Annotated in this window: 45 protein-coding genes (2 of these 45 cut by a window edge); 15 read left to right on the top strand and 30 right to left on the bottom strand. The window is 72.7% G+C overall.

What is annotated here, in order from left to right; translation table 11 throughout:
• The 3 genes from ACF1A5_RS09130 to metG all read left to right on the top strand — a co-directional run.
• A protein-coding gene (locus tag ACF1A5_RS09130) for an alpha/beta fold hydrolase (RefSeq protein WP_392192196.1) crosses the window boundary here: on the top strand, window positions 1-819 show its 3' portion. Its footprint begins 3 nt before the window's first position; the window shows 819 of its 822 coding nt (coding positions 4-822); the start codon falls outside the window, past its left edge; its stop codon occupies window positions 817-819.
• A gap of 267 nt (window positions 820-1086) precedes the next feature.
• Entirely contained in the window at window positions 1087-3009 is a 1923-nt protein-coding gene (locus ACF1A5_RS09125) for a VWA domain-containing protein (RefSeq protein ID WP_392192195.1), read from the top strand.
• Between the two features lie 180 nt (window positions 3010-3189).
• On the top strand, window positions 3190-4905 hold the full coding sequence (gene metG / locus ACF1A5_RS09120; RefSeq protein WP_392192194.1) for a methionine--tRNA ligase: 1716 nt from the start codon (window positions 3190-3192) through the stop codon (window positions 4903-4905).
• Window positions 4906-5007: 102 nt separating this feature from the next.
• On the opposite strand, the gene ACF1A5_RS09115 is transcribed toward metG, so the two are convergent.
• Window positions 5008-5355 (bottom strand): DoxX family protein, encoded by a 348-nt coding sequence (locus tag ACF1A5_RS09115; protein WP_392192193.1) that lies wholly within the window; start codon window positions 5353-5355, stop codon window positions 5008-5010.
• A gap of 153 nt (window positions 5356-5508) precedes the next feature.
• Window positions 5509-7272 carry an aspartate--tRNA ligase gene (gene aspS / locus ACF1A5_RS09110; RefSeq protein ID WP_392192192.1) on the bottom strand — a complete coding sequence of 588 codons (1764 nt, stop codon included), beginning with the start codon at window positions 7270-7272 and terminating at the stop codon, window positions 5509-5511.
• 263 nt (window positions 7273-7535) lie between these two features.
• On the opposite strand from aspS, the gene ACF1A5_RS09105 reads away from it, so the two are divergent.
• Window positions 7536-9668 (top strand): SpoIIE family protein phosphatase, encoded by a 2133-nt coding sequence (locus ACF1A5_RS09105; protein ID WP_392192191.1) that lies wholly within the window; start codon window positions 7536-7538, stop codon window positions 9666-9668.
• Window positions 9669-9708: 40 nt separating this feature from the next.
• Here ACF1A5_RS09105 and ACF1A5_RS09100 read toward each other — a convergent pair whose 3' ends face one another.
• The 3 genes from ACF1A5_RS09100 to ACF1A5_RS09090 all read right to left on the bottom strand — a co-directional run bounded on the left by ACF1A5_RS09100 (window position 9709) and on the right by ACF1A5_RS09090 (window position 12581).
• Window positions 9709-10743 carry an AI-2E family transporter gene (locus ACF1A5_RS09100; protein ID WP_392192190.1) on the bottom strand — a complete coding sequence of 345 codons (1035 nt, stop codon included), beginning with the start codon at window positions 10741-10743 and terminating at the stop codon, window positions 9709-9711.
• Between the two features lie 195 nt (window positions 10744-10938).
• A complete protein-coding gene (locus tag ACF1A5_RS09095) occupies window positions 10939-11916 on the bottom strand; it encodes a pirin family protein (RefSeq protein WP_392192189.1) in 978 nt (325 codons plus the stop codon).
• Between the two features lie 191 nt (window positions 11917-12107).
• Window positions 12108-12581 (bottom strand): SseB family protein, encoded by a 474-nt coding sequence (locus ACF1A5_RS09090; protein WP_392192188.1) that lies wholly within the window; start codon window positions 12579-12581, stop codon window positions 12108-12110.
• Between the two features lie 170 nt (window positions 12582-12751).
• Here ACF1A5_RS09090 and ACF1A5_RS09085 point away from each other — a divergent pair, with 170 nt between their 5' ends.
• From ACF1A5_RS09085 to ACF1A5_RS09075, 3 genes are all read left to right on the top strand, one after another.
• Entirely contained in the window at window positions 12752-14578 is a 1827-nt protein-coding gene (locus ACF1A5_RS09085) for an acyl-CoA dehydrogenase (RefSeq protein ID WP_392192187.1), read from the top strand.
• 143 nt (window positions 14579-14721) lie between these two features.
• Window positions 14722-16014 (top strand): M18 family aminopeptidase, encoded by a 1293-nt coding sequence (locus ACF1A5_RS09080; protein ID WP_392192186.1) that lies wholly within the window; start codon window positions 14722-14724, stop codon window positions 16012-16014.
• Between the two features lie 125 nt (window positions 16015-16139).
• The gene (locus tag ACF1A5_RS09075; protein ID WP_392192185.1) at window positions 16140-16391 is read left to right on the top strand and encodes a DUF6458 family protein; all 252 of its coding nucleotides are present in this window, start codon (window positions 16140-16142) and stop codon (window positions 16389-16391) included.
• 12 nt (window positions 16392-16403) lie between these two features.
• On the opposite strand, the gene ACF1A5_RS09070 is transcribed toward ACF1A5_RS09075, so the two are convergent.
• Window positions 16404-18209: an NHL domain-containing thioredoxin family protein gene (locus ACF1A5_RS09070; protein WP_392192184.1), complete on the bottom strand. Its 1806-nt coding sequence runs from the start codon at window positions 18207-18209 to the stop codon at window positions 16404-16406.
• A 128-nt stretch (window positions 18210-18337) separates the two neighbouring features.
• Between ACF1A5_RS09070 and ACF1A5_RS09065 the strand changes: the two genes are divergently transcribed.
• Window positions 18338-18832, top strand: a complete 495-nt coding sequence (locus tag ACF1A5_RS09065) for an LURP-one-related/scramblase family protein (RefSeq protein WP_392192183.1) — start codon at window positions 18338-18340, stop codon at window positions 18830-18832.
• 174 nt (window positions 18833-19006) lie between these two features.
• Here the strand turns inward: ACF1A5_RS09065 and ACF1A5_RS09060 are convergent, their stop codons facing one another.
• The 6 genes from ACF1A5_RS09060 to ACF1A5_RS09035 all read right to left on the bottom strand — a co-directional run bounded on the left by ACF1A5_RS09060 (window position 19007) and on the right by ACF1A5_RS09035 (window position 28402).
• A complete protein-coding gene (locus ACF1A5_RS09060; protein ID WP_392192182.1) occupies window positions 19007-19465 on the bottom strand; it encodes a hypothetical protein in 459 nt (152 codons plus the stop codon).
• Complete coding sequence (locus ACF1A5_RS09055; RefSeq protein WP_392192181.1) at window positions 19465-22299, bottom strand: CHAT domain-containing protein; 2835 nt, start codon at window positions 22297-22299, stop codon at window positions 19465-19467. Before ACF1A5_RS09055 ends, ACF1A5_RS09060 begins: the two co-directional genes overlap by 1 nt.
• A 19-nt stretch (window positions 22300-22318) precedes the next feature.
• On the bottom strand, window positions 22319-22867 hold the full coding sequence (locus ACF1A5_RS09050; protein WP_392192180.1) for an NUDIX hydrolase: 549 nt from the start codon (window positions 22865-22867) through the stop codon (window positions 22319-22321).
• A gap of 5 nt (window positions 22868-22872) precedes the next feature.
• Window positions 22873-24288 carry a hypothetical protein gene (locus tag ACF1A5_RS09045; RefSeq protein ID WP_392192179.1) on the bottom strand — a complete coding sequence of 472 codons (1416 nt, stop codon included), beginning with the start codon at window positions 24286-24288 and terminating at the stop codon, window positions 22873-22875.
• Complete coding sequence (locus ACF1A5_RS09040) at window positions 24285-27347, bottom strand: CHAT domain-containing protein (protein ID WP_392192178.1); 3063 nt, start codon at window positions 27345-27347, stop codon at window positions 24285-24287. The genes ACF1A5_RS09045 and ACF1A5_RS09040 overlap by 4 nt, the downstream gene beginning before the upstream one ends.
• A 260-nt stretch (window positions 27348-27607) precedes the next feature.
• Window positions 27608-28402: a carbon-nitrogen family hydrolase gene (locus ACF1A5_RS09035; RefSeq protein ID WP_392192177.1), complete on the bottom strand. Its 795-nt coding sequence runs from the start codon at window positions 28400-28402 to the stop codon at window positions 27608-27610.
• Window positions 28403-28621: 219 nt separating this feature from the next.
• Here ACF1A5_RS09035 and ACF1A5_RS09030 point away from each other — a divergent pair, with 219 nt between their 5' ends.
• Window positions 28622-29446 carry a maleylpyruvate isomerase family mycothiol-dependent enzyme gene (locus tag ACF1A5_RS09030; RefSeq protein WP_392192176.1) on the top strand — a complete coding sequence of 275 codons (825 nt, stop codon included), beginning with the start codon at window positions 28622-28624 and terminating at the stop codon, window positions 29444-29446.
• 81 nt (window positions 29447-29527) lie between these two features.
• Here the strand turns inward: ACF1A5_RS09030 and ACF1A5_RS09025 are convergent, their stop codons facing one another.
• Window positions 29528-30829: a nitrate/nitrite transporter gene (locus ACF1A5_RS09025; RefSeq protein WP_392192175.1), complete on the bottom strand. Its 1302-nt coding sequence runs from the start codon at window positions 30827-30829 to the stop codon at window positions 29528-29530.
• Window positions 30826-31476: a GntR family transcriptional regulator gene (locus tag ACF1A5_RS09020; RefSeq protein ID WP_392192174.1), complete on the bottom strand. Its 651-nt coding sequence runs from the start codon at window positions 31474-31476 to the stop codon at window positions 30826-30828. The genes ACF1A5_RS09025 and ACF1A5_RS09020 overlap by 4 nt, the downstream gene beginning before the upstream one ends.
• A 190-nt stretch (window positions 31477-31666) precedes the next feature.
• On the opposite strand from ACF1A5_RS09020, the gene ACF1A5_RS09015 reads away from it, so the two are divergent.
• Window positions 31667-32569: a D-alanyl-D-alanine carboxypeptidase family protein gene (locus tag ACF1A5_RS09015; RefSeq protein ID WP_392192173.1), complete on the top strand. Its 903-nt coding sequence runs from the start codon at window positions 31667-31669 to the stop codon at window positions 32567-32569.
• 66 nt (window positions 32570-32635) lie between these two features.
• Here ACF1A5_RS09015 and ACF1A5_RS09010 read toward each other — a convergent pair whose 3' ends face one another.
• The 3 genes from ACF1A5_RS09010 to pdhA (ACF1A5_RS09000) are packed head-to-tail and all read right to left on the bottom strand — an operon-like array spanning window position 32636 to window position 36247.
• Window positions 32636-34072, bottom strand: coding sequence for a dihydrolipoamide acetyltransferase family protein (locus ACF1A5_RS09010; protein WP_392192172.1), 1437 nt, complete (start codon window positions 34070-34072; stop codon window positions 32636-32638).
• 10 nt (window positions 34073-34082) lie between these two features.
• Complete coding sequence (locus tag ACF1A5_RS09005) at window positions 34083-35063, bottom strand: alpha-ketoacid dehydrogenase subunit beta (RefSeq protein WP_356181616.1); 981 nt, start codon at window positions 35061-35063, stop codon at window positions 34083-34085.
• A 2-nt stretch (window positions 35064-35065) separates the two neighbouring features.
• A complete protein-coding gene (gene pdhA, locus ACF1A5_RS09000; protein WP_392192171.1) occupies window positions 35066-36247 on the bottom strand; it encodes a pyruvate dehydrogenase (acetyl-transferring) E1 component subunit alpha in 1182 nt (393 codons plus the stop codon).
• Between the two features lie 529 nt (window positions 36248-36776).
• Between pdhA (ACF1A5_RS09000) and ACF1A5_RS08995 the strand changes: the two genes are divergently transcribed.
• Window positions 36777-37820, top strand: coding sequence for a phosphotransferase enzyme family protein (locus ACF1A5_RS08995; RefSeq protein ID WP_392192170.1), 1044 nt, complete (start codon window positions 36777-36779; stop codon window positions 37818-37820).
• Window positions 37821-37906: 86 nt separating this feature from the next.
• Here the strand turns inward: ACF1A5_RS08995 and ACF1A5_RS08990 are convergent, their stop codons facing one another.
• A complete protein-coding gene (locus ACF1A5_RS08990; protein WP_392192169.1) occupies window positions 37907-39541 on the bottom strand; it encodes a protein kinase in 1635 nt (544 codons plus the stop codon).
• Window positions 39542-39907: 366 nt separating this feature from the next.
• Between ACF1A5_RS08990 and ACF1A5_RS08985 the strand changes: the two genes are divergently transcribed.
• On the top strand, window positions 39908-41548 hold the full coding sequence (locus tag ACF1A5_RS08985) for a protein kinase (RefSeq protein ID WP_392192168.1): 1641 nt from the start codon (window positions 39908-39910) through the stop codon (window positions 41546-41548).
• A gap of 107 nt (window positions 41549-41655) precedes the next feature.
• Here ACF1A5_RS08985 and ACF1A5_RS08980 read toward each other — a convergent pair whose 3' ends face one another.
• Complete coding sequence (locus ACF1A5_RS08980; RefSeq protein WP_392192167.1) at window positions 41656-42198, bottom strand: bacterial proteasome activator family protein; 543 nt, start codon at window positions 42196-42198, stop codon at window positions 41656-41658.
• A gap of 206 nt (window positions 42199-42404) precedes the next feature.
• Between ACF1A5_RS08980 and ACF1A5_RS08975 the strand changes: the two genes are divergently transcribed.
• Window positions 42405-43124 (top strand): hypothetical protein, encoded by a 720-nt coding sequence (locus ACF1A5_RS08975; protein ID WP_392192166.1) that lies wholly within the window; start codon window positions 42405-42407, stop codon window positions 43122-43124.
• A gap of 142 nt (window positions 43125-43266) precedes the next feature.
• On the opposite strand, the gene ACF1A5_RS08970 is transcribed toward ACF1A5_RS08975, so the two are convergent.
• The 7 genes from ACF1A5_RS08970 to pdhA (ACF1A5_RS08940) all read right to left on the bottom strand — a co-directional run bounded on the left by ACF1A5_RS08970 (window position 43267) and on the right by pdhA (ACF1A5_RS08940) (window position 51846).
• Window positions 43267-44247, bottom strand: a complete 981-nt coding sequence (locus ACF1A5_RS08970; protein ID WP_392192165.1) for an NAD(P)H-quinone oxidoreductase — start codon at window positions 44245-44247, stop codon at window positions 43267-43269.
• Window positions 44248-44412: 165 nt separating this feature from the next.
• Window positions 44413-45510, bottom strand: a complete 1098-nt coding sequence (locus ACF1A5_RS08965; protein ID WP_392192164.1) for a potassium channel family protein — start codon at window positions 45508-45510, stop codon at window positions 44413-44415.
• Window positions 45507-47102: a molybdopterin molybdotransferase MoeA gene (locus ACF1A5_RS08960; protein ID WP_392192163.1), complete on the bottom strand. Its 1596-nt coding sequence runs from the start codon at window positions 47100-47102 to the stop codon at window positions 45507-45509. The genes ACF1A5_RS08965 and ACF1A5_RS08960 overlap by 4 nt, the downstream gene beginning before the upstream one ends.
• The gene (locus ACF1A5_RS08955) at window positions 47099-48130 is read right to left on the bottom strand and encodes an NTP transferase domain-containing protein (protein WP_392192162.1); all 1032 of its coding nucleotides are present in this window, start codon (window positions 48128-48130) and stop codon (window positions 47099-47101) included. Before ACF1A5_RS08955 ends, ACF1A5_RS08960 begins: the two co-directional genes overlap by 4 nt.
• 55 nt (window positions 48131-48185) lie before the next feature.
• Window positions 48186-49700, bottom strand: coding sequence for a dihydrolipoamide acetyltransferase family protein (locus ACF1A5_RS08950; protein ID WP_392192161.1), 1515 nt, complete (start codon window positions 49698-49700; stop codon window positions 48186-48188).
• On the bottom strand, window positions 49700-50704 hold the full coding sequence (locus tag ACF1A5_RS08945) for an alpha-ketoacid dehydrogenase subunit beta (RefSeq protein ID WP_392192160.1): 1005 nt from the start codon (window positions 50702-50704) through the stop codon (window positions 49700-49702). Before ACF1A5_RS08945 ends, ACF1A5_RS08950 begins: the two co-directional genes overlap by 1 nt.
• Window positions 50701-51846 carry a pyruvate dehydrogenase (acetyl-transferring) E1 component subunit alpha gene (gene pdhA, locus ACF1A5_RS08940; RefSeq protein WP_392192159.1) on the bottom strand — a complete coding sequence of 382 codons (1146 nt, stop codon included), beginning with the start codon at window positions 51844-51846 and terminating at the stop codon, window positions 50701-50703. Before pdhA (ACF1A5_RS08940) ends, ACF1A5_RS08945 begins: the two co-directional genes overlap by 4 nt.
• A gap of 175 nt (window positions 51847-52021) precedes the next feature.
• Here pdhA (ACF1A5_RS08940) and ACF1A5_RS08935 point away from each other — a divergent pair, with 175 nt between their 5' ends.
• Window positions 52022-52519 (top strand): Lrp/AsnC family transcriptional regulator, encoded by a 498-nt coding sequence (locus ACF1A5_RS08935; RefSeq protein WP_392192158.1) that lies wholly within the window; start codon window positions 52022-52024, stop codon window positions 52517-52519.
• A gap of 34 nt (window positions 52520-52553) precedes the next feature.
• Here the strand turns inward: ACF1A5_RS08935 and ACF1A5_RS08930 are convergent, their stop codons facing one another.
• Window positions 52554-53144 (bottom strand): TetR/AcrR family transcriptional regulator, encoded by a 591-nt coding sequence (locus ACF1A5_RS08930; RefSeq protein ID WP_392192157.1) that lies wholly within the window; start codon window positions 53142-53144, stop codon window positions 52554-52556.
• On the bottom strand, window positions 53141-54655 hold the full coding sequence (locus ACF1A5_RS08925) for a 3-hydroxyacyl-CoA dehydrogenase (RefSeq protein WP_392192156.1): 1515 nt from the start codon (window positions 54653-54655) through the stop codon (window positions 53141-53143). Before ACF1A5_RS08925 ends, ACF1A5_RS08930 begins: the two co-directional genes overlap by 4 nt.
• A 160-nt stretch (window positions 54656-54815) precedes the next feature.
• On the opposite strand from ACF1A5_RS08925, the gene paaN reads away from it, so the two are divergent.
• On the top strand, window positions 54816-56507 hold the full coding sequence (paaN, locus tag ACF1A5_RS08920) for a phenylacetic acid degradation protein PaaN (RefSeq protein WP_392192155.1): 1692 nt from the start codon (window positions 54816-54818) through the stop codon (window positions 56505-56507).
• 9 nt (window positions 56508-56516) lie between these two features.
• Here the strand turns inward: paaN and ACF1A5_RS08915 are convergent, their stop codons facing one another.
• Together ACF1A5_RS08915 and ACF1A5_RS08910 are read right to left on the bottom strand one after the other, a co-directional pair.
• Window positions 56517-57272: a TrmH family RNA methyltransferase gene (locus ACF1A5_RS08915; RefSeq protein WP_392192154.1), complete on the bottom strand. Its 756-nt coding sequence runs from the start codon at window positions 57270-57272 to the stop codon at window positions 56517-56519.
• A protein-coding gene (locus ACF1A5_RS08910; RefSeq protein ID WP_392192153.1) for an HTTM domain-containing protein crosses the window boundary here: on the bottom strand, window positions 57269-57671 show its end. 809 nt of this gene lie beyond the right edge of the window; the window shows 403 of its 1212 coding nt (coding positions 810-1212); its start codon lies off the right edge, out of view; the stop codon is at window positions 57269-57271. The genes ACF1A5_RS08915 and ACF1A5_RS08910 overlap by 4 nt, the downstream gene beginning before the upstream one ends.

Genomic DNA, 57671 nt, shown 5'->3' with positions numbered 1-57671 from the left:
GCACCCTTCCTCGCATACGAGGACAAAGGCCCCGAAGAACCGCCGGCCCTCCTCGCCCGCCCTGCCCCCTCCGTCCCTCTCATCCCTCTCGTCCTGATCCACGGCCACCCCTTCGACCGCACGATGTGGGCCCCGCAGCTCGACGCCTTCTCCGCCGCCCGCCGGGTCGTGGCCCCCGACCTGCGCGGCTACGGCGCCTCGCCCGTGGTCCCCGGTGTCACGCCGCTGGGACGGTTCGCGCAGGACATCGAGGACCTGCTGGACGAGTTGAAGGTGGAGACCTTCGTCCTCGCCGGGCTGTCGATGGGAGGCCAGATCGCGATGGAGTGCTGCCGGCGCTTCCCGGACAGGATCCGGGGTCTGGTGCTCGCGGACACCTTCCCGGCACCGGAGACGGCGGAGGGCAGGGCGGCGCGCAACGCCATGGCGGACCGCCTGCTGCGGGAGGGCACGTGCGGTTACGCCGACGAGGTGCTGGAGAGGATGGTCGCCCCGTACGCCGACGCCGCGGTCAAGGCCCATGTCCACCGCATGATGACGGCCACCCCCGCCGAGGGCGCCGCGGCGGCCCTGCGCGGCCGCGCCGAACGCCCCGACTACCGCGGCCTGCTGACCCGCGTCCCGGTCCCGGCCCTCGTCGTCGTGGGCGCGGACGACACCTTCACCCCGGTCGCCGACGCGGAGGCGATGCACGCCGCGCTCCCGGACTCCGCCCTGCACGTGATCGAGGGGGCGGCGCACCTGCCCAACCTGGAACGTCCGCAGGCGTTCAACGAGGTACTGGGCCGGTTCCTGACACGGGTGGACGGCATCTCGTAGGCGCCGGGCCGGTCCCCGGCGCCGGGCGGCGGAGACATCGGGCGCGCCGGGGCCGACCCGAGCACCGCGCGTCGCTCGTCGACCTCACCCTCCATCGGCGGACAACCCCGCGTCGAGGGGCGGCCGGTCGGGCCTGCTCGGGCACCATGGACACGGCTCGAACTCGGGCTCTCGCCCCTGCCCAAGATCATCACTTCGGGCCGCTAACCTTACGTGTCCGTCCTGGCCAGGGATCGACGGGCTTAACTCATGCGAAGGGTTGCGCACATGGGCATTCTCACTCTCCTGCGGAACGCGTTCGGCCGATCACGCAAGGGGCGCACGGCCGAGGCAGAGGGTGCGGAACGGGTTCCGTCGCAGGACACCGCCCCCGCGCGCGAGGAGACTCCGTCCCCCGAACCGGCGGCCCCCGCCGAGCAGACGGACGCCAAGCTCCCGTCCCCGTCCCCCGCACCCACCCCCACCACCCCTCACGTCCCGGACCCCCGCCCGTCCTCGCCGGACGAACACGACCTCGTCAGCGCAGCGTTCGACAACATCACCGTCCCCGCCCAGTCCAAGCCCCTCGACGAGCCCGCACCGGAGCCGGGGACCAAGGCGGAGGCGGAGACCAAGGCGGAGGCGGAGGAGTCCGAGCCGACCAAGTCCGGGCAGCCGGAGCCCGCGAAGGCCGAAGAGCCGGCCGCAGCCGAGGCCGAGACGCCGGAGCCTGCCAAGGCCGAGGCGCAGGAGGCGGCGGAGGCCGCGACGCCGGAGCCGGAGCCGGAGGCGGCAGAGGCGGAGGCAGCGAAGGCCACGGAGCCGGCCGCGACCGAGGCCCCGGAGCCGGTGGCCACGGAGGACCCGGAGCCGATCGCGTCGAAGTCCGAAGTCCCGCAGGCCGAGGAGACCACCGAGCCGTGGACGGCTGAAGCCCAGGAGCCGGAGTCCGTCGAACCGGAGAAGCCGCAGACGGACGTCCCGAAGGCCGTGGAGGCGACCGAGGCCGAGGCCGCCGACGCCGAGCCGGAGACGGCCCACGAGCCGGAGGCAGCCGACGCCGCCAAGCCGGAGACCGCGGAGGCGGACGCCCCGGAGGCCAAGGAGGCGACCGAGCCCGAGGCCGAGGTCGAGGCCGCCGCCGAGCCGGAGACGCCGAAGGGGGAGGTCCCGGCGGCCGAGGAGGCTCCTCAGCCGGTGGAGCCGCAGGCCGACGCGGCGCCCGGGCCGACGGCGTCTGAGGCCACCGACCCGCAGCCCGCCGCGGAGCCCGAGGCGGAGCCGGAGCCGGAGCCGCTCGCGGCGAAGACCGACACCCCCGAGGTCCCGGACGCCGAGAAGGCGACCGAGCCCGAGCCCACTCCCGCCGCCGAGCCGGAGACGCCGAAGGGCGGGAAGGCCCCCGAGCCGGAGGCCACTGCCGCCGAATCCCCGGAGGCCGAGGAGGCGACCGAACCGGAAGCCGCCGACGGCGAGACCGCCCCACAGGGGCCCCCCGCACCCGGCCACGAGACCCACACGGGTGGTGCGGACGGGAACGCTTCCGGCGAAGGCGAGGCCGGGACGTCCACCCCCGCCGCCGTCCCCCCCACCCTCACCACCGCCTACCAGGCGGCCATCACCACCCTCACCCGCGCCGGCCTCACCGGCACCCGCGCCAAGGTCTACCTCGTCCTCGACCGCTCCGCCTCCATGCGCCCGTACTACAAGGACGGCTCCGCCCAGGCACTCGGCGAGCAGACCCTCGCCCTCGCCGCGCACCTCGACCCCGAGGCCACGGTCCACGTCGTGTTCTTCTCCACGGAGCTGGACGGCACCGGTGAGCTCACCCTCACCGAGCACGAGAACAAGATCGACGAGCTGCACGCCTCCCTCGGCCGGATGGGCCGTACCAGCTACCACGCCGCCGTCGAGGCCGTGGTCGCCCAGCACGAGAAGGCGGCCCCCGGCACCCCCGCCCTGGTCGTCTTCCAGACGGACGGCGCCCCCGACGCCAAGACCCCGGCCACCCAGTCCCTCACCGGCGCGGCGAAGAACCACCCCACCGTGTTCTTCTCCTTCGTCGCCTTCGGCGAGCACGACAACAAGGCCTTCGACTACCTCCGCAAGCTGAAGACCGGCAACACCGCCTTCTTCCACGCGGGCCCCACCCCGCGCGAGCTCACCGACCAGGAGCTCTACGAGGGCATCCTGGCCGCCTGGCGCCCGTAACCGCTCGTAACCGCCGGCAGCCGCCGCACGGCACACCGCGCCGCCCGCTTCCCAGCCCGTAAAACGGGAAGCGGGCGGCGCGGTCGTGTCGGCTACGATTTCAAGGTTCGTAGACGAAATCGGACGGTCCGGAAAACCGCCCGCCCGTCACCCCGCGTAGCGACTTGGGAGCAGCCCGCGATGGCTCGACACCTCATCACCAGCGCCCTTCCGTACATCAACGGGATCAAGCACCTGGGCAACATGGTGGGGTCCATGCTCCCGGCGGACGTCTACTCCCGCTACCTGCGCCAGCGCGGCCACGACGTCCTCTACATCTGCGCGACCGACGAGCACGGCACCCCGGCCGAGCTGGCCGCGAAGGAGCGGGGCCTGCCGGTCGACGAGTTCTGCGCGCAGGCGCACGACGCGCAGAAGGCGGTGTACGACGGCTTCGCGCTCGCCTTCGACTACTTCGGCCGCAGCTCCTCCGCGGAGAACCGGGACATCACCCAGCACTTCGCCCGCAGGCTGAACGAGAACGGCTTCATCGAAGAGCGCGCCATCCGCCAGGTCTACAGCCCGGCCGACGGCCGCTTCCTGCCGGACCGCTACGTCGAGGGCACCTGCCCGCACTGCGGCTACGACAAGGCCCGCGGCGACCAGTGCGAGAACTGCACCCGTGTGCTGGACCCGACGGACCTGATCGACCCCCGCTCGGCGATCTCCGGCTCCACGGACCTGGAGGTCCGCGAGACCAAGCACCTCTTCCTGCTCCAGTCCAAGCTGCAGCACGAGGTCGAGGAGTGGGTCGCCCGCCACGAGGACGACTGGCCGCAGCTCGCGGCGTCCATCGCCCGCAAGTGGCTGAACGAGGGCCTGCACGACCGCGCCATCACCCGCGACCTCGACTGGGGCGTCCCGGTCCCGGCCGACACCTGGCCGGAGCTGGCCGCCGAGGGCAAGGTCTTCTACGTCTGGTTCGACGCCCCGATCGAGTACATCGGCGCGACGAAGGAGTGGGCCGACCAGGACCCGGACCACCGCGACTGGAAGTCCTGGTGGTACGACGTCGACACCGCCGTCCGCTACACGGAGTTCATGGCCAAGGACAACGTCCCGTTCCACACGGTGATGTTCCCGGCCACCGAGCTCGGCGTCCGCGAGCCCTGGAAGAAGGTCGACTACGTCAAGGCCTTCAACTGGCTGACGTACTACGGCGGAAAGTTCTCCACGTCCCAGAAGCGGGGCGTCTTCACCGACCAGGCCCTGGAGATCCTGCCCGCCGACTACTGGCGCTACTTCCTGATCGCGAACGCCCCCGAGTCGGACGACTCGTCCTTCACCTGGGAGCACTTCACGGCGACGGTGAACAAGGACCTGGCCGACACCCTCGGCAACTTCGTCAACCGGGTCCTGTCCTTCTCGAAGAAGCGCTTCGGCGAGGAGGTCCCGGCGGGCGGCGAGCCGGGCGAGGCGGAGGCCGGGCTGGGCGAGGAGATCGCACGGCTGCTCGCCGAGTACGAGGGCCACATGGAGGCGCTCCAGTTCCGCAAGGCGGCGGCGTCGCTGCGCGCCCTGTGGTCGGCCGGCAACTCCTACCTGGAGGAGAAGGCCCCCTGGCTGGAGATCAAGACCGACCAGGAGGCCGCGGCCCTCACCCTCCGCACGGCGATGAACCTGATCCACCTGTACGCGGTGGTCTCGGAGCCCTTCATCCCGGCCTCGGCGAAGACGATGCGCGAGGCCTTCGCCCTGCCGGACGACACGGCGACGTGGAGCACCCCGGACGAGGCCCGCTCCCTGACCAAGCTCGCGCCGGGCATCCCCTTCACGGTGCCCCCGGTCCTGTTCGCGAAGCTCACGGACGACGACCTGGAGACGTACAAGGAGCGCTTCGGCGGCGAGGCCGCGTAGCCGCCGCTCCACCGCCGCACCGGGGCCCGGTGACCTCCCTCCCGAGGTCACCGGGCCCCGGTCGCGCGGGGCGCGCCCGCGGCCGGGCACGCGTGCCGCCGTTCAGGCCGCGTGGGCGAGGACGAGCGCGCCGACCACCGGAGCGGCGTAGACCAGGGGGAAGGGGATGTGCGCGTAGGCGCGCGCCCGGGCCACGGTGATCGCCGCGCCGGTGAAGTACAGGACCAGACCGGTACCGGCGAGCAGGCCGATCACCGGCACGAACAGGCCGACCAGCAGCCCCACGGCCCCGGCGGTCTTGGCGAGGCCCAGCCAGGTCCACCACGACCCCGGCACCCCGTACTCCTGGAGGGCCTGCACGATCCACCGGACCCGCAGCAGCAGGACCGTGCCGGAGAGGCCCGCCATCAGGGCGGCGAGGACGGTGACGACGACGAGGGCGGTGTGCATGACGGTCTCCTTCGGACGGTGGGCCGGGGCGGCCGTGGCCGCTGCCTCACTGACGGGGGAGACGCGGAACATGTGACAGGGGCCCGGGATCGAGGTGATCCCGGGCCCCTGTGACCTCGGTTCCGGCGGACCCCGCGCGGGGCCCGGCCGTGACTACTTCGGCTGCGGCTTGCGCACCGACAGGTGCAGTTCGCGCAGGCGGGCCTCGTCCAGCTCGGTGGGGGCGCCCATCATCAGGTCCTGGGCGTTGCCGTTGAGCGGGAAGGCGATCGTCTCGCGGATGTTCGGCTCGTCGGCGAGGAGCATCACGATGCGGTCGACGCCGGGCGCGATACCGCCGTGCGGCGGGGCGCCGAAGCGGAACGCGCGCAGCATGCCCGCGAACTGCTCCTCGACGGTGTCCCGGTCGTAGCCCGCGATCTCGAACGCCTTGAGCATGATCTCCGGCTCGTGGTTCCGGATGGCGCCGGAGGACAGCTCGACACCGTTGCAGACGATGTCGTACTGCCAGCCCAGGATGTCCAGCGGGTCCTGGGTCTCCAGGGCCTCCAGGCCGCCCTGCGGCATCGAGAACGGGTTGTGCGAGAAGTCGATCTTCCCGGTGTCCTCGTCCTTCTCGTACATCGGGAAGTCGATGATCCAGCAGAAGCGGAAGACGTCCTCCTCGAAGTGACCCGCCCGGCGGGCCGCCTCGACGCGCACCGCGCCCATGATCTTGGAGACCTCGTCGAACTCGCCCGCGCCGAAGAACACGGCGTGGCCCGGGGCGAGGGAGAGGCGCTTGGTCAGCTCCGCGACGTTCTCCTCGGTGAGGAACTTCGCGATCGGGCCGGTCAGCGAGCCGTCCTCGGTGACCCGGACCCAGGCCAGGCCCTTCGCGCCGAGCGTGACGGCGTAGTCGCCGAGCTGGTCGAAGAACTTCCGGGGCTGCGACGCGACGTCCGGCACCGGCAGCGCGCGCACGTGCTTGCCGGCGAAGGCCTTGAACTCCGAGCCCTCGAAGACGTCGGTGATGTCGACGAGCTCCAGCTTGGCGCGCAGGTCCGGCTTGTCGGAGCCGTACTTCAGCATCGCCTCGCGGAATGGGATCCGCGGGAACGGCGAGGTGACGTGCCGGCCGCCGCCGAACTCCTCGAACAGCTCGGTCATGAGCTTCTCGATGGGCTGGAAGATGTCCTCCTGCTCGACGAAGCTCATCTCCACGTCGAGCTGGTAGAACTCGCCCGGCGAGCGGTCCGCGCGGGCGTCCTCGTCGCGGAAGCAGGGCGCGATCTGGAAGTAGCGGTCGAAGCCGGAGATCATCAGCAGCTGCTTGAACTGCTGCGGGGCCTGCGGCAGGGCGTAGAACCGGCCCGGGTGCAGCCGGGAGGGCACCACGTAGTCGCGGGCGCCCTCGGGGGAGGTGGCGGACAGGATCGGCGTGGCCATCTCGTTGAAGCCCATCGCCGCCATCTTGTGGCGCATGGCGGAGATGACCGCCGTACGCAGCATGATGTTGCGGTGCATGCGCTCGCGGCGCAGGTCGAGGAAGCGGTACTCCAGGCGCCGCTCCTCGTTGACCCCGTCCTCGGCGTTGATCGTGAACGGCAGCGGGGCGGCGGCGCCGAGCACCTCGACCTCACCGACCTCGACCTCGATCTCGCCGGTGCGCAGGTCGCGGTTCACGTTCTCGGTTCCACGTGAAACGACCTTGCCGTCGACGCGGACCACCGTCTCCTTGGACAGCTTGTCCAGCGCCTCGTAGGCGGGCGTGCCGGGACGGGCGACGAGCTGCGTGATGCCGTGGTGGTCGCGCAGATCGATGAAGAGGATGCCGCCCAGGTCGCGCCGATTGTGCAGCCAGCCGCTCAGCCGGACGTCGCTGCCGACGTCAGAGGCGCGGAGCTCGCCGCAGGTGTGGGACCTGTACCGATGCATCGTCGTTCATCCAGTCTTCGCGATCGGGGTTTCCCCGGGGGCCACTCCCCGGGACGCCCGGGCACGCACACGGCCCGGACCTCCCCAGGGTACCGGCCACCCCAAGATCCCCTCCCCACCGTTTCCGACAGGTCCGATGGCGGCCGTGCGGCGGCCGATCCGCGGCCCGACGACCGCCCTGCGGCAGTCCGACATGAATTCGAGATCGCACACCTGTGCGTCATCGGTGGCAGTGTGCGACAGCCTCTTCTTACAGTGGGGCAATGCGCACTGGTGAGCTCCTGCCCGCCGTGGGGGATGTTCTCGCCTCCCTCGCGACCGGTCTGTGGCACTGGGACACCGCCACCGGGCTGGTCGTGGTCGACGGCGAGGCGGCACGCCTGCTCGGGCTGCCGCCCGAGGGGACCACCCTCACGGAGGCCCAGGTACGCGCCCGGCTCCACCCCGTCGACTGGAACGAGATCACCGGCGTCATCCAGCTCGCCGTGGCCGAGGGCACCCTCGCCGAGGTGCGGGTCCGGATCATGGACGAGCGCGGCCGGATCGTCCGGATCGTGCGCAGCCGCTCCAAGCCCACCTTCGACCCGGGCAAGAAGGCGTTCGAGCTGATCGGCACCCTCCAGGAGGTCACCGAGCCGACGCCGGGCTCCCCGGCGGGGCGCAGCGCGGTCACCGGCGACTGGCGGCGCTCCCGCGAGGCGTTCCTGCTGGACGCGGGCCGGGCGCTGGCCGAGGCGCGGTCCACGGCGGAGGTGCTTCGGGTCGCGGCCGGACTGTCGATGCCGGGCTTCTCGCCGGACGGCCTGGCGGTCTTCGGTGTGGAGGGCGACCGGCTGACGATCATCGGCCACCACGGGCAGCGCCCCGGTGACGAGGGCCCCTTCGTGCACATGGCGCTGGAGACGGACTACCCGGCCGCCGAGGCGGTCCGCACCGGCCGCGCGGTCTACCTCTCCTCCCCGGAGCAGTACCGCAGCCGCTACCCGCTCACCTGGCCGCTCGCCCAGCGCTTCAACCGCCAGTCCTGGGCGTTCCTGCCGCTGACCGTCCAGGGCCGCCCGATGGGCGCCTGGATGGCCGCCTTCACCTATCCGGTCGCCTTCACGCCCGACGAGCGCTCCGTGCTCACCACGGTGGCCCGGATGCTCGCCCAGGCCCTGTCCCGGGCCGGCACCGCCGAGACCGAACGGGAGCTCAGCGAGGGGCTCCAGCGCACGATGCTGCCCACGCTGGGCCCCGGCATACCCGGCATGGACGTCGCCGCCCGCTACATCCCCACCGGCGGCGGGCTCCAGGTCGGCGGCGACTGGTACGACATGATCCCGCTGCCCGGCGGCTCCTCCCGGACGGCGTCCGGGGGCCGGTTCGCCCTGGTCATCGGCGATGTCCAGGGGCACGACGTGCGCGCCGCGGGGCTGATGGGGCAGCTGCGGATCGCGCTGCGCGCCTACGCCTCCGAGGGCCACCGCCCCGACGCGGTCCTCTCCCGCGTCTCGCGGTTCCTGCACGGCGTCACCAACGACCCCGACAGCGCCGACCTGCGCTTCGCGACCTGCCTGTACACCGAGGTGGACCCCCGCACGGGGGTGCTGGAGATCGCCCGAGCCGGGCACCCGGACCCGGTGATCCGCATGCCCGACGGGACGGTGCTGCTGCGGCCGACGGCGGGCGGGCTGCCGCTCGGCATCGACCCGGACGCCGACTACCCCACGACCCGGTTCACCCTGGAACCCGGCGAGACGATGATGATCTGCACCGACGGCCTGATCGAGACCGGCGGCCACGACCTGGACTCCGGCTGGCAGCGGATCCGGACCACCCTCGAAGAGCACGAGGGCGGCAGCGAGGAACTCGCCGACGCGCTCGTACAGGCCGTGCACGGCCCCTCCTCGCACCACACCACCGGCCCGCTGGCCGACCGCCGCGAGGACGACATCGCCGTACTGCTGCTCAGCCGCCGGGCCGAGGAGCGCGGCGGCGCCGCGGCCGTCCGGCCCGAGGTCCGGCGCACGCTGCTGACCGTCGCGCAGGCCGAGCCCGAGCGGGTCTCGGTGGCCCGGCAGCAGCTGCGGCAGCTGCTGCACGACTGGTCCTCGGAGGAGCAGGTGGACTCGGCCGTGCTGCTGCTGTCGGAGATGCTCACCAACGTCCTGCTGCACACCGACGCCGACGCGCTGCTGCTCGCCGAGATAGCGGGCGACCGGGGCGAGCGCCGGATGCGGGTGGAGGTCACCGACGCCGGCGACGAGCTCCCGCACAAGCGCCGCCCCGGGGAGCTGGCCTCCTCCGGTCGCGGCCTGGTGCTGATCGAGCTCCTCGCCGACGCCTGGGGCGTGTCCCCGCGCGGCCAGGGCAAAAGCATCTGGTTCGAGCTCTACGAACCGGTGGCCAAGTAGGCCACGCGCGTCGCCGGCCGCGGCTTCGGGCGGGGCACGGCTACGTCTGGGACGCGTACCGGTCGCGGAGCTCGTGGGCCACGCCGAACGCGGCCGCCGTGACGGGCACGGCCAGCAGCATGCCGACGATGCCGGCGACCGACGCGCCCGCGGTGATCGCCAGCATCACCACCGCCGGGTGCATCTGCACGGTCCGGCTCTGGATCACCGGCTGGAGCACATGGCCCTCCAGCACCTGCACGGCGAGTACGACCCCGAGCGCCCACAGCGCGACGACGAACCCGCGGTCGGCGAGCGCGACCAGCACGGCCACCGCGCCGGAGAGGAAGGCGCCCAGGTAGGGGATGTAGGCGCCGACGAAGACGAGCGCGCCGAGCCCGACCGAGCCGGGCACCCGCAGGACGAGCAGGCCGACGGTGATGCAGACGGCGTCGATGAAGGCGATGAGGGTCGTGCCCCGCATGAACCCCTCGACGCCCCGGAACGCCCGGCGGGCCATGGCCTCCACCGTGTCGGAGGTGCCGTGCGGGGCGAGGGAGCGCAGGGCTTCGGCGGCCCGGTGGGAGTCCCGCAGGAAGAAGAACACGAGCAGCAGCGCCAGTACGGCCATGGCGAGGCTCTCGCCGACCACGCTGACCCCGCTGATGACGTTGGAGGCGGCCGTCCCGCCGAACTTGCTCAGCAGGTCCCGGGCGTTCGAGGCCAGGTCGTCCAGGGAGGTCCCCGCCGCCCCGAAGTGCTCGGCGAGTGACCGGGCCGCGGACTTCAGGGAGGAGACGATCTGCTCCCCGCTGTCCACCAGCGCCGCCACCACGATGTACACCGCCCCTCCGACCACGGCCACCACGGCGACGCAGGTGAGTCCGGCGGCGAGCGACCGGTTGACCCCGGCCGCCACCAGCCGCCGGAAGAGGGGCTGCAGCAGGGCGGTGCCGAGCAGGGCCAGCAGCACCGGTGTCACGGCGGTGCGGAACTCCACGCACAGCCGGACGCCGACCCAGACCACCCCGGACACCAGCAGGACGACGGCACACCAGGCGCCGAGACGCCGGACGGGCTCGGGGAGCAGCAGCACGTCCCCAGCCGAACACGCCCCGGACGGGCTGTCCTGCGCGGACGGCCCGCCCGGGTGACGGCGACGGCGGAGGTGAGGGAGGCGCTGCGGTGACGGCGACAGTCGCGGAGAGGGTTGCGGTGACGGAGGCGACGACGGTGACGAGCGGTCGGGGCCCGCGGGCTTGGGCGCCCACCGGAGGAGGGTGCCGGAGCGTCAGGCCCGCGGACCGCTCTCCGACATCCCGTGCACGGCCGGGATCGTGCCCAGCCGGCCCTTCTGGAAGTCCTCGAAGGCCTGCATGAGCTCGTCGCGGGTGTTCATGACGAACGGGCCGTAGTGGGCCATCGGCTCCCGGATCGGCCGTCCGCCCAGGAGGACGACCTCCAGGTCCGGGGTGTGCGCGTCCTGCTTCTCGTCCGCGCGGACGGTCAGTGCGGAGCCGGCGCCGAAGACGGCGGTCTGGCCGAGGCCGACCGGTCGGCGCTCGGCGCCCACCGCGCCGCGGCCCGCCAGCACGTAGGCGAGTCCGTTGAAGTCCTCGCGCCAGGGCAGGGTGATCTCCGCGCCCGGCGCCAGCGTGGCGTGGACCATGGTGATCGGCGTGTGCGTGATGCCCGGCCCCTGGTGGCCGTCCAGCTCACCCGCGATGACGCGCAGCAGCGCGCCGCCGTCGGGGGAGGTGAGCAGCTGGACGCTGCCGCCGCGGATGTCCTGGTAGCGCGGGGCCATCATCTTGTCCTTGGCCGGGAGGTTCACCCAAAGCTGCAGGCCGTGGAAGAGACCGCCGGACACCACCAGCGACTCCGGCGGGGCCTCGATGTGCAGCAGGCCCGAACCGGCGGTCATCCACTGGGTGTCGCCGTTGGTGATGGTGCCGCCACCGCCGTTGGAGTCCTGGTGGTCGAAGACGCCGTCGATGATGTAGGTGACGGTCTCGAAGCCGCGGTGGGGGTGCCACGGGGTGCCCTTGGGCTCGCCCGGCGCGTACTCCACCTCGCCCATCTGGTCCATCATGATGAACGGGTCGAGATGGCGGTAGTTGATCCCGGCGAACGCCCGGCGCACCGGGAAGCCCTCGCCCTCGAAACCGCTGGGCGCGGTCGTGACGGTGAGCACGGGACGTGCCACGGCGTCGGCCGGCGCGCTCACGCGCGGGAGCGTCAGCGGGTTCTCGACGGTCACTGCAGGCATGGTCGGTACCTCCTTGTGCGGACACTTTAGTTGAGCGTTGAACTTTCCGCCACTCCCAACAGAGAGAGCCCGGAGGGCATTCCCTCCGGGCTCGGTGCCTGCGCAGCAAGGGCGGGCCGGCCGCCCGCGAAGCGATGACGTCCAACCGTCTGCGCGGCAAGAGCGTCTAGCCGTCTGCGCGGCAAGGGCGTCTAGCCATACATCCGGCGCATCGCGAAGTCGACCATCTGTTCCACGGCCTTCGCGTCGAAGACGATCCGGTGCTCGCCCTCCATGTCGAGGACGAAGCCGTAGCCGGTGGGGAGCAGGTCGATCACCTCGGAGCCGGTGATCACGAAGTACTTGGACTCCTTGCCGGCGTACCGGCGCAGCTCCTTCAGCGAGGTGAACATCGGGATCACGGGCTGCTGGGTGTTGTGCAGGGCCAGGAAGCCGGGTGTGTCACCCCGCGGGCAGTACACCTTCGACGTGGCGAAGATCTGCTGGAAGTCCTCGGCGGCCATCTGGCCCGTGGTGAAGGCCCGCACCGCGTCGGCGAGCGACGGCGGAGACGGCTCCGGGTACAGGGGCGGCTGCTGGCCGTATCCGCCGACGCCGCCGGGCATCTGCTGCTGCGGCGGGACGTAACCCTGCTGAGCGCCCGCGCTCTGCTCGTAGCCGTACATGCCGGCAAGAGTAGTCAACGGCCCGGCCCCGAGTAGAGCCTCGTCACAGATGACCGATCGGGGTTGCTTCTTATTACCGACGGGTAGCATCATCGGGGTTACTTGTTGGTACGTGAACCAGTCGCGAGGAGTCAGTGCCTCGCCCGAGTCCTCACACGGGAGCCGTAGCCATGGGGCACTACAAGTCGAATCTCCGCGACATCGAGTTCAACCTCTTCGAAGTTCTCGGGCGGGACAAGCTCTACGGCACCGGCCCGTTCGAGGAGATGGACACCGACACGGCCAGGAGCATCCTCGAGGAGCTGACCCGCCTCGCGGAGAACGAGCTGGCCGAGTCGTTCGCGGACGCCGACCGCAACCCGCCGGTCTTCGACCCCGAGACCAACACCGCCCCGGTGCCCGCCAGCTTCAAGAAGAGCTACAAGGCCTTCATGGACTCCGAGTACTGGCGCCTGGGCCTGCCGGAGGAGATCGGCGGCACCACCGCTCCCCCGTCGCTGATCTGGGCCTACGCGGAGCTGGTCCTCGGCGCCAACCCGGCCGTGTGGATGTACTCCTCCGGCCCGGCGTTCGCCCGCATCCTCTTCGAGGAGGGGACCGAGGAGCAGCGGAAGCTCGCGCAGATCGCGGTCGAGAAGACCTGGGGCTCCACCATGGTCCTCACCGAGCCCGACGCGGGCTCCGACGTGGGCGCCGGGCGCACCAAGGCGGTCAAGCAGGAGGACGGTTCCTGGCACATCGAGGGCGTGAAGCGCTTCATCACCTCCGGTGAGCACGACATGGAGGAGAACATCCTCCACTACGTCCTCGCCCGCCCCGAGGGCGCCGGCCCCGGCACCAAGGGCCTGTCCCTCTTCCTCGTCCCGAAGTACCTCTTCGACTGGGAGACCGGCGAGCTGGGCGAGCGCAACGGCGTGTACGCCACCAACGTCGAGCACAAGATGGGCCTCAAGGCCTCCAACACCTGCGAGATGACCTTCGGCGACCGCCACCCCGCCAAGGGCTGGCTGATCGGCGACAAGCACGACGGCATCCGGCAGATGTTCCGCATCATCGAGTTCGCCCGCATGATGGTCGGCACGAAGGCGATCTCCACGCTCTCCACCGGCTACCTGAACGCGCTGGAGTACGCCAAGGAGCGCGTCCAGGGCCCGGACCTGGCGAACTTCATGGACAAGACCGCGCCCAAGGTCACCATCACGCACCACCCCGACGTCCGCCGCTCGCTGATGACGCAGAAGGCGTACGCGGAGGGCATGCGCGCGCTCGTCCTCCACACCGCCGCCGTCCAGGACACGATCGCGGTCAAGGAGGCCAACGGCGAGGACGCCTCCACCGAGCACGCGCTGAACGACCTGCTCCTGCCCATCGTCAAGGGCTACGGCTCCGAGAAGGGCTACGAGCAGCTCGCCCAGTCGCTGCAGACCTTCGGCGGCTCCGGCTTCCTGCAGGAGTACCCGATCGAGCAGTACATCCGCGACGCCAAGATCGACACCCTGTACGAGGGCACCACCGCCATCCAGGGCCAGGACTTCTTCTTCCGGAAGATCGTCCGCAACCAGGGTGCCGCGCTGAACTCGCTCGCCGAGGACATCAAGAAGTTCCTGGCGCTCGGCACCGGCGGCGAGGAGCTCGCCGGCGCCCGCGAGCACCTCGCCAAGGCGGCCGTCGAGCTGGAGGCCATCGTCGGCCTGATGCTGACCGACCTCGCGGCCACCGAGCAGGACGTCAAGAACATCTACAAGGTGGGCCTGAACAGCACTCGCCTGCTGCTGGCCTCCGGTGACGTGATCGTCGGCCACCTGCTGCTCAAGGGCGCGGCGATCGCCGCCGAGAAGCTGGAGACCGCCTCCGCCAAGGACAAGGCGTTCTACCAGGGCAAGATCGCGGCGGCGAAGTTCTTCGCGGCCAACGTCCTGCCGGGCGTCACCCTGGCCCGCAAGGTCTCGGAGAACGTCGACCTCGACCTCATGGAGCTGGACGAGACCGCCTTCTAGTCCGCCCGCGGGGGAGGGCCGCCGGTCCTTCCGCTGGGGCCGGCGGCCCGCACGCCGGGCTTTCCGGAAACTCCACACGGCCCCCACGAGGGCCCGTTCCCGATCACAGGGAACGGGCCCTCGTCCGTCGTTAAGGTGAACCCATGAGTACAAGCCAGCGCTTCGACCGCGGCCACACCGACGACCTCATGTCCTTCCTGGCGGCCGGCCCGTCGCCGTACCACGCCGTGGCGAACGCCGCCGAGCGGCTGGAGAAGGCCGGCTTCCGCCGGGTCGCCGAGACGGACGTCTGGGACGGCACGTCCGGCGGCAAGTACGTGCTGCGCGGCGGGGCGATCGTGGCCTGGTACGTCCCCGAGGGGGCCGCGCCGCACACCCCCTTCCGCATCGTCGGCGCGCACACGGACTCCCCCAACCTGCGAGTGAAGCCGCAGCCCGACCTCGGCGCGCACGGCTGGCGCCAGGTCGCGGTGGAGATCTACGGCGGCCCGCTGCTTAACTCCTGGCTCGACCGCGACCTCGGCCTGGCCGGCCGGCTGACCCTGCGCGACGGCTCCACCCGCCTGGTGAACGTCGACCGGCCACTGCTGCGCGTCCCGCAACTGGCCATCCATCTCGACCGCTCGGTGTCCTCCGAGGGCCTCAAGCTCGACAAGCAGCGGCACCTGCAGCCGGTGTGGGGGCTGGGCGACGACGTCGGCGAGGGCGAGCTCGTCTCCTTCCTGGAGGAGGAGGCCGGCGTCCCGGCGGGCGAGGCGGCCGGCTGGGACCTGATGGTGCACTCCGTGGAGCCGCCGGCCTACCTCGGCCGGAACCGCGAACTGGTCGCGGGCCCGCGCATGGACAACCTGCTGTCGGTGCACGCCGCCACGGCCGCGCTCGCCTCGGTGGCCGGGGCCGAGCTGCCCTGCATCCCGGTGCTCGCCGCCTTCGACCACGAGGAGAACGGCTCCCAGTCCGACACCGGCGCCGACGGCCCGCTGCTCGGCAACGTGCTGGAGCGCTCGGTGTTCGCGCGCGGCGGGTCGTACGAGGACCGGGCGCGTGCCTTCGCGGGCACCGTGTGCCTGTCCTCCGACACCGGCCACGCCGTCCACCCCAACTACGCCGAGCGGCACGACCCCACGCACCACCCGCGCGCGGGCGGCGGCCCCATCCTCAAGGTCAACGTCAACAACCGCTACGCCACGGACGGTTCGGGCCGGGCGGTCTGGGCGGCGGCCTGCGAGAAGGCCGGCGTGCCCTTCCAGTCCTTCGTCTCCCACAACTCCATGCCGTGCGGCACGACCATCGGCCCGATCACCGCGGCCCGGCACGGCATCCAGACCGTCGACATCGGCGTGGCGATCCTGTCCATGCACAGCGCCCGCGAACTGTGCGCGGCCGACGACCCGTTCCTCTTGGCCAACGCGCTGGCGGCGTTCCTGGAGGGCTGACCGGCGGCGGCCCATGAGGAATCGCTTCAGCATGGTCGCCGGATGTCCGGGTACCCGACGGTGACCGGAAGGGACCGGAACAGGCCGGAACCACCGGACCTGACACCGGACAGGAGGCAACACTCATGGGCCTCGGCGGATGCATAGTCCTCATCGCGGTGGGAGCCATTCTCACCTTCGCGACCGACTGGCACATGCAGGGCGTCAACCTCGACCTCGTCGGCATCATCCTGATGATCGTCGGCCTGATCGGCGTGGTGACGTTCAGCAGCATCGCGCGGCGCCGCCGCGTCATGGTGCCTCCCACGACGGCCGTGGTCGAGGAGGAGCGGCACCACCACGCCCGCGACGGCTACACCGACGGCTACGGTGTGTGAGCGGACGCCCGATCAGGCGTCCAGCCCCGCCAGCACGAGCGGCAGCCGGTCCGCCCCGCCCGAGGTGAGGCGGACCGGAACGCCCCAGTCCTGCTGGTGCACATGACAGGCCGGATACTGGTTCACCGGGTCGTCGTCGCACGATGCGGCCATCGCGGAGACGTGCAGCACGCCCTCCGCCACCGCGGGGTTCAGCTCCAGGGCGCGTGAGAGGTCCGTCCCCGCGCCCTCGCCCTCCAGCAGCAGCTCGGGCGGCGTGGAGGAGACCAGCAGCCGCGTCGACGGGCCGTACCGCGTGTCCAGTTTCTGGCCCGCCGGAGCCTCGAAGATCACGTCCAGCCGGAGCGGGCCCGGGGCCACCTCGGTCGCCGCCCGCTGGGTCCGGTGGGCGACCGACTCCACGCGCACCGCCTCCTCCGGCAGCCGCAGCCGGGTCAGCCGGTGCCGGGCCGACTCCACGACCACGATGTCCTCACCGACGAGCACCGCGCCACTGGGCTCGCGCAGATCGGTGGCCAGCGTGGTCACTTCACCGGTCGCCGGGTCGTAGCGGCGCAGGGCGTGGTTGTAGGTGTCGGACACGGCGACCGAGCCGTCCGGCAGGGCCGTGACGCCCAACGGGTGCTGCAACAGCGCCTGTTCGGCCGCACCGTCCCGGTGTCCGAAGTCGAACAGACCGGTACCGACGGCCGTGTGCACGGAGCCGTCGGGATCCACCCAGCGAAGCGCGGAGGTCTCCGAGTCGGCGAGCCACAGCCGTTCGGGCGTGGCCGCGAGGCCGGACGGCTGCGCGAACCACGCCTCGGCACCCGGCCCGTCGACGAGCCCCTCGTTGGTGGTGCCCGCGGTGACCCCGACCGTCCCCTCGGCCGGGTCGTACGCCCACAGCTGGTGCACCCCCGCCATGGCGATCCACACCCTGCCCTGCCACCAGGCCACGTCCCAGGGGGACGACAGCTTCACCTCACCGCCGGGGCCGGACGTGGCCTCGCCCTGCATCCACTGGTACCCGGTGCCCGCCAGGGTCGTGGTCCGTCCCGTCTCCGGGTCGAAGCGCCGCAGGGCGTGGTTCACCGTGTCCGCGACCACGACGGTGCCGTCCGGCAGCAGGGCGAGCCCCTGGGGTTCCTGGAACCGGGCCCGGTCCGGGGCGCCGTCGGTCAGCCCCCGGCCGCCCTGGCCGATCCGCCGGACGACCGTCTCCCCGTCGGCCTCCAGCTCCACCAGCTGATGCCGGGTCGTGTCACTGACCAGGAAGTTCCCACTCGGCAGCAGCAGCGCCCGCCCCGGGAAGCGCAGGGTGGTCGGCTCCGGCTCCGGCGCCACGTACGGCCCGTCGCCGCGCCGCAGGGTGCCCTTCGCCGTGTGCTCGGCCTCCAGCTCCTCCACCAGCCGCTCGATGGCGTGCGCGTGCCCCTCGCCGGCGTGCTGCGCGACGACGTATCCCTCCGGGTCGATCACCACCAGCGTCGGCCAGGCCCGTACCGCGTACTGCTTCCAGGTGGCCAGCTCCGGGTCGTCGAGCACCGGGTGCTCCACCCCGTACCGCTCCACCGCGTCGGCCACCGCCCGGTGCTCCGCCTCGTGCACGAACTTCGGCGAGTGCACCCCGATGATCACCACCGTGTCCCGGTGCTTCTCCTCCAGCTCCCGCAGCTCGTCCAGGACGTGCAGGCAGTTGACGCAACAAAAGGTCCAGAAATCCAGGACGACGATGCGACCCCGCAGGTCGGCGAGGGTGTACTGCCTGTCACCGGTGTTCAGCCAGCCGCCCCTGCCGGTCAGCTCGGGGGCGCGGACACGTGCGCGCTTTGCCATGCCTCAAGCCAACCACACGGCTCCGGGCGCGATTCCCCAGGGACGTGTGAGCACGACGTTCCCCCTGGGCTCAGCCCGTCGGCCTACCGGCGGCGTTCCGGAGCGGCCGCCGGGGAAGCGGTGAGGGCATGAGATTCCTCGTGCGCGACCGGATCCTCGGCATCGGTGACGACTACTGGATCGAGGACGAGCAGGGCCGCAAGGTCTTCCTCGTCGACGGCAAGGCCATGCGGCTGCGGGACACCTTCGAGCTGAAGGACACCCAGGGCCGGATCCTGATCGACATCCACCAGAAGATGTTCGCCCTGCGGGACACCATGGTGATCGAGCGGGGCGGGGAGGCCCTGGCGAAGATCCGCCGCAAGCGGCTGTCGCTGCTGCGCAACCACTACCGGGTGTCCCTGGTGGACGGCACCGAACTCGACGTCAGCGGCAAGATCCTCGACCGCGAGTTCGCCGTGGAGTACGACGGCGAACTGCTGGCGGTGATCTCGCGGCGGTGGCTCACCGTCGTGGAGACGTACGGGGTCGACGTCGTACGGGAGGACATGGACCCGGCGCTGGTGATCGCGGTGGCGGTGTGCGTGATCCACCTGGCGGAGAAGGAGCGGGAGGAGGACTAGTTCTAGCTAGGCCCTCTCTTTCGGATCTTGCCGGCGTCGCGGAGGATGCGATCGGCTGAGGCGACGACGCGGCGAGGTGCCGCACCGGGCGTCGCGAGCCGGTGAGCCTTTCCGCTCGCAGCACCAGCGGAGGCCCGGACCGGGCCTCCGGCAGGCCCGGGGCCGGAACCCGCCTCAGCCGCCGCCCGTCCGGCGCGGCCGGGCGCCGGCGCGCCTCAGCCCCAGGCCCAGGACCAGGCCGGCCAGGACCACAGCCAGGGCGATCGCGTACCACGTGAACAGGGCCATGCCCAAGAGGGCGGCGACGGCACCGCATCCCACGGCCCCGACCGCCGGGCCGAGAGCGTCGACCGCGACGCGCAGCGGCGTGGACGGCGCCATCCAGGTGGCCCCGTCCTTCAGCACGGCGGCAGCCACCACCAGGTACAGGAAGAAGCCGAGGGCCAGTCCGATCGCGTACCAGGCGAACAGGGTGGCCTGGAAGAGCGCCACCACCGCTCCACCGCCGACCGCGCCGATCACGACCGAGATGTCCCTCAGCACGGGCCTGTCCTTCCGGTGCCGGAGCGACCGGTAGGTGACCCAGCCGATCACCAAGCCGAAGCAGGCGGCACCGACGTCGTCGACGGTCATCACGTTCCCCTTGGGTCAGCTCGCGGTGTGCGCAGGCGCAGGTCCCCGAAGCAGTGGGCGGTGTAGGTCAGTCCCAGCAGGTTGTTCTTGCGCAGCAGGCGGATCCGTACGGAGCGGAGTGCGTCGCCGACGGTTCCGCCGGCCAGCAGCACGGACCAGAAGTGCTCCGCCACCTCCACGGCCAGGCCCGCCTCGACCTCTGTCTCGGTGCCCACCACACCCGCCGCGTCGAGCGAGGCGAACGCCCCGACGAAGTCCAGCCACATCTCGGGCTGCTGGACCGCCGCCGTGCCGCAGCCGTTGATGAACACGAGCGGCCTGGTCCGTCTCCAGCGCTCGGGCAGGTCTCCGACGTCGGCCAGCTCGCGCACCTGGTCGGGCGTGATGCCGGGTTCGGGCGGTGTCGGGAGCATCAAGCAGGGGCTGTGCACCCGTTCGAGACCGGGATCGCGGCCGCAGTGACAGCAGAGATAGAGCAGCGCGGGGGTGCTGACGTGCAGGTGCCTGATGAGATCCTTGCCGGTGTCCGCCCAGCCGATCGGCCCGACGGTCTCCTCGAGAACATCTCGGTGGCCGCTCCGCCGGGGTTCGGGCAGCTCGATCGCGGCGACCATGAGCGGGCTGCCGGTGTCCGCGGCGGTCTCGGTGACGAACCGCCCGGCATCCTCACGGTGGGGCGGCGCGTCGATGCTGTGCCGCATCCCCCAGAAGCCGAAGGGGCACAGGAAGCTCTCCGGCTCGGCCGATCCGGGTTCCGGATGGTCCGTCTCGTAGGGGCACCCCTCCTGCCGTGCGTTCGACGGCAGGGCGGGCAGTTCGTCGACCACGCGGCAGTAGGTGGCGCCCTGCTTGGTGCCGGTGTACGGCAGGTCGTAGACGAGGGACCAGGGGATGTAGGGGAGGGCCGCGGCTCCGGGGGCCTGGATCCTGCGCGGTGCGCGAAGTGCCCTGGCCACGACCCGGCGGTCCGTCGCCCGGTCGAAGAGCCCGTTCCACAGATGCCGCCCCACCGTGGCCAGTCGTGCCAGGTCCTTGCGGAACTCCTTCGGGCTCAGTCCGTTGTCGGGTCCGAGCCGGTTGCGTCTGCCTCCCAGCGGCCCTCTGCGCTGGTGGACACCGGTCAGGACGTCACGGCATTCCTCGACCAGGTCTCCGCGCGCGAGCGACGGTCTGACGGTGATCTGTCCGGTCGTGGTCCCGGCTTGATTCACGATCAGGTGCCACGCGTCGTCGGGCGCCGGCATCTGCACGACGGAGACGTCCCGCGGCGAGAGCGCCTCGAGCGACCGCAGATCGCCGGCCAGCACCAGCGGCAGGCTCATGCTCTGCTGGTGCCCCGGCTCCTCGGAGTCCCGGACGTAGAAGTCGGCCTGCAGGCACTGCAGGACGTTACCCCGGTACAGGATCTGGACCCCGAGCCGGGCGGGGCCCGTCACCGGCGGTGCGGTGACTGTGAGGTGGAGGAACCGCTCGCGTCTGCCGGCGTCGCAGTGGTGCTGCCCGTCGGGAGGGCAGGGGCAGCACCACGAGGGCCCGATCACCGGCAGGAAGAGGCGGGCATGCTCGGAGGCGGGGGCCACGGTGAAGCCGAACCCGACGGTACGGACGTCGAGCCAGTGCCCGTTCGCGGAGGGCGGCAGTCCGTCCTCCGGGAAGGGGACGAGGCCGTCGCTCCGCGGCATCAGGGGATCCAGGGGACCGATGTCCAGACGCAACTCGTAGGTCATGCCTCTGCCCAGGGACCGGTCCGTGGGCAGGGGTTCCCTGGAACCGGGTCGCACCATGCGGGCGTTGAGGAAGCGCTCCGGCCCCGGGGGCATCGCGGGTGGCTCCGGCGAGGCGCCGTGATCCTGGATGCCGAGTTCCCGGATCCGTAACGCGACGGTCCCTGCTCTCCTCAGCCGGAGATCGGCGGTGCCGCCGGAAGACACCGCGTCGGCCGTACGCTGCAGGGCCTCCTGGCACCAGCGTCCGTCCAAGTGCCCCTCCGACATGGCCCGTTCGAGATCACGGCCGAGGGGATGGGAGGCGAACAGCTCCTCGGCCGGGCCCTCCCGGCCTGCGGTGTGCCAGACGACGTCGCTGAGCAGGTGTTCGGCCCAGGCGTCGTCACCCCAGGCGTCCCGGATGCGCTGGTCCACCCGCCGCCGCTGCTGAGTCGGCAGAGCGGGCACGACGTGCGTGATCAGCGCGGCCGCCCGCCACTGGGGGCCCTCCCGCAGGGAGTCCGCCACGGCTACCAGGGCGGCGTCCTGGAGCGCCGCGAGATGCCGCACCGGACCGGCGTCACGGCGGCGGACGACTCCCCCGGACACGAGGAGGGGGAGCAGGAACGCCAGCGCCGTCCGGCTCCCGGACCGCACTCGGGGCAGCTCCTGCCAGGCCTCGACGACCTCCAGGGCGTCGTCGAGGAGCAGTCCGCTCTTGACCGCGACGGTGGCTGCCGCCCACTCGGGAGGCGTCTCGAGATCACGGACGGAGAGCGTTTCCCCGTCCGCGCCGAGCGTCCTCGCGAGCAGGGCCACCGCCGGGTCGAGGGCGTCGGCCCGCTCCCGCAGGAGGGCGACGGATGGCGTGGCGAGGTGCCGCAGGAGCGGGGGCAGTACGTTGACCAGAGCGAGGAGCGAGGACGCGTCCCCGCCCACCAGGCGGGCCGCTTCCTGCGCGACGGCATCGGCGAGACCCGGCCACTGCGACGTGCCGAGTCCGCTGAGCGAGACCGCGGCGTCCGACGCCGTACGCAGTGAATCCCGGCCTGCCCGTGCGGTCAGCCACGGCAACAGCGACGGCTCAGGTGCTCGGTCGCCCCGCAGCAGCGACTCCGGATCGGTCACGACCCCGGTCTCCTGTCGGTCAGTCCTTCGGCAGCAGGCCGCGCAGGTCGGCCCGGAGGAACGCGGCGAGGGTGAACCCGTCGCGGATCTCGTCCGCCTCGATGGCGGCGCGCAGGCGGGACACCGGCCACCACGCGAAGGTGTCCACCTCGTCGTCCATGGCGTCGAGGTCCCGCGTCTGCCCCACACGGGCCAGGAACAGGCGGACGGCGCCGGCGGACAGGCCACTGTTGGGCAGCACCGTGCCCAGCGAGACCCAGGACGCGGCCGCCAGCCCCGTTTCCTCGGCGAGTTCCCTGGACGCGTCCTGCACGGGGTCGGCCGCCTCGCCGAACCCCCGCGGAAGTTCCCACACATCTTCGCCCAGCACCACCCGGTACTGCCGCACCATCCCGACGTGGGCTCCGCGCAGGGGCAGGATCACGACGCCGGGCACACCCCCGGACTCGACGAGCCGTAGCCGTTGCGAGGGCAGTCCCCCCACGACGACGTCGTCCAGGTACACCTGCAGCCACGGGTTGTGGGCGAAGACCGGCTCGGTCGCGCGCGTGATGTCGTCGGGTCGCATGCAGGTCACCTTTCGGTCGCTCGGGTGGGATGGAGATGTCCCGTCGCCAGGGGCTCCGTCGCCGCTTCGGCACCCGGCGGAGCCTGCGGCCCGTCGCCCCGGGGCGGCAGAGCGGTGGGCCACTGGTCCAGCCGGTAGACCTGGCTGGAGCCGTCCAGGACGGCCTCGATCGCCATGGCAGCCGGGTCGTCGTCGGGCATCGCCCCGGTCAGCATGCTGCGCAGCAGCTGCAGGTGGCGCCCCCACGCGTCGTCGAGCTGTTCCGGCACCCATGGCTCGGCTCGAATCCCCGTCAGGAACCGGAGGCGCTCGCAGGACTGGATCCAGGGAACCTGGAGCGACTCGTCGGTGGTCCGGTGCTCGAAGTAGGCGTTCAGGATGCTGCTCATGCTCCGGCCGACCTGTTCCTGGCCGGGCAGCCGGACCGCGTCGCGGACACGACTGAGCCGACCGTGCAGCGCACCTCGCTGCTGCGGTTTCCTACCCTGCCGGGAGCGGAGGTAGGCGAGCGCCAGCTCGTTGCTCTGCTGGAGATCGGTCTCCCATCCCAGGCGCGGCGGCGAGCTGAGGTAGGCGTCGAGGGCCTCCACGGAGGCCGCGAGCACCGCGTTGTACAAGGTGTCGACGAACTCCTGGACCCGCAGGTCGATCGGACCGCCGGCGTAGTTGTCGGGGTCGTGCACCCAGCTGCGGTTCCTGATGGATTCGTGCGGCCCGTCCGGACCGTCACCGGCCTGCTCCCGTACCGCGTGGCGGACGGCGTGTGCCAGCTCCCCGGATGCCCCCGCGGCCCTGGCCAGGGTGTGCAGCGCGTCGTCCCCCAGTGCCGCGAACCCCGTCAGGTACCCGTCGAGCGTGTGGCCCCTCGGGTGTACGACGCACGGCTTCGCCCCGCTCGCCGCGCGGTGCAGCGAGCAGAAGATGTCGAAGCGGCGCGCGGCCGTCCCGTCCCGCAGGAAGGCGGGAAGCGGCGGCAGCCGGTCGTCACGGCGCAGGACGTCGAGGACGCGCGCCATCTCCTCCCGTTCGGCGGGCTGCTCGTCGATCTCCGGCCACGCGGACAGCACGAATCTTTTCTCCCCCGAGGACCGGCGCAGCTGAGCCGCGGCCGCGCTCAGGAGACTGACGTCGCTCTCGGCGACGCCGGGCGCCCACACGCGCAGCTCGAACGGGTCGAGCCCGGGGCGGGACTCCGCCGGCAGCCGGGGCGCGTGCTCCTGCCACGACCGCAGGACCACGTCGGCGAATTCCAGGAAGCTCGCGGAGTCGAAGGCATACGTGTTGGGAACCGCCAGCCGGCGGCCGATCAGCAGAGAGGCGAGCGCTTCCAGCTGAGGCTGGACCAGATGAGCCTCCGTCGCGGTGCTCTCCCCGGTCCGCACCGAGTCGAAGGACTCGACGAAAAGAGTGTCGTCGTTCACGGGATGCTCCCCTCCCTCAGATAGATGACCGGGACCGCGGCGGCCCCGGGGTGCCCGGTCCGGATGTAGGCGCGGAGCGCCCGGGCGAAGGCCTGGTCGACGGCGAGTCCGGAGGCGTGGGCAACGGTGAAGTCCTCCACGAGCACCGACACGGCCCCGGTCATCACGGTGCGGCGCATGGCGACGACCGCGTCGGTACCCGCCTCGATCAGCAGCCGGGCCGCACGCGTGGACTCGCAACCGACGAGGACGACCAGGCGCGGCGGACCGGAGGCGCAGGCCCACTCGACGAAACGTCCGAGGTCTGTCGGACCGCCCCCGGCGAGGCCGATGCCGCTGTCACCGCAGTGGGCCCAGACGTGCAGGACGTCGCAGTGCCGCAGCGGCCGGGAGGCCTCGCCGAAGCGCGGGGCCCTCTCCACCCGCACGCCCCGGGGAGCCAGTCGTCGAGCGAGGCGGGCCATCTCCTTGGGGATCTCGTCCAGGGCGGGCTCAGGCCCGAGCAGGTACGTCAGCCGGCGACCGGTGCCCTCGGCGGACGTGGCCGCCCCTCGTCCGGCGGGGCGCCCCACGACCGTGCGCACCGTGGTGACCGGCGGTTCCTGGAAGCAGAGCAGGCCGGTGCCCCTGTCGTGGAGCAGCTCCCAGGGGACTCCGTGCAGCGGGGCGACGTCCGGAATGTCCCAGCGCAGGCGCACCGGCCGGTCCGGATCCGGGCCTCGGGCCCGGTCCACCGCGGCCGCGATTCCGGCGGCCCACACCCGCTCCCCGAGGAGCTGGGCGCGGTGGGCGGCCTCGGAGAGGCTCTGCACATCCCTGCTGTCGGCGTCGTGCCACAGCCGGTCGAGCCCCGTGCCGTCGGTTTCGGGTCCGCACGGCTCAGGCCCGAGGTCGACCGTCCTGGGCCGGGGAGAGTCCCATGCGAGCCGGCAGCGGCGGTCCTCCCTCCTGACCCGCACGATGACCTCGCCCCACGCGTCGTCATCGGCGGCCGGCATCAGATCGTGCACCTCGAGCTCGGTCCCGGCGCCCAGCACCACTCTGCCCTGGGAGATCCCGACGGCCCCGCCGCCCCCGCCGGGGACCGGGCAGACGGACCTGAGCGTGCCGTTCGGCTCGTGCACCCGCAGGCCGCGGACCGGGTGGGCGGTCACTAGGGTGCCGTCCTCCCCGACGGCCGCGGCCGTCTCCGGCGGCAGTTCGCCCACGACCTCGGTGACCCGCCCGTCCTTCGTGACGCGGACGAGCGCGTGCGCGCCCCGGTGGTCGGCGCCGCTGAGGCAGACCAAGGAGTCACGGTCGGCCCACCCGAGGACACGGTGTCCAGGAAGCAGCCCGGCATGCCTCCGGTGGGAGCGGCCGGGCGTGCCGATGACGAGGTCGCCGGAGTAGTCCAGGCTCGCGATCGCCCCCAGCGGACCGACCACGAGGCTCGTCACGGGAGCGGGGTGACGCCATAACGGCTCCTCCTGCCGGGCGAGATGGATCCCGCTGCCGAGTGCGTAGACCGCTTCACCGCCGGGGACCGCTCCGAGGGCGGTGCACGCGCCGGGCGCGAGTTCCTCGACCGGCTCGTCCAGCCGCCACCGGTACAACCCGGTGTCGGACGCCACCAGCCAGACCTCGCCCCCGCTGCCGGGCTCCGCGAGCAGTTGGTCGACCTGGCCGAAACCGACCCGCTCCGCCGCACGCAGGACTCCCCGGTCGTAGGCCCTGAGACCGCCTCCCGCGGTGCCCGCGACCACTCGGTGCGGGGCGTGGGAGTCCGTGGCCACGCAGGTGACCCGGTCCTCGGCTCTGCGTCCTTCCTCCAGTCCCGACCGGGTCGTGCTCCACAGGGTGATCTCCCCGCGCTCGGCGCAGACCAGCCGCTCCTCCTCCAGGAAGGCGACCGCGGAGGCGTGCACGGGCAGGACCTGGGCCGAGTCGTCGCGTCCGGGCGTGCGCACCTCCAGGCGTCCGTCCGTCCCGCAGACGGCCAGCGTGTTCCCGGCGGACCAGGCAAGGGCACGGACGTGCGGGTGCCGTATGTCATGCGGCCCCTCCGTCCCGGTACCGAAGGTCAGGAGCCTTCCGTCCGGTCGGGCGAGCGCCAGCCGCCCGGCCCGGCCCGCGGCGGCGTCGACGGGGCCCACCATGACGGAGGGCCGCGCGCCTGGAACCTCCGTCGGCCCTCCACGGTCCCGCCCCTCCGGGCGGGGAGCGGGTGTGTGCGCCGCGGTGTCCGGATCCGGGCTCCAGACGTCGACCCTGCCGTCCGCCCGGACGACGTCGAGCCCGCCGTCCGGCCGCCACGCGAGGAGGAGGACCCGCCCGCCTCGCTCGTTCTCCATGGGCCGCAGCGCGGCCGGCGCGGGTCCGGCCAGGACCGATCCCGTCTCGGTGCCCAGGGCGATCCATCCGTCGGGGCGCAGCGCGACGGCGGTCACCGGGGCGCTCGGCCTCTCGCTGAGCCGTCCGCGGTGCTCGCGCGGCCCCATCAGGACCCATCTGCCGTCCGGCCCGCCGGCGAGGATCTCCCGGGCGGAGCCGGCGACCGCGTGCACCGTCCAAGGGAGGTGCTCCACCGCGCGCAGGGCTCCGCCCTCCCAGCGAGCCAGGCCCCCCTGTCGCGTGCCGACGACGAACCCCGGCTCGTCCGTGACCGTGGCGTCCCAGGCGCTCAGCGCGGTCACGGGCGCGTCCGCCACGAGGCTCGTGATCAGCCGCTCCTCAGGAGCGACGGTGGTCCACCGCAGCCGCGGGTAGGGCTCTCCCAGCGCCTCCAGCCAAGCCACGGCCCACCGCTCGACGGCGGGCTCGCCGCGTTCGACCGCCGCGCGCAGGACCGTCAGGGCCGCCGTCCCGGCATCCGCGGAGCCGTCGGCACGGGCTGCCCGGTCCAGACATGCCAGGATGAACGCGGACGTGGAGACCGCGGTCCGGTCCCCCGTCTCCTCAGCCAGCAGCCCGATGCTCCGGCGGAGGCCCTCCACATCCCTTCCGGCGCGGTACCGGCTCCAGTCCTTCGGTAACGCGTCCTCCGAACCGTCCGGCAGCCGACGCCGCCCCCAGGCCATCACCGTTCACCCCCCGGGCTCCGGCGGCGGTGGAGTGGCTCCACCGCGACGCCTCGGCCGAGTGGCCATTATGAGGGGAAATGTCGCCCACGGAAAGGGTTTTGAGGAAATGCCGTCGGGTCGTACGGCGGGTCGTGCGGCCCACCCTCCGGCGCACGGACGTCCTCCCGACGCCGATGGGGGCAGGGCCGCGAGCGGGCGCGACGCCTCGTGCCGACCGGCCGGAAGGATTCCGGGCTCGTCCGACGCGGCCGCCCCCGTCAGCCCCGCGGCGGCTTCAGCCCCAGCACGCGGTCCTTCAGAGCCGGGAACTGCTCCCGGGTCGTGGCGACCTTCCCGGGGTCCAGGTCCACGGTGAGGACCTCCTCTTCGGCGCCGGCCTCGGCCAGCACCTCGCCCCAGGGATCCACCACGATCGAGTGACCCGCCTGCGGAACCCCCGCGTGCGTCCCGGCCGTTCCACAGGCGAGCACGAACGCCTGGTCCTCCACCGCCCGCGCCCGGGCCAGCAGCGTCCAGTGCGCGCGGCGGCGTTCGGGCCAGCCCGCCGGGACCACCAGGGTCTCGGCCCCGGCGTCGACCAGCCCGCGGAAGAGCTCGGGGAAACGGAGGTCGTAGCAGGTGGCCAGGCCCAGGGTCGTCTCGGGCAGACGCACCGTCACCAGGTCGCTGCCCGCGCCCATCAGCACGGCCTCGCCCTTGTCGAAACCGAAGCGGTGGATCTTGCGGTAGGCGGCGGCGAGTTCTCCGGAGGGGGTGAACATCAGGGAGGTGTTGTAGAGCGGGCCGTCGGGGTCGCGCTCGGGGATCGAGCCGGCGTGCAGCCACACACCCGCGTCGCTCGCCGCCTTGGCCATCGCCTCGTACGTCGGCCCTTCGAGCGGTTCGGCCCGGTCCGCGAACTCCTCGAAGGCGAAGGCTCCGGTGGTCCACAGCTCCGGCAGGACCACGAGATCGGCTCCGGCCTGTTCTCGTACCAGCGCGGCCACCCGTTCACGACGCGATTCGATCGATTCGTTCTCGTTTACGGCGATCTGGATCAGCGAGGCGCGCACACTACCACCGTCCTGACATTCGAGTCGTCCACACGGGCCTACGATCGTCACACGAAAGCACTGCCGGGGTGCCTCACAGCAGCGTAACTTGGGGGTCCCCTGCTCGAAGCGGAGCGGAGAGCCTGGGGGAGCTCGAAGACACCCGCCGACAGCAGCCACCTCTGCCTGGCAACGCCGCCACCATCAGCCCGTGTACCGACCGCCGAGGGGTCCCGTTCCGTGAGTCTGCATCCCACCCTCCAGCCCTACGCCGACGCCTGGACCCATTCCGTCGAAGCGATATCCGAGCTGGTGCAGCCGCTCGTGGAGGGCGAGTGGAACCGGCGGACACCGTGCCCGGGCTGGTCGGTCCGCGACCTGGTCTCCCACGTCATCGGCATGGACTGCGAGATGCTCGGCGACCCCCGCCCCATCCACTCGCTCCCGCGCGACCTGTTCCACGTCGCCAACGAGCACCAGCGCTACATGGAGATGCAGGTCGACGTCCGCCGCCACCACACGGCACCGGAGATGACCTCCGAGCTGGAGTACACGATCATCCGCCGCAACCGCCAGCTGCGGAACGAGTCCCGTGACCCCGGCACCAAGATCCGCGGGCCGCTCGGCACGGAGATCACCCTCGAAGAGGCGATGCGCTACCGCGCGTTCGACATCTGGGTGCACGAGCAGGACCTGCGCGCCGCCCTCGGCCGCCCCGGCGGGCTGGACGCGCCCGGTGCGCTGGTCGCCCGTGACTATCTGCTGGGCGAACTGCCCGACGTGGTCGCGGTGAAGGCCGACGCCCCGCGCAGCTCGGCGATCGTCTTCGACGTGCACGGGCCGGTGGAGTTCCTGCGCACGATCCGCGTGGACATCCAGGGTCGCGGCACGCTGGAGACCGCGCCCGCCCTCGGCCCGGCCGCGACCCTCACCCTCGACTGGGAGACGTACGTCCGGCTGGCCTGCGGCCGGGTCGCTCCGGAGGCGGTGGCGGACCGGGTGAAGGCGGAGGGCGACCCGGATCTGACGGGGGCGATCCTGCGGAACTTCACGGTGACGCAGTAAGGGACTCTCCTGGGGCCCGCCCCGAAGCTCCGAGGCGGGGGCCCGGGGGCCCCGTCCCCGGGGACGCCGGCAGCGGGTGCCCTACGCGGGAACGTGCACCGTCTCCACCCGGCTCGCCACCAGCCGCTCCCGCTCCCTGCGCGCCGCCCGCACGCGCAGCCGCAGGATCTGGCTGACCCCCAGTGCCTGGAGCACGAACACCGCCGAGAAGGCGATCGTGTAGTCGTCCCCGGTGGCGTCCAGGAGCGCGCCGATCGCGAACAGGGTCGTCATCGAGGCGACGAAACCGCCCATGTTGGTGATTCCGGACGCCGTGCCCTGACGCTCCGGCGGGTTCGCGGGCCGGGCGAAGTCGAATCCGATCATGGAGGCCGGCCCGCACGCCCCGAGGACCGTGCACAGCGCGACGAGCAGCCACATCGGGGCCCGTTCACCGGGGTACGCCAGCGTCGCGGCCCACATGCCGGCCGTGGCCGTCACCGTGCCGAGCGCGAGCGGCAGCCGGGCCGCGTGGTGCCGGGCGACGACCTGGCCGTAGACGAGGCCGACGACCATGTTGGACAGGACGACCAGCGTGAGCAGTTCCCCGGCACTCGCGCGGGACAGCCCCTGCGCCTGCACCAGGAACGGCAGCCCCCACAGCAGCAGGAACACCATCGCCGGGAACTGCGTGGTGAAGTGCACCCACAGCCCGAGCCGGGTCCCCGGCTCCCGCCAGGCCGCGGCGATCTGCCGGCGCACATAGGCGGCGCCCTGGTGCGCCGGCGGCGCCGATTCGTGGCCCTCGGGGTGGTCCCGGAGGAACAGGAGCAGCAGGACCAGCACCGTCACGCCGGCCAGCGCGCTGCCGGCGAAGGCGGCGGTCCAGCCCAGGGAGTGCAGCAGCCGGGCCAGCACCAGCGTGGACACCAGGTTGCCGGCCATGCCGACCAGCCCGGCGAGCTGGGCGACCAGCGGCCCGCGCCGGGCGGGGAACCAGCGGGTGCCCAGCCGCAGCACGCTGATGAACGTCATGGCGTCGCCGCAGCCCAGCAGCGCGCGCGAGGCGAGCGCCGTGCCGTACGACGTGGAGAAGGCGAAGCCGAGCTGCCCGGCCGTGAACAGCACGACGCCGAGGCCGAGCACCCTCTTGGTGCCGAGCCGGTCGACCAGCAGGCCGACGGGTATCTGCATGCCCGCGTAGACGAGGAGCTGGAGGATCGAGAAGGTGGACAGCGCCGAGGCGTTCACGTGGAAACGGACGGCGGCGTCGAGGCCGGCGACCCCGAGCGAGGTACGGAAGATGACGGCGACGAAGTAGACGGCGACGCCGATGCCCCAGACGGCGACGGCGCGCCGGCCGCCGGGCGGGTCTCCCGGCAGGGAGACGGACGAGGAGCTCATCGCACCTCTCCCCGGGCCAGGTGGGAGAACCAGCCGACGTGGCGGTGGACGACCTCGACGGCCGCCTCCGCGTCTGCGGAGCGCAGCGCGTCGAGGATCTCCTCGTGCTCGGCGAGCGTCTTGGCGATCCGGTCGGGGTGGGAGTGCATGACGGCGACACCCATCCGCAACTGGCGGTCGCGCAGTTGGTCGTAGAGCCGGGAGAGGATCTCGTTGCCGCCGCTGCGGACGATCTCGGCGTGGAAGCAGCGGTCGGTGACGGCGGCCTCGGCGAAGGCACCCGCGGCGGCCTGCCGCTTCTGCCGGTCGAGCAGTTCCTGAAGCCGTTCGAGCAGAGCGGGCGGCGCGGGTACGGCCTTGCGCGCTGCGTGCTCCTCGACCAGCAGCCGGGTCTCCACGACGTCGGCGATCTCCTGCGCGGAGACCGGGAGGACGAGGGCTCCCTTTTTCGGGTAGAGCTTGATGAGCCCCTCGACCTCCAGCCGCAGCAGCGCCTCGCGCACCGGTGTGCGCGAGACCCCGACGGCCTCGGCCAGCTCTCCCTCGGTGAGCAGCGTCCCGCCCTCGTAACGGCGGTCCAGGACTCCTTGTTTGACGTGGGTGTAGACGCGGTCGGCGGCGGGAGGTTGTTTGACGGCCAGGCTCATGTCCACAGCATAGATACAACACGTACGCATACCCCCGTCCGTCCACGATGCGGACCGGGCGGGAAGTCATTCCCAGCGCGCGCACAACCATCTGTGCTAGTTACGAGTCACACGGGTGCGGTCCCACTTTCTTTGTGGCACTCAACTCGACCGCACCGCAGGGGCATTCGACGTAATCGGGGTACCTCACTTGAAAACCGGCATCCAGGGCTTCCGTATCCGCAGAGCCGCAGCCGTCGCCGTGACCACGGGCGCCGTGCTCGCCACCGGGGCCCTCACCGCGGCGCCCGCGCAGGCCGTGACCGCGCCCTCGATCGTGGCCAAGGGCGGCTACGCGATGAACAACGCGACCGGCACGACGCTGTACACCAAGGCCGCGGACTACAGGCGTTCCACCGGTTCCACCACGAAGATCATGACCGCGAAGGTCGTGCTCGCGCAGCCGAACCTGAACCTCGACGCCAAGGTCACCATCCAGAAGGCGTACAGCGACTATGTCGTGAAGAACAACGCCTCCCAGGCCCACCTGATCGTGGGCGACAAGGTCACCGTCCGCCAGCTGCTGTACGGCCTGATGCTGCCGTCGGGCTGCGACGCCGCGTACGCGCTGGCCGACAAGTTCGGCTCGGGCACCACCCGGGATGCGCGCGTGAAGTCGTTCATCGGCAAGATGAACAGCGCCGCGGGCGCGCTCAACCTGAAGAACACGCACTTCGATTCGTTCGACGGCATCGGCAACGGGTCCAACTACTCGACGCCGCGCGACCTGACGAAGATCGCGAGCAGCGCGATGAAGAACTCCACGTTCCGCACCATCGTGAAGACCAAGTCGTACACGGCCAAGACCATCACCAAGACGGGCAGCACCCGCACGATGGCGACGTGGACGAACACCAACTCGCTGCTGAGCAGCTACAGCGGCACCATCGGCGTGAAGACGGGCTCCGGCCCCGAGGCGGGCGCCTGCCTGGTCTTCGCCGCCACCCGCAACGGCAAGACCGTCATCGGCACGGTTCTGGCGTCGACCACGTACGCGCAGCGCGCGACGGACTCGACCAAGATCCTGAACTACGGCTTCGCCAAGCTGGGCTGACGCCGGAGCACTCGCACAAACGAACGGGCCCGCCGCACTCGCGGCGGGCCCTTTCCCTATCGCTCGCTAGGCCCAGCTGATCAGGCGCTTGGGCTGTTCCAGGATCGCCGCGGTGTCCGCGAGGACCTTGGAGCCCAGCTCGCCGTCGACCAGGCGGTGGTCGAAGCTCAGCGCCAGGGTGGTGACCTGACGCGGCTTCACCTTGCCCTTGTGGACCCACGGCTGGAGCTTGATCGCGCCGACCGCGAGGATCGCGGACTCGCCGGGGTTGAGGATCGGCGTGCCGGTGTCGACGCCGAAGACGCCGACGTTGGTGATGGTGACCGTGCCACCCTGCATCGCGGCCGGGGAGGTCCTGCCCTCCCGCGCCGTGGACACCAGCTCGCCGAGCGACTCGGCCAGCTGCGGCAGGGTCTGGGCGTGCGCGTCCTTGATGTTCGGCACGATCAGGCCGCGCGGCGTGGCGGCCGCGATGCCCAGGTTGACGTAGTGCTTCTGCACGATCTCCTGGTTGGCCTCGTCCCAGGACGCGTTGACCTCCGGGTTGCGCTTGATGGCGACCAGGAGGGCCTTGGCGATGAGCAGCAGCGGGTTCACCCGCAGGCCCGCGAACTCCTTGTCCTGCTTCAGCTCCTCGACCAGGCGCATCGTCCGGGTCACGTCCACCGTCACGAACTCCGTGACGTGCGGCGCCGTGAAGGCGGAGCCGATCATGGCCGCCGCGGTGGCCTTGCGGACGCCCTTGACCGGGATGCGGGTCTCGCGCGCACCGTCGTACGTCACCGTCGAGGCGGGGGCGGCCTGGGCCGGTGCGGCTGCCACGGGGGCCTGGGGCGCCGGCTCGGCGGCCTGCGGCGGGGCCGGGACCGCCGCCACCGCCGCGTGCACGTCCTCGCGCGTGATGATGCCGTCCGGGCCGGACGGGACCACCGTGGCCAGGTCCACGCCGAGGTCCTTGGCGAGCTTGCGCACAGGCGGCTTGGCCAGCGGGCGGGGCCCGGCGGCCGGCGCGGCCGCGCCGTTCCCGTTCAGCTCGGCCTGGACCGCCGCCGCGGCGGCGGTCGCCGCGGCCTCGGGGCCCTTGCGGGGGCGGCGCTTCGTCGAGGACGTCGCGACGCCGTAGCCGACCAGCACCGGCTGGCGGCCTTCCGGCTTGGGCTCCTGCGCCGTCTGCTCGGCCGGGGCCGGAGCCTCGGCGGCGACCGGGGTCTCCGTGGCGGCCGGGACCTCGGCGGGCGCGCCGCCCGCCACGTCCACCGCGATGATGGCCGTGCCCACGTCCACCGTGGTGCCCTCGGGGAAGTGCAGCGCGCGGACCACGCCGTCGTAGGGGATGGGGAGCTCGACGGCCGCCTTGGCCGTCTCCACCTCGCACACCGCCTGACCGTCCGTGACCGTGTCACCGGGCTGGACGTACCACTTGAGGATCTCCGCCTCGGTGAGCCCCTCGCCCACGTCCGGCATCTTGAACTCGCGCACGGACGCTTCCGTCATCGTCGTCACGACCCTCTCCTCAGTACGCCAGCGAGCGGTCGACGGCGTCGAGCACGCGGTCCAGGTTCGGCAGGTACTCCTCCTCCAGCCGCGCCGGCGGATACGGCGCGTGGTAGCCGCCGACCCGCAGCACCGGGGCCTCCAGGTGGTAGAAGCACCGCTCGGTGATCCGGGCGGCGATCTCCGCGCCCGAGCCGAAGAACACCGGCGCCTCGTGGACGACGACCAGGCGGCGGGTCTTCTCCACCGAGGCCTGGATCGAGTCGAAGTCGAGCGGGGAGACCGAGCGCAGGTCCAGGACCTCCAGGGCCTTGCCCTCCTCGGCCGCCGCGTCCGCGACCTCCTGGCAGAGCTTCACCATCGGGCCGTAGGCGGCGAGGGTGAGGTCCGTGCCCTCACGGACCACGCGCGCCTTGTGCAGGGGGCCGGGGATGGCCTCCGTGGCGACCTCGGCCTTGTCCCAGTAGCGCCGCTTCGGCTCGAAGAAGATCACCGGGTCGTCGCTCTGGATGGCCTGCTGCATCATCCAGTACGCGTCCGACGCGTTCGACGGGGAGACGATCTTCAGGCCCGCCACGTGCGCGAAGAGCGACTCGGGGGACTCCGAGTGGTGCTCGACCGCGCCGATGCCGCCGCCGTAGGGGATACGGACGACCACGGGCAGCTTGACCTTGCCCAGCGAGCGGGCGTGCATCTTCGCGAGCTGCGTGACGATCTGGTCGTACGCCGGGAAGACGAAGCCGTCGAACTGGATCTCCACCACCGGGCGGTAGCCGCGCAGGGCGAGGCCGATCGCGGTGCCGACGATGCCGGACTCCGCGAGCGGGGTGTCGATGACGCGGCTCTCGCCGAAGTCCTTCTGCAGGCCGTCCGTCACCCGGAACACGCCGCCCAGCTTGCCGACGTCCTCGCCCATGATCAGGACCTTGGGGTCCGACTCCAGGGCGCGGCGCAGCGACTCGTTGATCGCCTTGGCCAGGGCCATCTTCTCCGCTGCCATGATCAGACCCCCTCTGCGTCCGCGAACGACGCCTGGTAGGCGGCGAACTGGGCGCGCTCCTCGTCGACGAGCGCGTGCCCGTCCGCGTACACGTTCTCGAAGATGGCGAAGTGGTCCGGGTCGGGCATGGCGCGGACCGCTTCGCGCACTCGCCTGCCCAACGCCTCGCTCTCGGCCTCCAGTTCCGCGAAGAATCCCTCGTCCGCGTGGTTTGCGGCCTCCAGGTAGCGGCGCAGGCGCAGGATCGGGTCCTTCGCCTCCCAGGCCACCCGCTCGTCGTCGTGGCGGTAGCGGGTGGGGTCGTCCGAGGTGGTGTGGGCGCCCATGCGGTAGGTGTACGCCTCGACCAGGGTGGGGCCCTCGCCGCCGCGGGCACGCTCCAGCGCCCACTTGGTGACGGCCAGGCAGGCCAGCACGTCGTTGCCGTCGACGCGGACGCCCGGGAAGCCGAAGCCCTGCGCGCGCTGGTAGAGCGGCACGCGGGTCTGCTTCTCGGTCGGCTCGGAGATCGCCCACTGGTTGTTCTGGCAGAAGAACACCACCGGGGCGTTGTAGACCGCGGAGAAGGTGAAGGACTCCGCCACGTCGCCCTGGCTGGAGGCGCCGTCACCGAAGTAGGCGATGACCGCGGAGTCCGCGCCGTCCTTGGCGATGCCCATCGCGTAGCCCGTGGCGTGCAGCGTCTGGGAGCCGATGACGATCGTGTAGAGCTGGAAGTTGTTGCTGTTGGGGTCCCAGCCGCCGTTGTTCACACCCCGGAACATGCCGAGCAGGTTGGTCGGGTCGACCCCGCGGCACCAGGCGACGCCGTGCTCGCGGTAGGTCGGGAAGACGTAGTCGTCCTCGCGGGTGGCCCGGCCGGAGCCGATCTGCGCGGCCTCCTGGCCCAGCAGCGAGGCCCACAGGCCCAGCTCGCCCTGGCGCTGCAGCGCGGTGGCCTCGGCGTCGAAGCGGCGGGTGAGCACCATGTCGCGGTACAGGCCGCGGAGCTCCTCGGGGGTGATACCGGCGACGTACTTGTCGTACTCGGCGTTCTTGACGCGCTTCCCCTCGGGGGTCAGCAGCTGCACGAGCTCGGGGTCGGCGCTCTTCCGCGCGCCCCCGCGACTTTTGGTGCCGGTGGTGCCGGCCTTGCTTCCGGCGCTGCGTCGCGATGTGCGCGCGGCAGTGCTCTCCACGGTCACGTGTGCTCCTCCGTCGGTCCGGCCCCCGGGGTTGCCGGTCGGCCTGGGGGTCTCCCCTTGCTCGTCGAGAGCCCGGGGAGGCTCGCCTGGTCCGACCACCGGGCACGGGGTGGGTGCCACTCGGCCGGGAACAGGCGTGACAGGTGCCCCGGCGAGCGCCCTGCAACAGTCACGTTACCCAGTGCTCCACATTTCTGTGAAACCCCTCCTGACCTGCGTTTTTCCTTGGATTTCCAAGTATTTTCGCTAGGAAGTCCAAGTACCTCGCCGGTCTTCGGGGCAGCCGCTGGTCACAGCCTTGCAGGGGGCCGGAACACCGGCACGTTATCCCGGTCACCCCGGCGACGGGAAGGGTTGAGCGGACGGCCGGAAATGCTCCTGCCGGGGGACGACTCCGCGTAGCCGGCGGGGTGCGCACCGGCGTCGGGGGAGGACGGCACGCGACCTGTAGTGACCGAAAGCGACTAACGGAGACTGCCTGTGACAACGCGCAGCTCACGGCCTCGTCCGGTGCCCTAGCATCTGGCGCGTGCCGCGCCCTTGTGTACCACCCCCCGTACCCCTCGCGCCCCCTCTGAGCGCCCTGCTGCGCCAGTACGCCGCCGGTTCCGCCCTCACCTGTGAACCCGTCGACCAGGGCCTGCTCAACCGCGGCTACCGGCTGTGCACGACCCGCGGCCGCTACTTCCTGAAGCACCACTTCGATCCGGACACCGCCGACCCCGCGGCCATCGCCCGCCAGCACCGCGCCACCCAGCGCCTGGCCGATCTCGGCGTCCCGGTGGCGCCCCCGCTCACCGGCCGGGACGGGCGCACGGTCGCCGTCGTCGGCGGCCACGCGTACGCCCTGCACCCCTGGGTGGAGGGCCGGCACCGCCACGGCGGCCAGCTCACCACCGGGCAGTGCGCGCGCCTCGGGGCGCTGCTGGGAGCCGTGCACGCCTGTCTGGAGCGCGTGATGCCCCCGAAGGGGCGCACCCGCCCGGCCACCAGCCCCCACCCCGTGGAAAGCGCCGACCCCGCCGACACCTTCGCCCTGATCGACGACCTGCTCGCCCACGTCCGCCGCCGACGCCCCCTCGACACCTTCGACGAGCTGGCCAGGCACCGGCTCCTGGAGCGGCGGGCGCTGCTGGAGCAGCACAGGGACCGGCGTCCGCCGCCCGGCGGCCCGGTGGGCTGGGTGCACGGGGACTTCCACCCGTTCAACCTGCTCTACCGGGGGGACGCGCCCGCGGCGATCGTCGACTGGGACCGGCTCGGGGTGCAGCCCCGCGCGGAGGAGGCGGTACGGGCGGCCGCGATCTTCTTCGTGCGGCCCGCCGGGACCCTCGACCTGCCGAAGGTCAGGGCGTACGCGCGCGCCTACCGGCGGGCGGCCGGGGCGACGCCCTCCGAGCTCGCCGCCGCGGTGCACCGGGTGTGGTGGGAGCGCCTGAACGACTTCTGGATGCTGCGCTGGCACTACGAACGCGGCGACACCCGCGCGGACCCGCAGTTCCCGGCCGCCTCGGCCCTCGTGGTGTGGTGGACGCGGGAGTACGACGCGGTGTGCGGGGCGTTCGCCGAGTGATCCCCCTCAGGCGCGTCCGGCGGGCCGGCTACGTCCGGGACGCGCGCGTGCGGCCCGAGGGGGCTCCACGCGCGCGTGGCGGACGGTCAGTTGGTCCCGCCGCCGCTGGTGAGGTCCCCCGTGGTCGTACCGGGGGTGCCTCCGCCGGTGTCGCCGGTGGTGGTGCCGTCCGTCGTGCCGCCGTCCGTCGTACCGCCGTCCGTCGTCCCCCCGGTCGTGCTCCCCGACGCCGGGGGGCTGGACTGCGGGGCGGAGCTGGCGGGGTTCGACGGCTGGCCGGACTGCTGGTCCGGCGCGGACTGCGAGGGCGTGTACGAGGGCTGGCTGGACGGGGTCCAGTCCCCCCCTGAGCCTCCCGACCCGCTGCCGCTGTCCGTCGACGTGTCCGTCGGCTGGTCCGTGGTCGAGTCGCTCGGCGTGGAACTGGACTTGGGGTCCTTGGTGGCGTGCGTGCTCGTCGGCGACTTGGTGGTGCCACCGCCTCCGCCTCCGCCGCCCCCCTGGTTGTTCAGCGCCAGCGCGACGCCCGCCGCGACGGCGATCACCGCGAGCGCGGCCAGGATCCACAGCTTGCCGCGGCCGCTGCCCCGGTTGCCGTGCCCCTCGAAGCCGCCGTCGTCACCCCCGCCGTACCCGCCCGGCAGGATCGGCTGCGGGATCTGCGCGGTGCCGGAACCGGAGTCCGCGGGGTGCGGCATCACCGCCGTGCCGGCGAAGCCCGCCGCCGGGGTGTGCCGCCCCTCGTGCGCCCCCACCGGGCCGGTGTTCCAGGTGCCGGTGTGGCCGCCGTGGTCGTAGAGCATCTGCAGCCCGTACTGGACCAGCCCGCGCATCTCCTCCGCCGTCTGGAAACGGTCGTCGGGCTCCTTCGCGAGCGAGCGCATGACGAGGCCGTCCAGCTCCGGCGGGCACGTGCCCTCCGAGGTCCGCGACGGCGGCACCGGGATGTCCTGGACGTGCTGGTACACCACCGACAGCGGGGTCTCACCGGTGAACGGGGGGCGCAGCGCGAGCAGTTCGTAGAGCAGGCAGCCCGTCGCGTACAGGTCGGAGCGGTGGTCCACGGCCTTGCCGAGGGCCTGCTCCGGCGACAGGTACTGCGGGGTGCCCATCACCATGCCGGTCTGCGTCATCGTCGTGGACGCCCCGTGCAGGGCGCGGGCGATGCCGAAGTCCATCACCTTCACGGCACCGGTGTCGGTGATGATCACGTTGGCCGGCTTGATGTCGCGGTGCACGATGCCGTGCTGGTGCGAGTAGGCCAGCGCCTCCAGGACGCCCGAGACGATGATCAGGGCCTGCTCCGGGCCCGGCGCCTCGGCGTTGAGCAACAGGTCACGGATGGTGCGGCCCTCGACCAGCTCCATCACGATGTACGGCACGGCCTGGCCGTTCGCCTGGTCCTCGCCGGAGTCGTACACGGCGACGATCGCGTGGTGGTTGAGGCCGGCCACCGACTGGGCCTCGCGGGTGAAGCGGGCCTTGGAGACCGGGTCCTCGGCGAGATCGGCGCGCAGCAGCTTCACGGCCACGGTGCGTCCGAGGCGCACGTCCTCGGCGGCGAACACCTCGGCCATGCCGCCCCGGCCGAGTCTGCGGGTCAGCCGGTACCGGCCGTCGCCGACCAGGCCGCCGTTGCCCCACATCTCCGGCGCCTCTGACATGCCGCCGCCGGACGCCTCGGGGTCGGACGGGCCCTGGGCGCGCTGCGTCTGTGCCATCAGTCCTCGCCGTCGTTTCTGCCCGCGGTGCGCGCGGTGTTGTTACGGTCTCCGTCGGCCACGCTACAGGTTCGGCGCAAGCCGCCGGTCCAGAAGCGTCGCGGGAACCGGCCCGAGACGGACCGGCCATGAAACCCCGAGCGGGTGCGGTCGTGCAAATTGCGTGTACCAGCGGGACGCCACCTGTAACGCTTGCGCGACGCTTCTTTCGCGTACGGTCACGGAACGGGCACCGAGCTTGACGTGTCCGTGCCCTGGGGCAGACTTGGCCGGGAATAGCACTTTCGATCACCGGATCCGGTCGACGGACAGCCGAACGCGGGAGCACAGCATCCGCTGCCGCCGCGCCTATGGGGGACGCAGAACATGAGCCAGGACGGCGCACAGAGCCGGTTCGCGGGGCGGGCACTGGCCGGCGGCCGCTACCAGCTGCGCGACTTGCTCGGTGAGGGCGGCATGGCCTCGGTGCATCTCGCCTACGACTCCGTGCTCGACCGCCAGGTGGCCATCAAGACGCTCCACACCGAGCTGGGCCGGGAGCAGGCGTTCCGGGAGCGGTTCCGCCGCGAGGCCCAGTCAGTGGCGAAACTCACGCACACGAACATCGTCTCGGTCTTCGACACCGGCGAGGACGAGCTCGACGGCACCACGATGCCGTACATCGTCATGGAGTACGTCGAGGGACGGCCCTTGGGCTCGGTGCTCGAGGAGGACGTCCGCCGGCAGGGCGCCATGCCCGCCGACAAGGCCCTGAAGATCACCGCGGACGTGCTCGCCGCGCTGGAGATCAGCCACGAGATGGGCCTCGTCCACCGCGACATCAAGCCGGGCAACGTGATGATGACCAAGCGCGGCGTCGTCAAGGTGATGGACTTCGGCATCGCCCGCGCCATGCAGTCGGGCGTCACCTCCATGACGCAGACCGGCATGGTCGTCGGCACCCCGCAGTACCTGTCGCCGGAGCAGGCCCTCGGCCGGGGCGTGGACGCGCGGTCCGACCTGTACTCCGTCGGCATCATGCTCTTCCAGCTGGTCACCGGACGCCTGCCGTTCGACGCCGACTCGCCGCTGGCCATCGCCTACGCGCATGTTCAGGAGGAGCCGGTGTCGCCCTCCTCGATCAACCGCTCCCTGCCGCCGGCGGTGGACGCGCTGGTCGCCCGCGCGCTGAAGAAGAACCCGAACGAGCGCTTCCCCAACGCCGAGGCCATGCGCGACGAGTGCCTGCGCGTGGCGTCCTCCGTCCAGGCGGCCCCGCCGAGCATCGTCCCCGGCGTCCAGACCTCCAGCGGCGCGGGCGTCGGCTCGGCGGTGTTCCCGCCGGTCGACCAGGCGAACCCGGCGCCCTCGGGCAACATCCAGACGCCCTACCAGCCGGTCCCCAACCCGTACGGCAACCCGGTCCCCTCCGGGCCGTCCCCGGCGTACGGCTATCCGCAGCAGGGCGGCTACCAGACGCCCGCCCCCTCGCCGTACGCGCACCAGCAGGCCTCGACCCCGCCGCCGTACACGATGTCGCCGCAGACCACGCCCATGGGTGGCGGTCCGGGCGGCCGGAGCGGCCGGCCGGTGGTCGTCGGCTCGGTCGCCGTCGCCGGCATCGCCGTCTTCGGCCTGATCCTGGCCCTGGTGCTGCACAACAAGGGCGACGACAACGGCGGCACCGCCCACCCGAGCGGCAGCGCCAGCGCCTCGGCGTCCAAGGCGGCGGGTTACCGCGGGCCGGACCCGTCCAGGACGATCGACAGCAGCGAGTGCACGGAGCCGCAGGAGTCGTACAACGACCCCGCGAAGATCCGGGTGCCCAACTTCCAGTACAAGTACGTCAAGTCGGTCAAGGCCTGCCTGCAGGCGGCGGGCTGGAAGGTGAGCGTCAAGGACATGGACGAGAACACCTACGGCGACGGCACCGTCATGAACCAGTTCCCCGCCGCGGGCACGGACGTCGACCCGAAGAACATGCCCGAGATCCAGCTCGGCGTCTCGACGGGCAACCCCGCCTCCTGAGTGCTCCGTCCGTGACACGGTGAAGGGGCCCGGCAGTTCGGCTGCCGGGCCCCTTTCTCGGTCTCTGCGGTGAACCCGTGGGCCGGCGGGCCCACGGGCTCACCGGCCTACAGGTACGGTCCGCCCGAACGGCCGCCGGCGCGGGGGTCGTCGCCCCCCTCGGGGCCGAGGCCCGGAGGAAGCGCGCGGCGCATCTGCTCCAACTGGGCCCGCGCGGCCATCTGCTGGGCGAACAGGGTGGTCTGGATGCCGTGGAAGAGCCCCTCCAGCCAGCCGACCAACTGGGCCTGCGCGATGCGCAGTTCCGAGTCGCTGGGCGTCCCCTCGTCCGTGAACGGCAGGGACAGCCGCTCCAGCTCCTCGACGAGCTCCGGCGCCAGGCCGTCCTCCAGCTCCTTGACCGAGCTGGCGTGGATCTCCTTCAGCCGGTTCCGGCTCGCCTCGTCCAGAGGAGCCGCCCGCACCTCCTCCAGAAGCTGCTTGATCATGCTGCCGATCCGCATGACCTTGGCAGGCTGTTCCACCTGCTCCGTCACCGGGATCTCGCGGACGTCGTCGTCGCCACCACCACCGCCGAGCGCCATGCCGTCCTGGCCGACGACCAGGATCTGGGGGTTCTCCGGCGACCGTTCGTTCCTCGGCATCTCCATGCCGCCATTCTCTCGCACCCGTACACCTCACCTCTGTGGTGCCCCCCGCGGAAGCTGATCCACCGTGTCGCCCCGGATCGGGGCACCCACGCGAGGCCGTGTCGACCCATCGGCCGCGCCCGGAATGCCGGATCGGGACGGTGATGTGAGTGTGGTGCCACGGATCCACCGATCCGCCGACCGGGCACCGTGAGGGGGTCCACGACGTGACTCCATGGCCGCGCATCGCACTGCGCACGACGGGAGTGCTGGCCGTGCTGGGAGCCGTCGCCCTGCCCTGTGGCTCCGCCTCGTCGTACGACCCGGGGAAGGTCTCCCCGGACCCCACGGCCGCCCGTCCGGCGCCCGCCTCCCCCTCCGCCGCCTCCGCGCGCCCGGCGCCCGAAGGTGCCCCCGGGCACCCGGCGTCCGACTCCGCCCGTCCGTCCCCGACGGCCTCGTCCGCCCACCGCCCGGCCTCCGCGTCCGCCTCGGCCCGTCCGGCTGCCGCGTCCTCCTCCACCTCCTCCCGGCACTCCGCCGAGCCGTCCCGGGCCGGGAGCCGTCCCGGCGAGGGACGGCAGCATCCGGGGCGGTCGACGGGGCCGGACGCCCGGGTGGAGGGCGACGACACGGCCCCGCCGGAGGACGAGGGCGCGAGGGAGCGGCACCAGGGCGGGCGGGACGACGGCGCCTGGGACGAGGGTGCGCGGGAGGAAGGCGGTGACCCGACCGGCGCGCCGACGGAGACGGCCGCACCCCGGACACCCGAGGAGGCCGCTCCCGCCGCGTCCGTGCCGCCGGGGGACCCGGCGGCACGGTCCGCCGCCCGGAGCGCCTCCGCGGCCGAGCCCGTGCTGCGGATCCTGCCCCTCGGCAGCGGGCTCGTCCTGATCGGCCTCGGCCTGGGCCTCGCCTTCGTCGGCCTCAGGGTGCGGCGCGGCTAGGGCCCTTCCGAGGCGCGAGCCCGGCAAGATCCGAAAGAGAGGGCCTGGGCGCGCCGTGGCTGGTCGCGCCGTGGGCTGGCAGCACCGCCGCTGGTCACGCCGTGGCGGGCGCGGGCGTCCGGGGGCTTCGGGGCCGGGGAGGTCAGCCGGCGACGAGGAGGACCTTGCCGATGTGGCTGCTCTCCTCCACGATCCGGTGGGCGGCCGCCGCGTCACCCATGGGCACTTCGCGATGGACGATCGGCCGGACGTGACCGGCGGCGATCAGCGGCCAGACGTGCTCGCGCACGGCAGCGACGATGGCCGCCTTCTCCTCCAGCGGACGGGCCCGCAGCGAGGTCGCGCTGATCGCGGCCCGCTTGGCGAGCAGGGCGCCGATGTTCAGCTCGCCCTTGGCACCGCCCTGCATCCCGATGATCGCGAGCCGGCCGTTGACGGCGAGCGCCTTGACGTTGCGGTCGAGGTACTTGGCGCCCATGTTGTCGAGGATGACGTCGGCCCCGGCACCGCCGGTGGCCTCCTTCACCTCGGCCACGAAGTCCTGCTCCCGGTAGTTGATCAGGACCTCGGCGCCCAGCTCGGCGCAGCGCTCCAGCTTCTCCTTGGTGCCCGCGGTGACGGCCACCGCGGCGCCCACGGCACGGCCGAGCTGGATCGCCATCGTGCCGATGCCGCTGGAGCCGCCGTGCACGAGCAGCGTCTCGCCGGGACGCAGGTGGGCGATCATGAAGACGTTGGACCAGACCGTGCAGGTCACCTCGGGCAGCGCCGCGGCCTGCCTCAGGTCGACGCCCTCGGGCACGGGCAGCAGCTGACCCGCCGGAACGGCCACCTTCTCGGCGTAGCCGCCGCCCGAGAGCAGCGCGCACACCTCGTCGCCGACCGCCCAGCCCGACACGCCGGGCCCCAGTGCGGCGATCCGCCCGGAGCACTCCAGACCGGGGTACGGGGAGGCGCCGGGCGGCGGGTCGTAGAAGCCCTGGCGCTGCAGGATGTCGGCCCGGTTGACGGCGCTGGCCACCACCTCGACCAGCACCTCGCCCTCGCCGGGCACCGGATCCGGCACCTCGTCCCACACCAATGCCTCGGGTCCGCCAGGTTCGGGAATCGTGATCGCATGCATGGGGCCGACGCTACTCCTCGCTCCCTCGGGAACGGCGCGCCCCTGCCCCGGGCGGGCGGAGCGGACGGCCGACGCCCGGGGTCGCCGGTCAGGTGACGCCTGGTCAGCGGGCAGACCGCACCCGGCCACCGGGCAGGTGGCGCGCGGCCGCGGGGCAGGCGGCGGTCAGTCCGTGGGCAGCGGCCGCGCGTGCGGGGTGACCTGGGTGCCCGGTGTGGCCCGCACGATGGTGATCAGACGGTCCGTCAATTGCAGCGCGCCGAGCGAAGGGTCGTCGTATCCGAGCACCCGGTGCCCCCGTACGACGCTGACCACCAGGTCGTCCGTCTCCCGCGGCCCCCTGCCCACCTCGGTCTTTATGACGGGCCGTTCGACGAGGTCCAGGCCGCTCCCCTGCTGGATGAGGTCCTCCAGGACCATGCCTGCGGCCGGACTCAGCACGGACAGCCCCAGCAGACGCCCCGCCGCGCTCGCGCTCGTGATGACCGCGTCCGCCCCGGACTGCCGGAGCAGCGGCGCGTTCTCCTCCTCGCGCACCGCCGCCACGATCTTCGCCCCCCGGTTGAGCTGCCGCGCTGTCAGCGTCACCAGCACCGCGGTGTCGTCCCGCTGCGTGGCCACGATGATCTGCCGGGCCCGCTCCACCTCCGCCCGCTTGAGGATCTCGCTGCGCGTGGCGTCCCCGACCACCCCCGCGTAACCGTCCGCCGTGGCCGCGTCGACCACCTTCGCGCTCGGATCGACCACGACGACCTGCTGCTTCTTCAACCCCGTCGCACAGACGGTCTGCAGGGCCGACCGCCCCTTCGTGCCGAAGCCGACGACGACGGTGTGGTCACGCAAGGTGGACCTCCAGCGGTTGAGGCGCCATTCCTCCCGCGTGCGTTCGGTGAGGACCTCGAGCGTGGTGCCGACGAGGATGATCAGGAACAGCACACGCAACGGCGTGATGACGAAGATGTTGGTGAGCCGGGCGGCGTCACTGACGGGCGTGATGTCGCCGTAGCCGGTGGTGGAGAGGGTGACCGTCGCGTAGTACGCCGCGTCCAGGAAGTCGACCGAGCCGTCCGAGCTGTCGCGGTAGCCCTCGCGGTCGGCGTAGACGATGAGGACTGTCGCGACCAGCACCAGCAGGGCGAGGGCCAGCCGTTTGCCGACCTGCCGGACCGGACGCTCCACCACCCTCTTCGGAAGTCTCACCCGATGGGTCACGAGATGTTCGTCCGCTTGGCGGGCGATCGCGTCGTGGCCCGGAAGTTTCACGTGAAACACACCCCGATGCCGGCGGCGGCCCAGGGCAGATCGAGCAGCTCCGCCTCCTGCCCCGCCCGCGCGCCGCCCGGTGGTACGACGGCCAGCGCGTCGGCGGCGGCCACGCCCCGCAGCATGGCCGGCCCGTTGTAGTGCAGGGGAACCGCGTGGTCCCCGCGCAGCACGACGGGGACCAGCCGGGTGTCGTACGGATGCCCGTGCACCGCGTCGCTCAGCGGCAGCGTGTACGGCTCCGGCGCCGGGCGCGCCGCCAGGGTGCGCAGCAGCGGTTCGGCGAGCGTGAGCAGGCCGGAGACGGCCGCCAGGGGGTTGCCGGGCAGGCCGACGAGGTGCTGGTGCTCCTTGGTGCGGGCCAGGAGCATCGGGTGGCCCGGGCGGACCTGGACGCCGTCCACCAGGAACTCGGCGCCGATGCGGTGCAGGATGGGGTGGACGTGGTCGACGGGTCCGGCGGCGGTGCCCCCGGTGGTGACGACCAGGTCGGCCCCGGATCCGGTGACCGCCTCGTACAGGGCCCCGGCGTCGTCGCCGATCCTGCGTACGGCGGTGACCTCGGCGCCGAGCGCCCGCAGCCAGGGGGGCAGCATCGGGCCGAGCGCGTCCCGGATCAGGCCGTCGTGCGGCAGGCCCTCGGCGAGCAGCTCGTCGCCGAGCACGAAGACCTCGGCGCGGGGCCGGGGGACCGCGGCGAGGGTGTCGTACCCGGCGGCCGCGGCGAGGCCGAGCACGGCCGGGGTGACGAGGGTGCCGAGGGGCAGCAACTGGTCGCCGCTCCCGCATTCCTGGCCGCGCGGACGGATGTCCTGACCGTGCACGACCTCGCGGGTCGAGTGCAGCCGGCCCTTGTCGTCCATGCGGCCGTGCTCGCTGCGCAGCACCGCCGTGGAGTCCTGCGGTACGCGGGCGCCGGTCGCGATCCGCACGGCCTCGCCGTCGGTCAGCGGCTCGGGTCGCGCGTGCCCGGCCAGAACGCCCTCGTCCCGGACGTCCCAGGGGCCGGGGCCGGCCACGGCCCAGCCGTCCATGGCGGAGGTGTCGAAGGAGGGCAGGTCGGTGAGAGCGGCGAGGGGGGCGGCCAGGACCAGGCCCAGGGCGGCGTCGAGGGGCACCGACACGGTGGCACGGCGGGCGCCGGCGGGGGTGTCATCGGCGGCGGCTCCTCGGGGGACCGAGGCACGGGCCGCCCGGGCGGCGATCTCGCGGGCGTCGGGCCAGGGGGTGGCCCGGTGACGGGCTTCCGCGGAGTGCGGGCCGCCGTGACCGGCCGCGGCGCCGCCCCGGCCGGAGTGCTCCCCCTCGGGGGGCGCGTCGCCGGGGGCGGAGGCGGTGTCGTCACGGCTGTCCCACGAGGCGTCGTCGTATCCCGTGCGGGCGGTGTCGCGGAGGTGGGCCGGGCCGGGGGCGTCTCCGGCGCCGCTCCCCGGGGCGGTCCCGGGGCCGTCGCCGTCGCCGTGGCCCGGAATTCGGATGTCGCCGTGACCGTCGCCCGGTGCGGGGACGTTGCCCTCCTTCACGAGCGCGAGCACCTCCTCGACGTCGAGATCCTCGGCGTCCTCGCCGGTGCGGACGCCGCGGGCGGTCATCCGGCGTCCCGGTCGGCGCCGGGCCCCGCGTCGGCGTCGCTCTCGTCCGCCCAGCGCTGGGCGAGGGCGACGGCCTTGCGGGCGGCCTCGGCGACCGCCTCGGGGCCGCCCCCGGCCTTCGCGGCGGCGTAACCGACGAGGAAGGTGGTCAGGGGCGCCGCCGGGCGGGCCACGCCGTGGGCGGCGTCGCGGGCCAGGTCGAGCAGGCCGCCGGTGTCGACGTCCAGGTCGATGCCCAGCTCGTCCTTGACTGCGGAAATCCATTCATCCAACACGTGCCCATGCTCCCTGATGCGTGCCCTGGCGTCGGCGATGTCGTCCCAGGTGTCGCAGTCGAAGGACGCGACGGGGTCGGGGACGCGGGTGAGGTCGAGATCGGCGGTCAGCCGGCGCAGCGGCAGGCCGGTGAGGGCGCCGCTCGCGGCGCCGCCGGGTTCGGAGCCGCCGCCGGATGCGGGCGCGGCGAGGGCCGCCAGCCCGCGCCGCAGTGAGGCCGTGCGGTACGCGGCCACGAGCGGCTGGTCGCGCCCCTCGGCGTCGGTGAGCAGCGCGCCGTCCGCGCGGCCCGCCCGCAGGGCGTCCAACAGCCGCCGCACGGCGGCCTCTTCGAGGAACGGCAGATCGGCGGAGAGCACGACGACGTGGTCCGCCGTGGTGCGGCGCAGCCCGGCGTCGAGCGCGGCGAGCGGACCGGCGCCGGGCGGCTCCTCGCGCGCCCACAGCACGGGGCGCGGGGTCGGCCGCGGTTCGGCCACGACGACGGTCGTGCGCGCCCCGGCACAGGCGCCCAGCACCCGGTCGAGCAGGGCGCGGCCGCCGACCCGCACCCCGGGTTTGTCCGCGCCGCCGAGCCGCCGGGCGGCACCGCCGGCGAGCACGACGGCGTCGTAGGCGGCACCCTCGTCCGGCACACGCCCGGCAGCCTCCACTGCGCCGGACCTGTCGGGCACGTCAGGGGCGCCGGGTGCGCCGGGTGCGCCGGGTGCGCCGGGTGCGCCGGGTGCGCCGGGTGGCTCGTAGGCGGTCACCCCCCGAGTATGCGTCCCGCCCGCGATCACAGGGAATGCGGGCGGGACCCCGGCGTCACACCGTGCGCAGCAGCACCGCCGGCTGTTCCACGCAGTCCGCCACATACCGCAGGAAACCGCCCGCCGTGCCGCCGTCGCACACCCGGTGGTCGAAGGTGAGCGAGAGCTGGACGACCTGCCGCACCGCCAGCTCGCCCTCGTGCACCCAGGGCTTGGGGACGATGCGGCCGACGCCGAGCATGGCGGCCTCGGGGTGGTTGATGATCGGCGTGGAGCCGTCGACGCCGAACACCCCGTAGTTGTTCAACGTGAAGGTGCCGCCGGTCAGTTCCGCGGGCGTCAGGGTGCCCGCCCGGGCCGCCTCGGTCAACCGGGCGAACTCGGCGGTCAGCGCCTCGGCGTCCCGCGCGTGCGCGTCCCGTACGACCGGGACGACGAGCCCTCGCTCGGTCTGCGCGGCGAAGCCGAGGTGCACCTCGTCGAGCCGGACGACCTCCCTGGCCTCCATGTCCACCGTGGAGTTGAGCTCCGGGTAGCGCGCGAGCGCGGCCGTGCAGATCCGGGCGAGGAGGGCGAGAAGGGAGATCTTCGGGCCCCCGGCGGCGTTCATCGCCGCCCGCGCCCGCATCAGCTCCGTGGCGTCGGCGTCCACCCAGCAGGTGGCGTCCGGGATCTCCCGGCGGCTGCGGGACAGCTTGTCGGCCACGGCACCGCGCACACCCTTGAGGGGGATGCGCGTGCCGGCGCCACCGCGGGAGGCCCGCCGGGCACCGGCGGCCGTCTCGGCGGCCGTCTCGGCGGCGGACGCGGACGTGCCCGACACGGCCGTGCCGGACGTGGCCGTGGCCTCCGCGCCCGGCGCCCCCGTACGGCCCGGCGCCGTGCCGGCCCGCAGCGCGCCCTCGACGTCCGCGCGCAGGATCAGCCCGTCGGGGCCGGAACCGGAGAGGCGGCGCAGGTCCAGGCCGTTCTCCCGGGCGAGCCGGCGGACGAGCGGGGAGATGACCGGGACGGGTCCGTCGGCCGAGCGGTCGGCCGCCGGGCCGGGGACGGCCGTACCGGCACGGCCGTTCAGGGTCGCCGACCCGGCCGTGACCGCCTGGGCGGCGGCCGACGGTGCCGGACCGCCGTTCGCGGCGGCCAGGCCTGGGCGTGCGCCCGCCGCACCCGCGGCCGGCGCACCCGGAGCGGACGTGTCCGGACCCGCGCCCGACGCCTGCGCGACCGGCGCCTGGCGCACCCGTCGGCGGCGCGCCGGGGGCGCTCCGGTGCCGTACCCCACCAGGACGTTGCCGGAGCCCCGGCTGTCGTCCCCGGCGGCCGGTTCGCCGACCGCCACCGTCAGCAGCGGGGCGCCGACGGGCAGTTCGGTGCCCTCCTCGCCGTACCGGGCCGTGATCACGCCCCCGTACGGGCAGGGCACCTCGACCATCGCCTTGGCCGTCTCGACCTCGACGACCGGCTGGTCGACGGCGACGACGTCGCCCACCTGCACCAGCCAGCGCACGATCTCCGCCTCGGTGAGCCCCTCCCCGAGATCGGGGAGCTTGAACTCCAGCACCTGTGCCATCAGCTCTCGGCCTCCCACTGCAGACGCGCCACGGCGTCCAGGATCCGGTCGACACCCGGCAGGTGGTGCCGCTCCAGCATCGGCGGCGGGTAGGGGATGTCGAACCCGGCCACGCGCAGCACGGGAGCCTCCAGGTGGTGGAAGCAGCGCTCCGTGACGCGGGCGGCGATCTCCCCGCCCGGCCCGCCGAAGGAACCCGACTCGTGCACGACGACCGCCCGCCCGGTGCGCCGCACCGACGCACAGACGGTCTCGTCGTCGAACGGCACCAGGGAGCGCAGGTCGACGACCTCCAGGTCCCAGCCCTCGGCCCGCGCCGCCTCGGCGGCCTCGAGGCAGACGGGCACGGACGGGCCGTACGTGATCAGCGTGGCGCTGCGGCCGGTGCGCCGCACGACCGCACGGCCGATGGGCTCGACGGTCTGCGGTTCCTCCGGGTTCCAGGAGTCCTTCGACCAGTACAGGCGCTTGGGCTCGAGGAAGACGACCGGGTCGTCGGAGGCGATGGCGGCGCGCAGCAGGCCGTAGGCGTCGGCGACGGTCGCGGGCGTGACGACATGGAGCCCCGGAGTCGCCATGTAGTACGCCTCGGACGAGTCGCTGTGGTGCTCGACACCGCCGATGCCGCCGCCGTAGGGGACGCGGACGGTGATCGGCAGGGGCATCCTGCCGCGGGTGCGGTTGCGCATCCGCGCGACATGGCTGATGAGCTGCTCGAAGGCCGGGTAGGCGAAGGCGTCGAACTGCATCTCGACGACCGGGCGCAGGCCGTACATGGCCATGCCGACGGCGGTGCCGAGGATGCCGGCCTCGGCCAGCGGGGTGTCCGTGCAGCGGTCCTCGCCGAACTCCTTGGCGAGTCCGTCGGTGACGCGGAAGACCCCGCCGAGGGTGCCGACGTCCTCGCCCATGACGTGCACGGCGGGATCGGCGGCCATCGCGTCGCGCAGCGCGCGCGTGAGGGCCTGGGCCATGGTGGCCGGCTTGAGCGCGACGGTGGTCATCGGGCCGTACCCTCCTGGGACTCGGACTCGGCCTCCAGCTCGGCCCGCAGCTGGGCCCGCTGCTCGCGCAGTTGCGGGGTGGGCTCGGCGTACACGTGGGCGAACAGGTCCGTCGGGTCGAGCGACGGGTCCTGGTTCATGCGCTCGCGCAGCCGGGCGGCCATCGTCTCGGCGTCCTCGCGCGCGGCCCGGATGCCGTCCTCGTCGATCAGGCCCCGCCCGGTCAGCTCCCGCTCCAGCAGCGCGATGGGGTCGTGGTCGCGCCAGGTCTCGACCTCGGCGTCGCCGCGGTAGCGGGTGGCGTCGTCGGCGTTGGTGTGGGCGTCGATGCGGTACGTCACCGCCTCGATCAGCGTCGGACCGCCACCCGCGCGCGCGTTGCGTACGGCGTCGGAGAGGACCTCGTGGACGGCGGCGGCGTCGTTGCCGTCGACCAGGCGGCCCGGCATCCCGTACCCGACGGCCTTGTGGGCGAGCGAGGGGGCGGCGGTCTGCTTGTCGAGCGGGACGGAGATGGCGAAGCCGTTGTTCTGGACGAGGAAGACGACCGGGGCCTGCCAGACGGCGGCGAAGTTGAGCGCCTCGTGGAAGTCGCCCTCGCTGGTGCCGCCGTCGCCGACCATGGCCAGCGCGACCACGTCGTCGCCCTTGAGGCGGGCGGCGTGGGCCAGGCCCACGGCGTGCGGCAGCTGGGTGGCGAGCGGGGTGCTCAGCGGCGCCACGCGGTGCTCGTAGGGGTCGTAGCCGGTGTGCCAGTCACCGCGCAGCAGGGTGAGGGCCTCGACGGGCTCCACTCCGCGCGCGACGACGGCGAGCGTGTCCCGGTAGCTGGGGAAGAGCCAGTCACGGTCCTCCAGGGCGAGAGCGGCCGCGACCTCGCACGCCTCCTGGCCGGTGCTGGAGGGGTAGACGGCCAGACGGCCCTGCTTGGTGAGCGCGGTGGCCTGCGCGTTGTACCGACGGCCGCGCACCAGCTGCGCGTACAGGCGGCGCAGCAGCTCCGGATCGGCCTTGGCGGCGGCCTCCGTGCCCAGGACGCGGTACGGCTCCGGGTCGGGCAGCAGCGGCGCGGGGTCGGTACGGGGCTGCCAGGCGGGCGGCGGCGATGGCCGGTACGCGCCCCGCTGCTCCATGACCGTCATGACGGCACCTCCTCGTGGGAGCGGCTACGGGAGGCGTGTCGGCTGTGACCCGCCTCACCTACCGATTGTTCGGTCGTCGGCACATTTTGGCTACAGGCGACCCCAGGCTGTGGACAAACGGTTCTCCACAACCTGAGATGTACGCAGTACGTCCACGGCGGAAAGGCGGGGGGACATGGCGTCTGAACAAATGGCCGAGGGCCCGAGCGCTGCCGAGCTGCCGCCGCCGCGCCCGCTGGACGCCATTGATCAGGACATCCTGCAGATGCTCCAGACGGACGGCCGCGCCTCGATACGGTCGGTCGCCGAACGGGTCCACGTCTCGCGCGCCAACGCCTACGCGCGGATCAACCGCCTCATCGACGACGGCGTGATCCGCGGGTTCGGGGCCCGCGTGAACCACGAACGCGCGGGTCAGGCCACCTCGGCGTACATCACCCTGAAGATCGTGCAGAACTCCTGGCGCACGGTGCGGGAGCAACTCAGGCAGTTGCCCGGTGCCTCCCACATCGCGCTGGTGGGCGGCGACTTCGATGTGCTGCTCCTCGTGCACACCCCGGACAACCGGGCCCTGCGCGAAGTGGTGCTCACCCGTCTCCAGGCGATCCCCGAGGTGCTCAGCACCCGCACGCTGCTGGTGTTCGAGGAGGAGGACCTGGAGCCCCAGGGCTGACGGGCCGGGCCCGGAGGCGTCCGGTGGCGGCCGCTCAGTCCGCCTTGCGCAGGCCTCCGAAGACCAACTGCACCACTGCGTCGGCCACTTCGCGCTCGCTCATGCCGCGCCCGTCCGGCCGGTACCACTCCACGATCGAGTTGATCATCCCGAAGACGAGCCGGGTCGCGAGCCGCACCTCCACGTCGCCGCGCACGTCCCCCTCCGCGGCCGCCGCCTTCAGCAGCTCGGCCACCCGGTGGTCGAACTCGCGGCGCCGCTCCAGCGCCCAGCGCTCGGTGCCGGTGTTGCCGCGCACGCGCAGCAGCAGCGTCACGTACGGCAGTTCGGCGATGAGCACCTCCACCATGCGCCGCACGACGTACTCCAGGCGGCCCGCCGCGCGCCCCACGCGCGCGGGTTCCTCGCCGAGGATGCCGAAGAGCCCGTCCAGCGCCCGGCTGACGGCCCGGCGCAGCAACTCCTCCTTGCCGGCGACATGGTGGTAGATCGAGGACTTGGAGATGCCGGCCGCCTTGGACAGGTGCTCCATGGACGTGCCGTCGTAGCCGCGCTCGTTGAAGACCCGCACGGCGACGGTGAGCAGCGTCTCGGGGGTGTACGTGTCGCGCCTGGCGGTGGTCATGAGGTGCCCTCCCGCTTGTCGGTGGCGTACGCGTGGCGGTAGAGCGCCAGGGACGGCGCGTAGCGTCCGGAGGGGTCGCGCAGGTGCAGGTCGTCCAGGAGGCCGTAGGCCCAGGTCCGGCCGAGTCGCCGGCTCCACTCGAAGGGCCCGAGGGGATAGTTGACGCCCAGGCGCATCGCGGTGTCGATGTCCTCCTCGGTGGCGACCCCCTTGGCGACGGCGTCGTGCGCCAGGTCGACGATCCGGGCGACCGTACGGGCGACGATCATGCCGGGCACGTCGCCGATGACGCTGACGTCCTTGCCGAGCGCCTGGAAGAGCCCGGTGGCCTCCGCCAGGGTCTGCGGGGAGGTGTCCTGCGAGGCGGACAGGGCGATCCGGGTGGCCCTGCGGTAGTCGAGCGCGAGGTCGAAGTAGACGACGTCACGGAACTCGACGGAGGTCTGGCCGTCGGCGAGGACCAGCTGGCCGCCGCCGGGCAGCACCAGGCGGGTGCCGTGGTCCTCGTCCTCCTCACGGACGGCGATGCCCGCCTCGCGGATCAGCGGGAGCAGTTCGGACGCCGGGCCCAGATCGCCCTCGGCGACGACGTACGCGGGTGCGTGCGCCTTCTCGGCGGTGTGCGGCTCGGGGCGCTCGGCGTCCTCGGCGTAGTCGTACCAGCCGTGTCCGCTCTTGCGGCCGAGGCGGCCGGACTCGACCAGGCGCCGCTGGGCGAGCGAGGGCGTGAAGCGCACGTCCCGGAAGAACGACTGCCACACGGAGTGGGTGACCGACTCGTTGACGTCCTGCCCGATGAGGTCGGTCAGCTCGAAGGCGCCCATCCGGAAGCCGCCGGACTCGCGCAGCACGGCGTCGATGGTGGCGGGGTCGGCGCCCTGCGCCTCGAGGACGGCGAACGCCTCGGCGTAGAACGGCCGGGCGATGCGGTTGACGATGAAGCCCGGGGTGTCCGCGCAGGCGACCGGTGTCTTGCCCCAGGCCCGGGCCGTCTCGTACGCGCGGGTGGCCGAGGTGACGTCGGTCGCGAACCCGGAGACGACCTCCACCAGCGGCAGCAGCGGCGCCGGGTTGAAGAAGTGCAGGCCCACGAGACGGCCCGGGTTGCGCAGCGCGCCGCCGACGGCCGTCACCGACAGGGACGAGGTGTTGGTGGCGAGCAGGCAGTCGTCGCCTACGACGCCCTCGAGCTCACGGAACAGCTCCTGCTTGACGTCCAGCCGCTCCAGCACGGCCTCGACGACGAGCGCGCAGTCCGCGAGGGAGGCGAGGTCCTCGACGGGCCGCAGCCGGGCGCGGGCCGCGTCCCGGTCGGCGGCGGAGAGCCGGCCCTTCTCGACGAGCCGGTCCAGCCGCGCGCCGATCGCGGCGGCCGCCTCCCCGGCCCGTCCGGGCACGGTGTCGTGGAGCCGCACCGGATGGCCGGCGACCAGCGCGACCTGGGCGATGCCCTGGCCCATGGTGCCGGTGCCGACGACGGCCACGGGGCTGCTGAGGTCGAGTGCTGTCATGTGCGCGATCCTCCCGCACGGGGTTTTCCACAGATGCGGCAGGCCCCCTTGTCCCGACCGATCGTTCGGTTACTCTAGCCCTGTCCAGTCGTTCCTGCCCATGGTTCTGCCCAGGTCATGAGCTCGAAGAAGAGTTCTTGAGACGAGGAGTTGGTCCCGCATGGCCGCCGAACTGACCGCGCACGAGCTCATCGCACGGCACCGGCCCACTCTCGACCAGGCGCTGGAGGCGATCCGCACGCGCGCGTACTGGTCGCCCCACCCCGAGCACCCGAAGGCCTACGGGGAGCACGGCAGCCTGGACGCGGCCGCGGGCAAGGCCGCCTTCGACGCCCTGCTGGGCACCCGCCTCGACCTCGGCCAGCCCGGCACCGACGACTGGGTGGGCGGCGAGGTCTCGCCGTACGGCCTCGACCTGGGCGTGACCTACCCGCACGCGGACCTCGACCAGTTGCTGCCCGCGATGAAAGCCGGGCAGCGCGCCTGGCGCGACGCGGGCGCGGAGGCGCGTGCCGTGGTCTGCCTGGAGATCCTCAAGCGCATCAGCGACCGGACGCACGAGTTCGCCCACGCCGTCATGCACACCTCCGGCCAGGCCTTCATGATGGCGTTCCAGGCGGGGGGCCCGCACGCCCAGGACCGCGGTCTGGAGGCGGTCGCGTACGCCTATGTGGAGCAGGTGCGCACCCCGGACACCGCGGAGTGGACCAAGCCCCAGGGCAAGCGCGACCCGCTCGCCCTCACCAAGCAGTTCACGCCCGTCCCGCGCGGGATCGCGCTGATGATCGGCTGCAACACGTTCCCGACGTGGAACGGCTATCCGGGCCTGTTCGCGTCCCTGGCCACCGGCAACGCGGTCCTGGTGAAGCCCCACCCGCGCGCGGTGCTGCCGCTCGCGCTCACCGTGCAGGTGGCCCGCCAGGTGCTCACCGAGGCCGGCTTCGACCCGAACCTGGTGGCGCTGGCCGCCGAGCGGCCCGGCGAGGGCATCGCCAAGGCCCTGGCCACCCGCCCCGAGATCAGGATCATCGACTACACCGGGTCGACGGCCTTCGGCGACTGGCTGGAGGCCAACGCGCGCCAGGCGCAGGTCTACACGGAGAAGGCCGGCGTCAACACGGTGATCGTGGAGTCGACCGACGACTACAAGGGGATGCTCTCCAACCTGGCCTTCTCGCTCTCGCTCTACAGCGGCCAGATGTGCACCACCCCGCAGAACCTGCTCGTCCCGCGCGAGGGCATCCGCACCGACCAGGGCCCCAAGTCCTTCGACGAGGTCGCCGCCGACCTCGCCAAGGCCGTCGACGGCCTGCTCGGCGACGACGCCCGGGCGAACGCCCTGCTCGGCGCGATCGTCAACCCGGACGTGAAGGCGCGGCTGGAGGCCGCCGCCGGTCTCGGCGAGGTCGCCCTCCCCTCCCGCGAGATCACCAACCCGGACTTCCCGGGCGCGGTCGTCCGCACCCCGGTGATCGTCAAGCTCGACGGCGCCAAGCCGGACGCCGAGTCCGCCTACCTGAGCGAGTGCTTCGGGCCCGTCTCCTTCGCCGTCGCGGTCGACTCCGCGGCGGACGCGGTGGAGCTGCTGCGCCGCACGATCCGCGAGAAGGGCGCGATGACGGTGGGCGCCTACACCACCGACGACGAGTTCGAGCGGGCCGTGCAGGAGGTGTGCCTGGAGGAGGCCGCCCAGCTGTCCCTCAACCTCACCGGCGGGGTGTACGTCAACCAGACCGCCGCCTTCTCCGACTTCCACGGATCGGGCGGCAACCCGGCGGCCAACGCGGCCCTGTGCGACGGGGCGTTCGTGGCCAACCGGTTCCGGGTGGTGGAGGTCCGCCGGGAGGCCTAGAGGAGGCCCTCAGGACGTGAGCGGTGCGCCCCCGCCGGCGCTCCAGTGGTACAGCGTCATCGCCACGCTGGTGGCGAGGTTGTAGCTGGAGACCCGGGGGCGCATCGGCAGCGCCAGCAAGTGATCGACGCGCTCGCGCAGCCCGCCGGACAGGCCGCTGCGCTCGGAGCCGAAGGCGAGCACGGCGTCGTCCGGCAGCTTCAGCCCCCGGATGTCCTCGCCCTCCGGGTCGAGGGCGAACAGCGGACCGGGCGGCAGTTCGTCGACGCCGAGCCGCTCCACGGCGGTCGCGAAGTGCAGCCCCGCCCCGCCGCGCACCACGGTGGGGTGCCACGGGTCGAGGGTTCCGGTGGTGACCACTCCGGTGGCCCCGAAACCGGCGGCCAGCCGGATCACGGCCCCCGCGTTGCCCAGGTTGCGCGGCTGGTCCAGGACCACCACGGGCGCGCTTCGGGGCATGCGGGCCAGCACCGCCAGACGGTCCTCGCGGGGGGGCCGTACGGCGAGGGCGGCGACGGCGGTCGGGTGGGGCCGGGCCACGAGGGATGCGTAGGTCTCCCGCGGGACCTCGGCCAGCAGGACGTCCAGCCGGTCCCGTACGTCCGGCGCCAGTTCGTCGGCGAGGGCGAGCGCCTCCCGCCGGTCGGCGGTGACCGCCACCGGCACCTCGGCACCGAAACGCACCGCGTGCTTGAGGGCGTGGAAGCCGTCGAGCAGCACGCAGTCCCCGGCGAGCCGGCGCCAGCGGGAAACGGGGTCGGTCATGCCCCGAAGCCTACGCGGACGGGCTCGCCGTCCCCCGGGGAGCGGGCGCCCTCCGGCGCCGGCCGGCCGGCCCGCGAGCGCAGCCGCCCCCGCGCGTGTGCCGCCCAGCCGCCCACGCGGTGCAGGAAGGAGGTCGGCAGGAACACCGCGTCCGCCGCGATCATCGCGAGCGAGAAGAACGGCAGCCCCAGGACGACGGCGATCACCGCGTGCTCGGTCATCATGGCCGCCAGCAGGACGTTCTTGACCCGCCGGTTGAAGAGCGTGAACGGGAAGGCGACCTGGACGGCCACCGTCCCGTAGGTCACCAGCATCACCATGGTGCCGCTGGCCGACAGCAGGTCGCCGAGCACGGGCCAGGGCGAGAAGTAGTCCAGGTGGAGCGGGTAGTAGACGGCG

Origin of the sequence: Streptomyces sp. NPDC014864 (assembly GCF_043081525.1) — a bacterium.
Classification (GTDB): domain Bacteria; phylum Actinomycetota; class Actinomycetes; order Streptomycetales; family Streptomycetaceae; genus Streptomyces.
The sequence above is the reverse complement of the archived record's forward strand: the minus strand, read 5'-3'. Positions and strand labels throughout refer to the sequence as shown.

Coding starts and splice junctions, on each gene's coding strand:
- ACF1A5_RS09125 (WP_392192195.1), top strand. CDS start 1,087: ATGGGCATTCTCACTCTCCTGCGGAACGCGTTCGGCCGATCACGCAAG.
- metG (WP_392192194.1), top strand. CDS start 3,190: ATGGCTCGACACCTCATCACCAGCGCCCTTCCGTACATCAACGGGATC.
- ACF1A5_RS09115 (WP_392192193.1), bottom strand. CDS start 5,355: ATGCACACCGCCCTCGTCGTCGTCACCGTCCTCGCCGCCCTGATGGCG.
- aspS (WP_392192192.1), bottom strand. CDS start 7,272: ATGCATCGGTACAGGTCCCACACCTGCGGCGAGCTCCGCGCCTCTGAC.
- ACF1A5_RS09105 (WP_392192191.1), top strand. CDS start 7,536: ATGCGCACTGGTGAGCTCCTGCCCGCCGTGGGGGATGTTCTCGCCTCC.
- ACF1A5_RS09095 (WP_392192189.1), bottom strand. CDS start 11,916: ATGCCTGCAGTGACCGTCGAGAACCCGCTGACGCTCCCGCGCGTGAGC.
- ACF1A5_RS09090 (WP_392192188.1), bottom strand. CDS start 12,581: ATGTACGGCTACGAGCAGAGCGCGGGCGCTCAGCAGGGTTACGTCCCG.
- ACF1A5_RS09085 (WP_392192187.1), top strand. CDS start 12,752: ATGGGGCACTACAAGTCGAATCTCCGCGACATCGAGTTCAACCTCTTC.
- ACF1A5_RS09080 (WP_392192186.1), top strand. CDS start 14,722: ATGAGTACAAGCCAGCGCTTCGACCGCGGCCACACCGACGACCTCATG.
- ACF1A5_RS09075 (WP_392192185.1), top strand. CDS start 16,140: ATGGGCCTCGGCGGATGCATAGTCCTCATCGCGGTGGGAGCCATTCTC.
- ACF1A5_RS09070 (WP_392192184.1), bottom strand. CDS start 18,209: ATGGCAAAGCGCGCACGTGTCCGCGCCCCCGAGCTGACCGGCAGGGGC.
- ACF1A5_RS09065 (WP_392192183.1), top strand. CDS start 18,338: ATGAGATTCCTCGTGCGCGACCGGATCCTCGGCATCGGTGACGACTAC.
- ACF1A5_RS09060 (WP_392192182.1), bottom strand. CDS start 19,465: ATGACCGTCGACGACGTCGGTGCCGCCTGCTTCGGCTTGGTGATCGGC.
- ACF1A5_RS09050 (WP_392192180.1), bottom strand. CDS start 22,867: ATGCGACCCGACGACATCACGCGCGCGACCGAGCCGGTCTTCGCCCAC.
- ACF1A5_RS09040 (WP_392192178.1), bottom strand. CDS start 27,347: ATGGCCTGGGGGCGGCGTCGGCTGCCGGACGGTTCGGAGGACGCGTTA.
- ACF1A5_RS09025 (WP_392192175.1), bottom strand. CDS start 30,829: ATGAGCTCCTCGTCCGTCTCCCTGCCGGGAGACCCGCCCGGCGGCCGG.
- ACF1A5_RS09020 (WP_392192174.1), bottom strand. CDS start 31,476: ATGAGCCTGGCCGTCAAACAACCTCCCGCCGCCGACCGCGTCTACACC.
- ACF1A5_RS09005 (WP_356181616.1), bottom strand. CDS start 35,063: ATGGCAGCGGAGAAGATGGCCCTGGCCAAGGCGATCAACGAGTCGCTG.
- ACF1A5_RS08990 (WP_392192169.1), bottom strand. CDS start 39,541: ATGGCACAGACGCAGCGCGCCCAGGGCCCGTCCGACCCCGAGGCGTCC.
- ACF1A5_RS08985 (WP_392192168.1), top strand. CDS start 39,908: ATGAGCCAGGACGGCGCACAGAGCCGGTTCGCGGGGCGGGCACTGGCC.
- ACF1A5_RS08980 (WP_392192167.1), bottom strand. CDS start 42,198: ATGGAGATGCCGAGGAACGAACGGTCGCCGGAGAACCCCCAGATCCTG.
- ACF1A5_RS08970 (WP_392192165.1), bottom strand. CDS start 44,247: ATGCATGCGATCACGATTCCCGAACCTGGCGGACCCGAGGCATTGGTG.
- ACF1A5_RS08960 (WP_392192163.1), bottom strand. CDS start 47,102: ATGACCGCCCGCGGCGTCCGCACCGGCGAGGACGCCGAGGATCTCGAC.
- ACF1A5_RS08950 (WP_392192161.1), bottom strand. CDS start 49,700: ATGGCACAGGTGCTGGAGTTCAAGCTCCCCGATCTCGGGGAGGGGCTC.
- ACF1A5_RS08945 (WP_392192160.1), bottom strand. CDS start 50,704: ATGACCACCGTCGCGCTCAAGCCGGCCACCATGGCCCAGGCCCTCACG.
- pdhA (WP_392192159.1), bottom strand. CDS start 51,846: ATGACGGTCATGGAGCAGCGGGGCGCGTACCGGCCATCGCCGCCGCCC.
- ACF1A5_RS08935 (WP_392192158.1), top strand. CDS start 52,022: ATGGCGTCTGAACAAATGGCCGAGGGCCCGAGCGCTGCCGAGCTGCCG.
- ACF1A5_RS08930 (WP_392192157.1), bottom strand. CDS start 53,144: ATGACCACCGCCAGGCGCGACACGTACACCCCCGAGACGCTGCTCACC.
- ACF1A5_RS08925 (WP_392192156.1), bottom strand. CDS start 54,655: ATGACAGCACTCGACCTCAGCAGCCCCGTGGCCGTCGTCGGCACCGGC.
- paaN (WP_392192155.1), top strand. CDS start 54,816: ATGGCCGCCGAACTGACCGCGCACGAGCTCATCGCACGGCACCGGCCC.
- ACF1A5_RS08915 (WP_392192154.1), bottom strand. CDS start 57,272: ATGACCGACCCCGTTTCCCGCTGGCGCCGGCTCGCCGGGGACTGCGTG.